The 55,694-nt window shown below is 42.4% G+C and carries 68 protein-coding genes and 1 riboswitch (1 of these 69 only partly in view); of the genes, 8 read left to right on the top strand and 60 right to left on the bottom strand.

The features are described from left to right. The 54 genes from ACIY14_RS03395 to uvrA all read right to left on the bottom strand — a co-directional run. Window positions 1-58 carry the 5' end (the start) of a MarR family winged helix-turn-helix transcriptional regulator gene (locus ACIY14_RS03395; protein ID WP_409001517.1) on the bottom strand. The gene continues 398 nt to the left of window position 1, outside the view, so the window shows 58 of its 456 coding nt (coding positions 1-58); its start codon is at window positions 56-58; its stop codon lies beyond the left edge, outside the window. A 91-nt stretch (window positions 59-149) separates the two neighbouring features. Beyond that, complete coding sequence (leuS, locus tag ACIY14_RS03390) at window positions 150-2,651, bottom strand: leucine--tRNA ligase (RefSeq protein ID WP_409001516.1); 2,502 nt, start codon at window positions 2,649-2,651, stop codon at window positions 150-152. A gap of 159 nt (window positions 2,652-2,810) precedes the next feature. Beyond that, the gene (locus ACIY14_RS03385; protein ID WP_409001515.1) at window positions 2,811-3,503 is read right to left on the bottom strand and encodes a histidine phosphatase family protein; all 693 of its coding nucleotides are present in this window, start codon (window positions 3,501-3,503) and stop codon (window positions 2,811-2,813) included. Between the two features lie 236 nt (window positions 3,504-3,739). Continuing rightward, window positions 3,740-5,077: a PFL family protein gene (locus tag ACIY14_RS03380; RefSeq protein WP_409001514.1), complete on the bottom strand. Its 1,338-nt coding sequence runs from the start codon at window positions 5,075-5,077 to the stop codon at window positions 3,740-3,742. 9 nt (window positions 5,078-5,086) lie between these two features. Further along, the gene (locus tag ACIY14_RS03375) at window positions 5,087-5,353 is read right to left on the bottom strand and encodes an ACT domain-containing protein (protein WP_409001513.1); all 267 of its coding nucleotides are present in this window, start codon (window positions 5,351-5,353) and stop codon (window positions 5,087-5,089) included. A 264-nt stretch (window positions 5,354-5,617) separates the two neighbouring features. After that, window positions 5,618-6,004 (bottom strand): 50S ribosomal protein L17, encoded by a 387-nt coding sequence (rplQ, locus tag ACIY14_RS03370; protein WP_000331493.1) that lies wholly within the window; start codon window positions 6,002-6,004, stop codon window positions 5,618-5,620. Between the two features lie 11 nt (window positions 6,005-6,015). Beyond that, entirely contained in the window at window positions 6,016-6,951 is a 936-nt protein-coding gene (locus tag ACIY14_RS03365; RefSeq protein ID WP_000568983.1) for a DNA-directed RNA polymerase subunit alpha, read from the bottom strand. Window positions 6,952-6,993: 42 nt separating this feature from the next. Continuing rightward, window positions 6,994-7,377, bottom strand: a complete 384-nt coding sequence (gene rpsK, locus ACIY14_RS03360) for a 30S ribosomal protein S11 (RefSeq protein WP_001118385.1) — start codon at window positions 7,375-7,377, stop codon at window positions 6,994-6,996. A gap of 17 nt (window positions 7,378-7,394) precedes the next feature. Continuing rightward, entirely contained in the window at window positions 7,395-7,760 is a 366-nt protein-coding gene (gene rpsM / locus ACIY14_RS03355) for a 30S ribosomal protein S13 (protein WP_000090786.1), read from the bottom strand. Between the two features lie 17 nt (window positions 7,761-7,777). After that, on the bottom strand, window positions 7,778-7,894 hold the full coding sequence (rpmJ, locus tag ACIY14_RS03350) for a 50S ribosomal protein L36 (RefSeq protein ID WP_001808836.1): 117 nt from the start codon (window positions 7,892-7,894) through the stop codon (window positions 7,778-7,780). Window positions 7,895-7,918: 24 nt separating this feature from the next. Further along, entirely contained in the window at window positions 7,919-8,137 is a 219-nt protein-coding gene (gene infA, locus ACIY14_RS03345; RefSeq protein WP_001029883.1) for a translation initiation factor IF-1, read from the bottom strand. Between the two features lie 116 nt (window positions 8,138-8,253). Further along, complete coding sequence (locus tag ACIY14_RS03340; RefSeq protein ID WP_409001512.1) at window positions 8,254-8,892, bottom strand: adenylate kinase; 639 nt, start codon at window positions 8,890-8,892, stop codon at window positions 8,254-8,256. Window positions 8,893-9,048: 156 nt separating this feature from the next. Beyond that, entirely contained in the window at window positions 9,049-10,359 is a 1,311-nt protein-coding gene (gene secY / locus ACIY14_RS03335; protein ID WP_409001511.1) for a preprotein translocase subunit SecY, read from the bottom strand. Window positions 10,360-10,371: 12 nt separating this feature from the next. Then, window positions 10,372-10,812 (bottom strand): 50S ribosomal protein L15, encoded by a 441-nt coding sequence (rplO, locus tag ACIY14_RS03330; RefSeq protein WP_000766091.1) that lies wholly within the window; start codon window positions 10,810-10,812, stop codon window positions 10,372-10,374. A gap of 143 nt (window positions 10,813-10,955) precedes the next feature. Then, window positions 10,956-11,138, bottom strand: coding sequence for a 50S ribosomal protein L30 (gene rpmD, locus ACIY14_RS03325; RefSeq protein WP_000057241.1), 183 nt, complete (start codon window positions 11,136-11,138; stop codon window positions 10,956-10,958). A gap of 13 nt (window positions 11,139-11,151) precedes the next feature. Then, entirely contained in the window at window positions 11,152-11,646 is a 495-nt protein-coding gene (gene rpsE, locus ACIY14_RS03320; RefSeq protein ID WP_409001510.1) for a 30S ribosomal protein S5, read from the bottom strand. A gap of 17 nt (window positions 11,647-11,663) precedes the next feature. Beyond that, entirely contained in the window at window positions 11,664-12,020 is a 357-nt protein-coding gene (rplR, locus tag ACIY14_RS03315; protein ID WP_000624044.1) for a 50S ribosomal protein L18, read from the bottom strand. An 83-nt stretch (window positions 12,021-12,103) separates the two neighbouring features. Then, window positions 12,104-12,640, bottom strand: coding sequence for a 50S ribosomal protein L6 (gene rplF / locus ACIY14_RS03310; protein WP_000086642.1), 537 nt, complete (start codon window positions 12,638-12,640; stop codon window positions 12,104-12,106). 300 nt (window positions 12,641-12,940) lie between these two features. Further along, on the bottom strand, window positions 12,941-13,339 hold the full coding sequence (gene rpsH / locus ACIY14_RS03305; RefSeq protein WP_000245504.1) for a 30S ribosomal protein S8: 399 nt from the start codon (window positions 13,337-13,339) through the stop codon (window positions 12,941-12,943). A 213-nt stretch (window positions 13,340-13,552) separates the two neighbouring features. Then, window positions 13,553-13,738 (bottom strand): type Z 30S ribosomal protein S14, encoded by a 186-nt coding sequence (locus ACIY14_RS03300; RefSeq protein WP_001085697.1) that lies wholly within the window; start codon window positions 13,736-13,738, stop codon window positions 13,553-13,555. Window positions 13,739-13,755: 17 nt separating this feature from the next. Next, complete coding sequence (gene rplE / locus ACIY14_RS03295) at window positions 13,756-14,298, bottom strand: 50S ribosomal protein L5 (RefSeq protein ID WP_000013542.1); 543 nt, start codon at window positions 14,296-14,298, stop codon at window positions 13,756-13,758. Window positions 14,299-14,321: 23 nt separating this feature from the next. Beyond that, window positions 14,322-14,627, bottom strand: a complete 306-nt coding sequence (rplX, locus tag ACIY14_RS03290; RefSeq protein ID WP_000497691.1) for a 50S ribosomal protein L24 — start codon at window positions 14,625-14,627, stop codon at window positions 14,322-14,324. 77 nt (window positions 14,628-14,704) lie between these two features. Further along, entirely contained in the window at window positions 14,705-15,073 is a 369-nt protein-coding gene (gene rplN, locus ACIY14_RS03285; protein WP_000616547.1) for a 50S ribosomal protein L14, read from the bottom strand. Between the two features lie 25 nt (window positions 15,074-15,098). Then, entirely contained in the window at window positions 15,099-15,359 is a 261-nt protein-coding gene (gene rpsQ / locus ACIY14_RS03280) for a 30S ribosomal protein S17 (protein WP_000440801.1), read from the bottom strand. Window positions 15,360-15,383: 24 nt separating this feature from the next. Further along, window positions 15,384-15,590 (bottom strand): 50S ribosomal protein L29, encoded by a 207-nt coding sequence (gene rpmC, locus ACIY14_RS03275; protein ID WP_000772918.1) that lies wholly within the window; start codon window positions 15,588-15,590, stop codon window positions 15,384-15,386. 9 nt (window positions 15,591-15,599) lie between these two features. Continuing rightward, window positions 15,600-16,013 (bottom strand): 50S ribosomal protein L16, encoded by a 414-nt coding sequence (gene rplP / locus ACIY14_RS03270; protein WP_000960947.1) that lies wholly within the window; start codon window positions 16,011-16,013, stop codon window positions 15,600-15,602. 3 nt (window positions 16,014-16,016) lie between these two features. Then, complete coding sequence (gene rpsC / locus ACIY14_RS03265) at window positions 16,017-16,670, bottom strand: 30S ribosomal protein S3 (RefSeq protein ID WP_000529936.1); 654 nt, start codon at window positions 16,668-16,670, stop codon at window positions 16,017-16,019. A gap of 12 nt (window positions 16,671-16,682) precedes the next feature. Next, entirely contained in the window at window positions 16,683-17,027 is a 345-nt protein-coding gene (rplV, locus tag ACIY14_RS03260; protein ID WP_220041549.1) for a 50S ribosomal protein L22, read from the bottom strand. Window positions 17,028-17,038: 11 nt separating this feature from the next. After that, window positions 17,039-17,320: a 30S ribosomal protein S19 gene (gene rpsS, locus ACIY14_RS03255; protein ID WP_000533766.1), complete on the bottom strand. Its 282-nt coding sequence runs from the start codon at window positions 17,318-17,320 to the stop codon at window positions 17,039-17,041. 103 nt (window positions 17,321-17,423) lie between these two features. Next, window positions 17,424-18,257 carry a 50S ribosomal protein L2 gene (gene rplB, locus ACIY14_RS03250; RefSeq protein ID WP_000512905.1) on the bottom strand — a complete coding sequence of 278 codons (834 nt, stop codon included), beginning with the start codon at window positions 18,255-18,257 and terminating at the stop codon, window positions 17,424-17,426. A gap of 17 nt (window positions 18,258-18,274) precedes the next feature. Further along, a complete protein-coding gene (locus tag ACIY14_RS03245) occupies window positions 18,275-18,571 on the bottom strand; it encodes a 50S ribosomal protein L23 (protein WP_001055347.1) in 297 nt (98 codons plus the stop codon). Continuing rightward, window positions 18,571-19,194, bottom strand: a complete 624-nt coding sequence (gene rplD, locus ACIY14_RS03240) for a 50S ribosomal protein L4 (RefSeq protein ID WP_000024550.1) — start codon at window positions 19,192-19,194, stop codon at window positions 18,571-18,573. The genes ACIY14_RS03245 and rplD overlap by 1 nt, the downstream gene beginning before the upstream one ends. Window positions 19,195-19,218: 24 nt before the next feature. Beyond that, window positions 19,219-19,845 carry a 50S ribosomal protein L3 gene (gene rplC, locus ACIY14_RS03235; protein ID WP_000160197.1) on the bottom strand — a complete coding sequence of 209 codons (627 nt, stop codon included), beginning with the start codon at window positions 19,843-19,845 and terminating at the stop codon, window positions 19,219-19,221. An 82-nt stretch (window positions 19,846-19,927) separates the two neighbouring features. Then, window positions 19,928-20,236 carry a 30S ribosomal protein S10 gene (gene rpsJ, locus ACIY14_RS03230; protein WP_001284513.1) on the bottom strand — a complete coding sequence of 103 codons (309 nt, stop codon included), beginning with the start codon at window positions 20,234-20,236 and terminating at the stop codon, window positions 19,928-19,930. Between the two features lie 265 nt (window positions 20,237-20,501). Then, entirely contained in the window at window positions 20,502-21,128 is a 627-nt protein-coding gene (locus ACIY14_RS03225; protein WP_409001509.1) for a uridine kinase, read from the bottom strand. Next, the gene (gene nrdG, locus ACIY14_RS03220) at window positions 21,125-21,721 is read right to left on the bottom strand and encodes an anaerobic ribonucleoside-triphosphate reductase activating protein (protein ID WP_409001508.1); all 597 of its coding nucleotides are present in this window, start codon (window positions 21,719-21,721) and stop codon (window positions 21,125-21,127) included. Before nrdG ends, ACIY14_RS03225 begins: the two co-directional genes overlap by 4 nt. 4 nt (window positions 21,722-21,725) lie before the next feature. Then, on the bottom strand, window positions 21,726-22,232 hold the full coding sequence (locus tag ACIY14_RS03215) for a GNAT family N-acetyltransferase (RefSeq protein ID WP_000423438.1): 507 nt from the start codon (window positions 22,230-22,232) through the stop codon (window positions 21,726-21,728). Window positions 22,233-22,241: 9 nt separating this feature from the next. Further along, entirely contained in the window at window positions 22,242-22,742 is a 501-nt protein-coding gene (locus ACIY14_RS03210; RefSeq protein ID WP_195215956.1) for a GNAT family N-acetyltransferase, read from the bottom strand. 43 nt (window positions 22,743-22,785) lie between these two features. Further along, window positions 22,786-22,926, bottom strand: coding sequence for a hypothetical protein (locus ACIY14_RS03205; RefSeq protein ID WP_038804638.1), 141 nt, complete (start codon window positions 22,924-22,926; stop codon window positions 22,786-22,788). Window positions 22,927-22,937: 11 nt separating this feature from the next. Then, complete coding sequence (nrdD, locus tag ACIY14_RS03200; protein ID WP_409001507.1) at window positions 22,938-25,145, bottom strand: anaerobic ribonucleoside-triphosphate reductase; 2,208 nt, start codon at window positions 25,143-25,145, stop codon at window positions 22,938-22,940. A gap of 129 nt (window positions 25,146-25,274) precedes the next feature. Then, window positions 25,275-26,792, bottom strand: coding sequence for a damage-inducible protein CinA (locus tag ACIY14_RS03195; RefSeq protein WP_409001506.1), 1,518 nt, complete (start codon window positions 26,790-26,792; stop codon window positions 25,275-25,277). 35 nt (window positions 26,793-26,827) lie between these two features. Beyond that, window positions 26,828-26,971, bottom strand: coding sequence for a hypothetical protein (locus ACIY14_RS03190; protein ID WP_009729685.1), 144 nt, complete (start codon window positions 26,969-26,971; stop codon window positions 26,828-26,830). 73 nt (window positions 26,972-27,044) lie between these two features. Continuing rightward, on the bottom strand, window positions 27,045-28,577 hold the full coding sequence (cls, locus tag ACIY14_RS03185) for a cardiolipin synthase (RefSeq protein ID WP_409001505.1): 1,533 nt from the start codon (window positions 28,575-28,577) through the stop codon (window positions 27,045-27,047). Window positions 28,578-28,844: 267 nt separating this feature from the next. Continuing rightward, window positions 28,845-29,996 (bottom strand): iron-containing alcohol dehydrogenase, encoded by a 1,152-nt coding sequence (locus ACIY14_RS03180; protein ID WP_409001504.1) that lies wholly within the window; start codon window positions 29,994-29,996, stop codon window positions 28,845-28,847. Between the two features lie 185 nt (window positions 29,997-30,181). Beyond that, the gene (locus ACIY14_RS03175) at window positions 30,182-30,637 is read right to left on the bottom strand and encodes an SP_0198 family lipoprotein (RefSeq protein WP_409001503.1); all 456 of its coding nucleotides are present in this window, start codon (window positions 30,635-30,637) and stop codon (window positions 30,182-30,184) included. Window positions 30,638-30,724: 87 nt separating this feature from the next. Next, the gene (locus ACIY14_RS03170; RefSeq protein WP_409001502.1) at window positions 30,725-31,975 is read right to left on the bottom strand and encodes a bifunctional folylpolyglutamate synthase/dihydrofolate synthase; all 1,251 of its coding nucleotides are present in this window, start codon (window positions 31,973-31,975) and stop codon (window positions 30,725-30,727) included. A 357-nt stretch (window positions 31,976-32,332) separates the two neighbouring features. Next, a complete protein-coding gene (locus tag ACIY14_RS03165; protein WP_000017624.1) occupies window positions 32,333-32,638 on the bottom strand; it encodes a DUF1292 domain-containing protein in 306 nt (101 codons plus the stop codon). Between the two features lie 15 nt (window positions 32,639-32,653). Further along, window positions 32,654-33,073 (bottom strand): Holliday junction resolvase RuvX, encoded by a 420-nt coding sequence (gene ruvX / locus ACIY14_RS03160; RefSeq protein ID WP_002876031.1) that lies wholly within the window; start codon window positions 33,071-33,073, stop codon window positions 32,654-32,656. Window positions 33,074-33,076: 3 nt separating this feature from the next. Continuing rightward, entirely contained in the window at window positions 33,077-33,343 is a 267-nt protein-coding gene (locus ACIY14_RS03155) for an IreB family regulatory phosphoprotein (protein WP_000507059.1), read from the bottom strand. Between the two features lie 86 nt (window positions 33,344-33,429). Beyond that, window positions 33,430-33,999, bottom strand: a complete 570-nt coding sequence (locus ACIY14_RS03150; RefSeq protein WP_409001501.1) for an SP0191 family lipoprotein — start codon at window positions 33,997-33,999, stop codon at window positions 33,430-33,432. A 66-nt stretch (window positions 34,000-34,065) separates the two neighbouring features. Then, window positions 34,066-34,464: a transcriptional regulator Spx gene (gene spx, locus ACIY14_RS03145; protein WP_000591165.1), complete on the bottom strand. Its 399-nt coding sequence runs from the start codon at window positions 34,462-34,464 to the stop codon at window positions 34,066-34,068. Window positions 34,465-34,598: 134 nt separating this feature from the next. Further along, the gene (mgtA, locus tag ACIY14_RS03140; RefSeq protein WP_409001500.1) at window positions 34,599-37,259 is read right to left on the bottom strand and encodes a magnesium-translocating P-type ATPase; all 2,661 of its coding nucleotides are present in this window, start codon (window positions 37,257-37,259) and stop codon (window positions 34,599-34,601) included. Window positions 37,260-37,454: 195 nt separating this feature from the next. Further along, window positions 37,455-37,605, bottom strand: a riboswitch (M-box (ykoK) riboswitch). 53 nt (window positions 37,606-37,658) lie between these two features. Continuing rightward, a complete protein-coding gene (locus tag ACIY14_RS03135) occupies window positions 37,659-38,720 on the bottom strand; it encodes a M24 family metallopeptidase (RefSeq protein WP_409001499.1) in 1,062 nt (353 codons plus the stop codon). Then, window positions 38,713-41,544: an excinuclease ABC subunit UvrA gene (gene uvrA / locus ACIY14_RS03130; RefSeq protein ID WP_409001498.1), complete on the bottom strand. Its 2,832-nt coding sequence runs from the start codon at window positions 41,542-41,544 to the stop codon at window positions 38,713-38,715. Before uvrA ends, ACIY14_RS03135 begins: the two co-directional genes overlap by 8 nt. Window positions 41,545-41,681: 137 nt before the next feature. On the opposite strand from uvrA, the gene ACIY14_RS03125 reads away from it, so the two are divergent. The 4 genes from ACIY14_RS03125 (at window position 41,682) to ACIY14_RS03110 (ending at window position 44,875) form a co-directional block, all read left to right on the top strand. After that, window positions 41,682-42,626: a magnesium transporter CorA family protein gene (locus tag ACIY14_RS03125; RefSeq protein ID WP_033585835.1), complete on the top strand. Its 945-nt coding sequence runs from the start codon at window positions 41,682-41,684 to the stop codon at window positions 42,624-42,626. Window positions 42,627-42,637: 11 nt separating this feature from the next. Then, complete coding sequence (locus ACIY14_RS03120; protein WP_007518952.1) at window positions 42,638-43,315, top strand: DUF1129 domain-containing protein; 678 nt, start codon at window positions 42,638-42,640, stop codon at window positions 43,313-43,315. Between the two features lie 15 nt (window positions 43,316-43,330). After that, complete coding sequence (locus tag ACIY14_RS03115; protein ID WP_409001497.1) at window positions 43,331-43,678, top strand: hypothetical protein; 348 nt, start codon at window positions 43,331-43,333, stop codon at window positions 43,676-43,678. Window positions 43,679-43,837: 159 nt separating this feature from the next. After that, window positions 43,838-44,875 (top strand): S66 peptidase family protein, encoded by a 1,038-nt coding sequence (locus ACIY14_RS03110; protein ID WP_409001496.1) that lies wholly within the window; start codon window positions 43,838-43,840, stop codon window positions 44,873-44,875. 42 nt (window positions 44,876-44,917) lie between these two features. Here the strand turns inward: ACIY14_RS03110 and ACIY14_RS03105 are convergent, their stop codons facing one another. From ACIY14_RS03105 to ruvA, 3 genes are read right to left on the bottom strand one after another with little or no spacing between them, the layout of a single operon-like run. Next, entirely contained in the window at window positions 44,918-45,592 is a 675-nt protein-coding gene (locus ACIY14_RS03105) for a lysostaphin resistance A-like protein (RefSeq protein ID WP_409001495.1), read from the bottom strand. After that, window positions 45,593-46,153 (bottom strand): DNA-3-methyladenine glycosylase I, encoded by a 561-nt coding sequence (locus ACIY14_RS03100; RefSeq protein ID WP_409001494.1) that lies wholly within the window; start codon window positions 46,151-46,153, stop codon window positions 45,593-45,595. It lies immediately after the preceding gene. A gap of 9 nt (window positions 46,154-46,162) precedes the next feature. Next, a complete protein-coding gene (ruvA, locus tag ACIY14_RS03095) occupies window positions 46,163-46,756 on the bottom strand; it encodes a Holliday junction branch migration protein RuvA (protein ID WP_409001493.1) in 594 nt (197 codons plus the stop codon). Window positions 46,757-46,915: 159 nt separating this feature from the next. Between ruvA and ACIY14_RS03090 the strand changes: the two genes are divergently transcribed. Then, entirely contained in the window at window positions 46,916-47,413 is a 498-nt protein-coding gene (locus tag ACIY14_RS03090) for a helix-turn-helix domain-containing protein (protein ID WP_409001574.1), read from the top strand. 151 nt (window positions 47,414-47,564) lie between these two features. Here the strand turns inward: ACIY14_RS03090 and mutL are convergent, their stop codons facing one another. Beyond that, window positions 47,565-49,514, bottom strand: coding sequence for a DNA mismatch repair endonuclease MutL (gene mutL / locus ACIY14_RS03085; protein ID WP_409001492.1), 1,950 nt, complete (start codon window positions 49,512-49,514; stop codon window positions 47,565-47,567). Window positions 49,515-49,827: 313 nt separating this feature from the next. Here mutL and ACIY14_RS03080 point away from each other — a divergent pair, with 313 nt between their 5' ends. Together ACIY14_RS03080 and ACIY14_RS03075 are read left to right on the top strand one after the other, a co-directional pair. After that, the gene (locus tag ACIY14_RS03080) at window positions 49,828-50,268 is read left to right on the top strand and encodes a LytTR family DNA-binding domain-containing protein (RefSeq protein WP_409001491.1); all 441 of its coding nucleotides are present in this window, start codon (window positions 49,828-49,830) and stop codon (window positions 50,266-50,268) included. Further along, window positions 50,265-50,723 (top strand): DUF3021 domain-containing protein, encoded by a 459-nt coding sequence (locus ACIY14_RS03075; RefSeq protein WP_409001490.1) that lies wholly within the window; start codon window positions 50,265-50,267, stop codon window positions 50,721-50,723. Before ACIY14_RS03080 ends, ACIY14_RS03075 begins: the two co-directional genes overlap by 4 nt. Before the next feature lie 41 nt (window positions 50,724-50,764). Here ACIY14_RS03075 and mutS read toward each other — a convergent pair whose 3' ends face one another. After that, entirely contained in the window at window positions 50,765-53,299 is a 2,535-nt protein-coding gene (mutS, locus tag ACIY14_RS03070) for a DNA mismatch repair protein MutS (RefSeq protein ID WP_409001489.1), read from the bottom strand. Window positions 53,300-53,349: 50 nt separating this feature from the next. Then, window positions 53,350-53,796: an arginine repressor gene (argR, locus tag ACIY14_RS03065; RefSeq protein WP_001231483.1), complete on the bottom strand. Its 447-nt coding sequence runs from the start codon at window positions 53,794-53,796 to the stop codon at window positions 53,350-53,352. Between the two features lie 154 nt (window positions 53,797-53,950). Here argR and argS point away from each other — a divergent pair, with 154 nt between their 5' ends. Continuing rightward, entirely contained in the window at window positions 53,951-55,642 is a 1,692-nt protein-coding gene (gene argS, locus ACIY14_RS03060) for an arginine--tRNA ligase (protein WP_409001488.1), read from the top strand. Window positions 55,643-55,694 lie beyond the last annotated feature (52 nt).

Below are 55,694 nucleotides of genomic sequence, written 5' to 3'. Positions count from 1 at the left end.
ACGCTAAAATAAATCTATTGAAACGATTATTAAATGTAATAAATTCTTTTTTATCCATAATCTCTCTTTTCTTTGTTAATTATATTAACAAAAAAGAAACTTCCTGTCAAATAAAAATCCCCCAGATTCTACTCTGAAGGATTCCTATCTTATTTCAAAACGATATTAACGAGTTTGTTAGGTACCGCAATCACCTTCACGATTTCCTTACCGTCAATTTCTGCTTTGACTTTTTCGTCAGCCAGAGCAATTTCTTGCAATTCTTCGCGTGATAGATCTTTAGCAACCATGAGTTTGGCACGGACTTTTCCTTTGATTTGGACGACGATTTCAATTTCGTCTTCAACCAATTTGCTTTCGTCCCAAGTTGGCCAAGTTACGTAAGAGATGGACTCACCTGTTGCTGCGACTGTTTGCCAGAGCTCTTCTGCCAAGTGTGGCGCAACTGGGGCAAGCAATTGGATAAATCCTTTGGCATAATCCACATAGAGTTTGTCTTCCTTGTTAGCCGCGTTGACAAAGACCATGAGTTGGGCAATGTCTGTGTTGAACTTCATCGACTCGATTTGCTCAGTAACAGCTTTAACGGTTTCATTATAAACCTTGTCAAGAGCGCCATTGTTTTCCGCAACGATTTCTTTGCTTGTAATCAAACGGTAAACACGGTCAAGGAATTTACGGCTTCCTTCCAGACCTTCTTCCGACCAAGCAATCGAAGCATCGAGTGGCCCCATGAACATTTCATAGACACGAAGAGTATCAGCACCGTATTGTTCCACCACATCATCTGGGTTAACCACGTTCTTGAGGGATTTAGACATCTTGGCTGGCGCTTGCTCCAACTCTTCTCCTGTTTCCACATGGAAGAAGGAGCCATCACGTTTTTCAACCTTATCAGTTGCCACAAGAGCCCCACGATGGTCACGGTAGCTTGTTCCTAAGATCATTCCTTGGTTAAAGAGTTTTTGGAATGGCTCTTTAGTTGGAACAACACCAAGATCATAGAGGAATTTATGCCAGAAACGAGCGTAAAGCAAGTGAAGTACAGCATGCTCTGCCCCACCCACGTAGATATCCACTGGCAACCATTGTTTGAGGAGCTCCTCATCAGCCAATTTCTCAGTGTTATGTGGATCAATATAGCGGAGGTAGTACCAGCTTGAGCCAGCCCATTGTGGCATGGTGTTGGTCTCACGACGACCTTTGACGCCATCTTCACGAGTCACTTCCAGCCAGTCTGTCAAGTTAGCCAATGGGCTTTCACCAGTACCTGAAGGGCGGATGTCCTTGGTGACTGGCAAGACAAGAGGGAGTTCATTTTCAGGAACAGCTGTTGAAGTCCCATCTTCCCAATGGATGATTGGAATTGGCTCACCCCAGTAACGTTGACGGCTAAAGAGCCAGTCGCGGAGACGGTAAGTCACCTTCTCTTGACCACAGCCTTTTTCTTCTAACCAAGCTACAATTTTAGCAATCGCTTCTTCTTTGTTGAGACCATCTAAGAAGTCAGAGTTGACGTGAAGGCCATCTTCTGTGTAAGCTGCTTCTGCTACGTTTCCACCTTCCAGTACTTCTACGATTGGAAGGCCAAATTGTTTGGCAAATTCCCAGTCACGTTCATCGTGGGCAGGGACGGCCATAACAGCACCTGTTCCGTAGCTAGCGAGAACGTAGTCGGCAATCCAGATTGGGATTTCTTTACCGTTGACAGGGTTGATAGCATAAGCGCCAGTCCAAACCCCTGTTTTTTCCTTGGCAAGGTCTGTACGAGCCAAGTCAGACTTGAGACTAGCTTGGTGTTTGTAGTCCGCTACAGCCTCAGCTTGTTCAGCTGTTGTGATGGCATCTACCAAGTCATGCTCAGGAGCCAAGACTGTGAAGGTCGCACCGAAAAGCGTATCAGGACGAGTAGTAAAGACGGTAAATTCCTTGTCAGTCCCTTTCACTTTAAAAGTGACATTAGCACCAGTTGATTTCCCAATCCAGTTACGTTGCATTTCCTTGATAGACTCTGGCCAATCCAACTCATCCAAGTCAGTCAGCAAGCGCTCTGCATAGGCCGTGATTTTAAGCATCCATTGGCGCATTGGTTTGCGGACAACGGGATAGCCACCACGCTCAGAAGTTCCATCAGGAAGCACTTCTTCATTGGCAATGGCTGTTCCTAGTTCCTCAACCCAGTTTACCGGTACTTCCGCTTCATAGGCCAAACCTTTTTCGTAAAGCTTGGTGAAGATCCATTGAGTCCATTTGTAGTAGTTTGGATCTGTTGTGTTGACTTCACGATCCCAGTCGTAAGAGAATCCAAGCGCATTGATTTGACGTTTAAAGTTAGCAATGTTTTCTGCTGTAAATTCTGCTGGGTCATTCCCCGTATCCATAGCGTATTGCTCTGCAGGCAAACCAAAGGCATCCCATCCCATTGGGTGAAGGACGTTGTATCCTTGCGCACGTTTGTAACGGCTGAGGATATCAGTTGCAGTATAACCTTCTGGGTGTCCTACGTGCAATCCAGCTCCTGAAGGATATGGGAACATATCGAGAGCATAAAACTTCGGTTTTGATGCATCTGTTCCTGTCTTAAATGTATGATGTTTCGCCCAGTAGCCCTGCCACTTAGGCTCAATTTCTTTATGATTGTAAAAACTCATGGTCTCTCTCCAATTTTATGATGTTACTATTATACCATTTTTAGGGGAATTTGAAAGACGAGAAATGTTCTTTTAGACTTGGATAACAAGAAATACTGAGTCGCAAATCCACCTTATTTAACAGGAAAAAAATTAGCTCCTAATCGGAGCTAACTTCTATCAATTTTTTATTTCTTCCATCTTCTCACGTCCTAGTTCACGGTAACTACGGTCACCGACGATTTCAACAGTAAACTGGCCATCTTCATATTCAAGGATGGTCACACTACCGTTGTCTAAGCCGTGTGGATGCATGCCATTAATCAGATAAACAATGGTTCCAATGGTCATCCCATGGCTGACAACAAGGGCGTTCCCACCACCTTGCTCTTCCATTTCTTTGGCAATAGACTCGAAGCCATCTCTGATACGAGCACTGAGTTTTTCCCAGCCTTCAGCCCAACCAGCAGTATCAACTTCTACCAAGCCTTCAGCTAGCTCTGCATAGGATAACTGATGAACATGATCCACCTTGAAAACACGAGGAATGACCCCCATAAAGAGGTCTCCATCATAGGCTCCATCAAAACTACCAAAGCACCACTCACGGATTCGCTTATCCATGCGGTAAGGGATTTTTCCCTGCAGGTCAAGTTCTTCTAGGATAATTCCCATTGTTTGAATCGTACGCCCTGAATCACTGGAATAAGCACGGTCAAACTGCAAACCAGACTCTCTCAAGCCAATACCCAACTCATGAATTCCTAACTCACCTTCTGCAGTTAGAGGCGTATCACTCCATCCTTGAGCCCGTCCAATCGTGTTAAACATGGTTTTTCCATGACGGACCAAGTACAATCTTACTTTAGACATTTTCTATCCTCCATTTTCTTCTATTATATCATGGATCAAAGAAATATTTGGCTTTCAAAAGCAAAGCTCCTTCTCCTAATTTTACCACAAGAAAAGCTACCCTCATGGTAGCTTCCCTAGGAGATTATTATGAAAAAGTTTAGGATTTCTATTAAATAAAGTTAGGAGGTCTTTATTTAATGATTATAGTATACACAGTCATCCTTAAACTCAACTTAAAACCTCTCTCTTTTTTATTAATTTTTAAAACTATGGATTGGAGCAGGGATTTGACCTCCACGAGAGATGAAATCGACAGACGAAGCCCCATTTACCTTCATAACTGGAGCCGTCCCTAGCAAACCACCGAACTCAATCATATCGCCTTCTTTGCCCTTTGGAATAATACGGACGGCCGTTGTTTTCATGTTAATGACACCGATTGCCGCCTCATCCGCAATCATAGCCGCAATGGTTTCAGCAGGCGTATCTTCCGGAATAGCAATCATATCCAGCCCAACAGAACAGATAGCCGTCATGGCCTCCAGTTTCTCCAAATTCAGAGAGCCATTTTGCACCGCAGCAATCATCCCCTCATCTTCAGAAACAGGGATAAAAGCACCTGATAAGCCACCGACCTGATTACAAGCCATGACCCCGCCCTTCTTAACTTGGTCATTCAAAAGAGCGAGTGCAGCAGTTGTCCCATGCGTTCCCACTGTTTCTAGCCCCATCTCTTCAAGAACACGAGCCACTGAGTCTCCAACCGCAGGAGTCGGAGCCAAACTTAGGTCCACGATCCCAAAGTCGACCCCAAGGCGTTCACTCGCCATTTGACCGACTAGCTGACCTATACGAGTAATCTTAAAGGCTGTTTTCTTGACTGTCTCAGCTACTACATCAAAACTCTGGCCACGAACTTTCTCCAAGGCACGTTTAACGACACCAGGACCTGAGACTCCAACATTGATGATGACATCTGCTTCACCGACACCATGGAAGGCCCCTGCCATAAAAGGATTGTCCTCAACAGCGTTAGCAAATACGACCAACTTGGCTGCACCCATATCTGATAGCTCAGCTGTTTCCTTGATGATACGTCCCATATCTGCAACTGCAGTCATGTTGATACCTGACTTGGTTGAACCAATGTTGACGGATGAACAAACCTTGTCTGTCTCAGCAAGAGCACGGGGGATCGAATTGATGAGAATCTCATCTCCTTTTTGGTAGCCTTTTTGTACCAAGGCCGAAAAACCTCCGATAAAGTCAACACCAATCTCCTTGGCAGCCTTATCAAGTGCCTTTGCCAAAACGACATAGTCCGTCGCATCTGTCGCTGCTCCAATCAAGGAAATTGGAGTCACCGATACCCGTTTATTGACAATAGGAATCCCAAGTTCTGCAGCAATTTCGTCTCCTACAGCCACTAGATTTGCAGCTTTAGTTGTGATTTTTTGGTAAATCTTTTCAGCAGCACGTTCAATATCTGGATCAATACAGTCCAAAAGGGAAATCCCCATGGTGATGGTTCTGATATCGAAGTTCTGCTCTTCGATCATGGCAATGGTTTCCGTAACTTGTCTAATATCCATAGCCACCTCCTAGATATTGTACATGGCGTCAAAAATTGCCGCACTTTGAATATTGATTTTCACATTCAAGGTCTGGCCGAAAGTTTCAAACTCATTTCGCAGAGTGGTGAAATCCTGCTTTTTATCACTAGATACAACTGCCATCATTGTAAAATACTCATCCAGTACTGTTTGAGAAATATCATCAATATTCAAATCCAATTCTGCAATCTTAGTAGACACGCCTGCAACAATACCAGCCTTGTCCTTGCCAACCACTGTAATAATAGCCTTCATCCTTATACCCCATTTCTACAATTTTTAGAAAACCTGAACGTTTTTGATTTTCTTTTTTCCTAGTATAGCATATTTCCATAGAAAATACTAAAAAACGCCTGCTTACGAAGTTGTTCTTAAACAAAAAAACAATTTCGTAAACAAGCGTCTACCCTATCAAATGATGATGAGTGTTCCCGCTAGGACTGAAGTCCCAGCGGTAGACCAGAGCTAGACTAAGAGCACAAGACTCCATCATCATAACACTCAACAAAATTGATGATTTTATACTAATTCGATGATCGCCATTGGCGCAGCATCACCACGACGTGGTTCAGTTTTAAGGATACGAGTGTATCCACCGTTACGTTCAGCATAACGAGGTGCGATTTCTGAGAACAATTTTTGAAGAGCTGTAGTAGAAGTGTACTTATCAGTTGCTTCATCATAGTTTTCAGATGCGATTTCATTACGTACGAAAGCAGCTGCTTGACGACGTGCATGCAAATCACCACGTTTACCTAGAGTAATCATTTTTTCAACAGTTTTACGGATTTCTTTAGCACGAGCTTCAGTTGTCACGATTGATTCGTTGATCAAAAGGTCAGTTGTCAAATCGCGAAGCATTGCTTTACGTTGTGAGCTAGTGCGTCCTAGTTTACGGTAAGCCATGTATTCCTCCTTTATTTATCTTTTAATCCAAGACCCAAGTCAATGAGTTTGAGTTTCACTTCTTCCAAACTCTTGCGTCCAAGATTTCGTACTTTCATCATCTCTGCTTCAGATTTTTCTGTCAAATCATGCACAGTATTGATACCGGCACGTTTCAAACAGTTGTATGAACGCACAGACAAGTCCAGTTCCTCAATCGTCCGATCCAAAATACGATCGTCAGATTCAGTATCAGCTTCTTTCATCACTTCTGCAGATTTAGCAATCTCTGTAAGATTTGTAAACAAATCAAGATGTTCTGTCAAGATACGTGCTGAAAGCCCTAAAGCATCTTCTGGAATAATTGTTCCATTTGTCAAGATTTCAAGGGTTAATTTGTCAAAACCATCGTTACTACCTACACGAGCAGGTTCAACTTGATAGTTGACTTTTGTAACTGGTGTATAAATAGAATCTACAGCAAGTGTTCCAACTGGTGCATTATCTTTTTTGTTTTCATCAGCAGGTACATATCCACGACCACTGTTAACAGTCATTGTCGCCTTCAGAGAAGAACCTTCACCGATTGTAAAGAGATAATGATCTGGATTTACAATCTCAATATCACTGTCAGTCAAAATATCTCCAGCTGTAATTTCAGCAGGACCTTCAACGTCAAGCTCAATGATTTTTTCGTCTTCAACGTATGATTTCACTGCAATTCCTTTAATGTTCAGAATGATTTGCATCACGTCTTCACGAACACCTGGAACTGTGTCAAACTCATGTAACACACCATCAATGTTGATAGATGTCACAGCTGCTCCTGGTAGAGAAGCTAGTAGTACACGACGAAGAGAGTTACCAAGAGTTGTACCGTAGCCACGTTCAAGTGGTTCGATTACAAACTTGCCATAATCTTTATTTTCATCAATTTTTGTTATATTTGGTTTTTCAAACTCAATCATTTAGTTACTCCCTCTTAAACGAAAAGCAGTGTAATGCGATGATTATACACGGCGACGTTTTGGAGGACGAGCACCATTGTGTGGCACTGGAGTCACATCACGAATTGCTGTTACTTCAAGACCAGCGGCAGCAAGCGCACGAATAGCTGACTCACGACCAGAACCTGGACCTTTTACAGTAACTTCAACTGATTTAAGACCGTGTTCTTGTGCAGATTTAGCAGCAGCTTCAGAAGCCATTTGAGCAGCGAATGGTGTAGATTTACGAGAACCTTTGAAACCAAGAGCACCAGCTGATGACCAAGCAATTGCATTACCATGCACATCAGTAATCATAACAATAGTGTTATTAAATGTAGCGTGAATATGAGCAATACCAGATTCGATATTCTTTTTCACACGACGTTTACGTGTTGGTTTAGCCAAGACTTTTACCTCCTATATTATTTTTTCTTACCAGCAATCGCAACAGCTTTACCTTTACGAGTGCGAGCGTTGTTTTTAGTGTTTTGTCCACGGACAGGAAGTCCACGACGGTGACGAATACCACGGTATGAACCGATTTCCATCAAACGTTTAATGTTCAAGTTTACTTCACGACGAAGGTCACCTTCAACTTTGATTGCATCCACTTCACGACGGATAGCATCTTCTTGATCTGATGTAAGGTCACGTACACGAACATCTTCTGAGATTCCAGCAGCAGCCAAAATTTTCTTAGATGTTGAAAGTCCGATACCATAAACGTAAGTCAATGAGATTACTACGCGTTTGTCATTTGGAATGTCAACTCCAGCAATACGAGCCATATTTTCTCCTTTCTATCTTATCCTTGACGTTGTTTGTGTTTTGGATTTGCTGGGCAAATTACCATAACACGACCATTACGACGAATTACTTTACAGTATTCGCAAATTGGTTTGACCGATGGTCTTACTTTCATTTCTTATCCCTCCAAGTTTTTCGATTATTTAAAGCGGTAAGTGATACGTCCACGTGTCAAGTCATATGGACTCATCTCGACAGTAACACGATCTCCCGCTAAAATACGAATATAGTTTTTACGAATTTTACCAGAAACTGTTGCTAAAATCTGATGTCCATTTTCAAGTTCAACCGTAAACATTGCGTTCGGCATTGTATCGACTACTTTGCCTTCAACTTCAATCACATCGTCTTTTGCCACGCAAAAGCACCTCCATAAATTTCGATTCGATGCCTCAAGACACAGAGGCAACAATTATAAGTCAGACTATCTCAGTATAACATTTGTCGCGATTTTTTGCAAGTACGAAAAACGCTTTATTTCAAATTTGTCAATACTTTTTCGATGTCTTTGAACACATCATTGATATCTTGATTTCCTTTGATATCATGAACTAAACCTTTAGCACGATAGTGAGCAATGATTGGTTCACCTTGTGCAATATTCACATCCAAACGACGTTTAACTGTCTCAGGTTTATCATCTTCACGTTGGTAGTAATCCTCTTCTTTGTAGTCAACTGGTGGATTGAAAACTTTGTGGAAAGTTTCACCTGTTTTGCGGTGAATGATACGGCCACTCAAGCGTTCCAAGAGACAGTCTGGATTCACTTCGATGTTGATTACTCCTTCAAGTTCAATACCCAGTTCAGCCAATGTTTCATCCAAGGCATGAGCTTGTTCAATCGTACGTGGGTAACCATCTAACAAGAAACCTGTTTCTTTGATATCGTCCTGTGAAAGACGTTCTTTAACAATACCATTTGTAACTTCGTCTGGGACCAACTCACCTTTGTCAATGTATGACTTTGCGAGTACACCCATTTCAGTTTGATTAGCCATTGCAGCACGGAACATATCGCCTGTTGAGATATGTGCAACATGGAATTTCTCCACAATTTTAGCTGCTTGCGTTCCCTTACCTGCTCCAGGTAAGCCCATAATCAAAAGATTCATGATAGGATCTCCTTATTTTGTATTTAAATAGAAGCAGAAATCTATTTCAACCCCTATTTAAAAACAAAATAGAAGAGAGGAGATAAAAATCTGACAAAGTCTTCGATTTTTACACTCCACTCTCTGAGCAATAGTCAATTTTATTTCCTATTACAACTATTCTGTTGTATCCAAGAAACCAACATACTTACGTTTCAATAGATACCCTTCCAATTGTTTAATTCCTTCAATACCTGTCGAGATAATGATTAGTAGACTTGTTCCCCCAAAAGCAACAACTTCTGAAAGGCCAAATACATCTTTAGCTACGATAGGTAAGATAGAAATAACACCTAAGAAGAGAGAGCCGACAGTAGCAAGACGACGAAGAAGTTTCGACATATATTCTTCTGTCCCTTTACCAGGACGGACTCCATGAATGTAGGCTCCACTCTTTTGCAAGTTTTCTGCTGCTTTCTCTGGATTGATCTGTACAAACGTATAGAAGAATGTAAAGAGAATGATTAACAAGGCATACATGGCAACACCTGTTGGAGATGTTGTAGATAACATTTCCTGTGCTGTACGTACCCAAGCCCAATCATGACCTGTAGCACTCAAAAATTGAAGGATGGCTGCAGGTGCTGCTGTAATGGAACTTGCAAAGATAACTGGGATAACCCCCGCTGGATTTACCTTCAAAGGAAGGTATGAGCTTGATGGAGCTCCTTGAGCAACCTTTGTATATTGGATTGGGATTTTATATTCTGCCTGTTGAACATATGTTGTAAAGTAAACAATCAACAAGACAGCGATAATCAAAATAACAACAAAGATAATAGATGAAGTCAATCGGCTACTTGGGATATTGACAAAGTAGTCAACATAGATCCCCTTGATCATCTCAGGAATTGAAGCGACAATACCTGCAAAGATGATCATAGAAACACCGTTTCCATATCCTTTATCTGTAATTTGTTCCCCAAGCCAAGTTACAATCATACTACCTGCTGTTAAGATGATCCCAATGGTAACAAAGACTTGCGGAGTTAAATCTGTCGTTAATAATTTCGCTCCAGATAGAGTATTAAACCCTGCTGTAATCCCAATAGATTGAACAAATGCAAGCACAAGTGCAATGTAACGAGTAGCCTGATTTAGTTTTCTCCGTCCCACTTCCCCTTGTTTGCCCCATTCTACAAACTTCGGTAAAATATCCATTTGTAGCAATTGAACAACGATAGAAGCAGTGATATACGGACTTAGTCCGAGTGCAAAAACAGAGAAGTTCTTCATGGCATTCCCTGAAACAAGACTAAGCATGTTTAAGAAAGATAAACCACTGAGAGCTTCTAAACTTTTTGCATTTACCCCTGGAACAGTAATACTTGTCCCAATACGGAAAACAAGAATGATAAAAATTGTAAAGAGAATTTTTGATCGAACTTGTTTAACCTTGAGAGCTTCTTTTAATAATTTAAAAAACATGGGTCACCTCTCTTAGATGACTTCTACAGAACCACCTTTAGCAGTGATAGCTTCCTCAGCTGATTTAGAGAATTTAGCTGCTTTAACAGTCAATTTCTTAGTCAATTCACCGTTACCAAGAATTTTAACACCTGATTTTTCAGCTTTCACAATTCCTGATTCGATAAGCACAACTGGAGTCACTTCAGCACCATCTTCAAAGACGTTCAATTGGTCAAGGTTTACAATTGCGTATTCTTTAGCGTTGATGTTAGTGAATCCACGTTTTGGAAGACGACGGAACAATGGAGTTTGTCCACCTTCAAAACCAAGGCGAACTCCGCCACCGCTACGAGCTTTTTGACCTTTTTGACCGCGACCAGATGTTTTACCGTTACCTGATGAAGTACCACGACCAACACGGTTACGTACTTTACGAGAACCTTCTGCAGGTTTCAATTCATGAAGTTTCATTTTTATTTTCTCCTCTTTTGTAAAATGCTAGCGCCGATAAGGGAGAAAAGGTTGTCTCCCTTATCAACTCGCCTATACGATGTCATCATAGATGACTATATCCAGTTTTAGGGGATGGTATACTGCACATCCCCTAAAAATCATTAGTTTACTTCTTCAACTGTTACCAAGTGAGATACTGCAGTGATCATACCACGGATAGCAGCGTTGTCTTCTTTGATAACAGAGCTGTTCAATTTGCCAAGTCCAAGTGCTACAACAGTTTTACGTTGTGATGGAATGCGTCCGATTGGAGACTTAGTCAAAGTAATTTTAATTTGAGCCATTTTATCCCCTTTCTTATGCCAAATCAGAAACTGAAATACCACGAAGGGCAGCAACTTCTTCAGTGCGTTTCAATTGTTTCAAACCTTCAACAGTTGCGCGAACAATGTTGATTGGAGTGTTAGAACCAAGTGATTTAGATGTAATATCTGCCACACCTGCCAATTCCACAACGGCACGAACCGCACCACCAGCGGCAACTCCAGAACCTTCTACAGCAGGTTTCAACAATACTTTAGCTCCACCGAATTCTGAAAGAACTTCGTGTGGGATTGTTGTTCCAACCATAGGAACTTCAATCAAGTTTTTCTTAGCATCTTCTACTGCTTTGCGGATTGCTTCTGGAACTTCTTGAGCCTTACCAGTACCAAATCCTACACGACCGTTGTGGTCACCGACAACAACAAGAGCTGCGAAACGAAGACGACGTCCACCTTTAACAACTTTTGTAACACGGTTGACAGCAACTACGCGTTCTTCTAATTCAACTGCATTGTCTTTAAATGCCATTTTCTAGTGTCCTCCTATTAGAATTTCAATCCGTTTTCACGAGCTGCATCAGCCAAAGCTTTCACACGTCCGTGATATAGATATCCACCGCGGTCGAACACCACTTCTGAAATACCTTTAGCGTTTGCACGTTCTGCAACGAGTTTACCGACAGCAACGGCTTGTTCAGTTTTAGTTCCTTTTGAAACTTCTTTGTCAAGAGTTGAAGCACTTGCGAGCGTTACACCCGCTACGTCATCAATCACTTGAGCGTAGATGCCTGTATTAGAACGGAATACGTTCAAACGTGGGCGATCAGCAGTTCCAGAGAGTTTTCCGCGAACGCGACGGTGGCGTTTTTGACGGAGTTTGTTTTTATCTGGTTTAGAAATCACAGTTTTCACCTCTTTAGTTTTAAATCGCGTGCTATGCACAAAGTTGGAAAATAGGTTGGTGGTTGAAAATCAACCACTCAACATTATTTACCTGTTTTACCTTCTTTAAGACGAACGTACTCTCCAACGTAACGAATACCTTTACCTTTGTAAGGTTCTGGTGAACGAAGGCTACGTACGTAAGCAGCTGTTTGACCAACCACTTCTTTTGAAATTCCGCTAACAACGATTGTTGTTGGGTTTGGAAGTTCAAAAGTAATCCCTTCTGGAGCTTCAACTTCATCTGGATGAGATTTACCAACAGCCAAAACAAGTTTTGATCCTTGAAGTTGTGCACGGTAACCAACCCCACGCATTTCAAGTTCTTTCTTAAATCCTTCTGATACACCAATTACCATGTTGTTCAAAAGGGCACGAGTAGTTCCGTGGATAGTTTTCATTTCTTTTGAATCGTTTGGACGGTGAAGAGTTACTTCAGTACCTTCCACGCGAATTTCAATATCTTTTGAGAACTTACGAGTAAGTTCTCCTTTAGGTCCTTTTACAGTTACTACGTTGTCATTGTTAGTGACTTCAACACCAGCAGGCAACACGATAACTTTATTACCAATACGTGACATGTTTATTTTCTCCTGTTAAATTGTCAGGCCTAAATGGCCAGTTTTCACGGGGTTAAAGATACTCATTGAGTTCAATAGCTAAATTGAACTCGCTCTAAGAACTGTGCAAAATAGATAAGTTGGCTTGTTTGTAAACAAACTTCTCCGACTTCCTAATTTTGCTTTGTTCTTTACGAGCTTTGTATCTGATTTGAGTTCGAGCTAAGAATTTGGTGAAAAATATAAGTTTGTCTTAGAGCATCGCTCCTGCTACAAACTTCGTATTTTCACTGCATTCTTTTAACGCTCTCACATCATCAATTACCAAACGTAAGCGATAACTTCCCCACCAACATTCTTTTGGCGTGCTTCTTTATCAGTAAGCAAACCTTCAGAAGTTGAAAGGATAGCAATTCCAAGGCCGTTAAGTACTTTTGGAAGATCTTCACGTTTTTTGTAGACACGAAGTCCTGGTTTAGAAACACGTTTCAAGTTAGTGATAACTTTTTCACCGTTTGGTCCATATTTAAGGAATACACGGATGATGCCTTGTTTGTCATCTTCGATGATTTCAACGTTTTTTACAAAACCTTCGCGTTTAAGGATTTCAGCAATCCCTTTTTTGATGTTTGATGCAGGTACTTCAAGTACTTCGTGTTTCGCTTGGTTAGCGTTACGAATACGAGTTAGGAAGTCTGCGATTGGGTCAGTCATAACCATTTTGTTTTTCTCCTCTTACTAGTAGTTTGCAAGTTGCACTTGCTAGTTAATGATTGAGCTAGGCTCAGATAGTATTGATACATTCAAATGAGAGAACTCTTATTTGAACACAAGCTACAACCTGTGCAAAAAAGATAAATTTGTTTTGGAGCATCGCTCCTTCACCAAATTCCCTATTTTTGCAGTGGTTGTTACGCTCTTTGTATCATGATATTACCAAGATGCTTTTGTTACACCAGGAATTTGTCCTTTGTAAGCTAGTTCACGGAAGCAAACACGGCAAAGTTTAAATTTGCGGTAAACTGAATGTGGACGACCACATTTTTCACAACGAGTATAAGCTTGGGTAGAGAACTTCGCTGGACGTTTGTTCTTAGCAATCATTGATTTTTTAGCCATTAGATTTACCTCCTATATTATTTTGCAAAAGGCATTCCAAGGCCTGTAAGCAATGCACGTGACTCTTCGTCAGTGTTAGCAGTTGTTACGATAACGATGTCAAGACCACGAGTTTTGTCAACGTCATCAAAGTTGATTTCTGGGAAGATCAATTGTTCTTTCACACCAAGAGTGTAGTTTCCGCGTCCATCAAATGATTTTGTTGGAACACCATGGAAGTCACGCACACGTGGAAGTGAAACTGAAACCAATTTATCCAAGAATTCGTACATACGTTCACCACGAAGGGTAACTTTTGCACCGATCGCTACACCTTCACGAAGACGGAAGCCGGCGATTGATTTTTTAGCTTTAGTGATAAGTGGTTTTTGACCTGAGATAAGTGCCAATTCTTCAGCAGCTTTTTCAAGGCTTTTAGCGTTTGATACAGCTTCACCAACACCCATGTTCAAAACGATCTTATCTACTTTAGGTACAGCCATCACTGATGAGTAGTTAAATTGTTCTGTCAAAGCAGGAACTACTTCATTAAGATATTTTTCTTTTAAACGATTTGCCATTATACTTCTCCTTTCCTTCGTGATTAATCAAGCACTTCGCCTGATTTTTTGTTGTAGCGAACTTTTTTACCGTCTACAAATTTGTAACCAACACGACCAGCTACACCATTTTTGTCCAATACTTGAACGTTTGATACGTGGATAGCTGCTTCTTTCTCGATGATACCACCTTGAGGAAGCTCGTTAGTTGGACGTTGGTGTTTCTTAACGATGTTAACACCTTCAACGATAACTTTGTTTACTTTTGGAAGGGCAGTAAGGACAACAGCTTCTGTTCCCTTATCTTTACCAGCGATTACGCGAACTTTGTCGCCTTTTTTTACAAACATTAGGTTTCTCCTTGATTTTTCTTACGCCCACAAGGGCACCCTAGCTTGAAGCTAGGGGACTAGTTTGTTTCTAAAAATTAAAGTACTTCTGGAGCAAGTGACACGATCTTCATGAAGCCACCTTCACGTAATTCACGTGCAACCGGGCCAAAGATACGTGTTCCGCGAGGAGTTTTGTCATCACGGATGATAACAGCTGCATTTTCGTCAAACTTGATGTATGAACCATCAGCGCGACGAGCACCTGATTTAGTACGAACGATAACAGCTTTTACAACGTCACCTTTTTTAACCGCACCACCAGGAGTAGCTTGTTTTACAGATGCCACAATAACATCACCGATGTTCGCAAATTTACGTTTAGAACCACCAAGAACTTTGATAGTCAAGATTTCGCGTGCACCGCTGTTGTCTGCGACTTTCAAACGAGTTTCTGTTTGAATCATTTCAGTTTTCTCCTTTCAGGCTTGATTAGATGATAACCGCTTCTTCAACAACTTCTACAAGACGGAAACGTTTTGTAGCTGAAAGCGGGCGAGTTTCCATGATACGTACGATATCGCCTTCTTTGGCAACATTGTTTTCATCATGTGCTTTGTATTTCTTAGAGTAGTTAATACGTTTACCATAGACTGGGTGGTTACGTTTTGTTTCAACTACAACTGTGATTGTCTTGTCCATTTTGTCAGATACAACACGTCCAACAAGAACTTTACGATTATTGCGTTCCATTGAAATTTCTCCTTCCCTAGTCTATTATTTCGCTTCAGATTGAACTGTTTTGATACGAGCGATTTGTTTTTTAACTTCTTTCAAGCGAGCTGTTTGTTCCAATTGACCAGTAGCAGCTTGGAAACGAAGTTCAAACAATTCTTTTTTCAATTCGTTTTCGCGCTTCGCGAGTTCTTCTTGAGAAAGACCACGAAGTTCTTTAACAAATTCTTTTACTTCATTAAGTTTCATGCCTTCTCCTTATTCTGCTTCACGTTTTACGAATTTAGTTTTAACTGGCAATTTGTGGCTAGCAAGACGAAGCGCTTCACGTGCAATCTCTTCAGATACACCAGCGATTTCGAACATCACTTTACCGCGTTTAACTGGTGCAACCCAACCTTCAGGTGCCCCTTTACCAGATCCCATACGCACACCGATAGCTTTAGCAGTGTATGATTTGTGTGGGAAGATTTTAATCCAAACTTTACCACCACGTTTCATGTAACGAGTCATGGCGATACGAGCAGCTTCGATTTGGCGGTTAGTAATCCAGTGGCTAGTTGTAGCTTGAAGACCGTATTCACCGAATGCTACTTCTTTTCCACCTTTTGCTTCACCGCGCATTTTTCCACGGAATTCACGACGGTGTTTAACACGTTTAGGTACTAACATTGGTTATTTACCTCCTTTAGTGTTTTTACGAGCTGGAAGAACTTCACCACGGTAGATCCATACTTTAACACCAAGTTTACCGTATGTAGTATCTGCTTCTTCCCAAGCGTAATCGATATCTGCACGAAGTGTGTGGAGTGGAACAGTTCCTTCTGAGTATCCTTCAGCACGGGCAATATCTGCACCGTTCAAACGACCTGATACTTGAGTTTTGATTCCTTTAGCTCCAGCACGCATTGCGCGTTGGATTGCTTGTTTTTGTGCACGACGGAAAGCAACACGTTGCTCCAATTGACGAGCAATTCCTTCACCTACAAGGTGAGCATCCAAATCAGGTTGTTTGATTTCGATGATGTTGATGTGTACTTGTTTTCCAGTCAATTTGTTAAGTTTTGCACGGAGTGCATCAACGTTAGCGCCACCTTTACCGATAACCATACCTGGTTTAGCAGTGTGAAGTGAAACGTTAACTTTGTTCACTGCGCGTTCGATTTCGATAGTTGAAACTGCTGCGTCAGCAAGTTCTTTTTGAACGAATTTACGGATTGCAAGATCTTCATGAAGGTAATCCGCGTATTCTTTTTCAGCATACCATTTGGCATCCCAATCACGGATGATGCCGACACGCATACCAATTGGATGTACTTTTTGACCCACGATGTTACCTCCTTATTTTTCTGCAACAGCTACAGTGATGTGAGCTGTACGTTTGTTGATTGGTGAAGCTGAACCTTTCGCACGTGGACGGAAACGTTTCATAGTTGGTCCTTCGTTTGCGAATGCCTCAGATACTACCAAGTTAGCTTTGTCCAAACCAAAGTTGTTTTCAGCGTTAGCTACAGCTGAGTTCAAAACTTTCAAGATGATTTCAGCAGCTTTGTTTGGAGTGAATGTCAAGATTGCAATAGCGTCGACTACGCTTTTACCACGAATATTGTCAAGAACAAGACGTGATTTACGAGGTGAAACACGTACTGTACGAGCCATTGCTTTAGCTGAAGTAATTTCTGCCATTTATGTTCTCCTTATTTTCTACGTGTTTTCTTGTCGTCTGCAGCGTGACCTTTGTAAGTACGAGTCGGTGCGAATTCACCAAGTTTGTGACCTACCATGTCTTCTTGGATGTAAACCGGTACGTGTTTACGTCCGTCATAAACTGCAATAGTGTAACCAATGAAACTTGGGAAGATCGTTGAACGACGTGACCAAGTTTTGATAACTTTTTTCTTTTCGTCATTAGCTTGAGCTTCAACTTTTTTCATCAAATGCTCATCGACGAAAGGTCCTTTTTTAAGACTGCGTCCCATTTTTATGTTTTCTCCTTTAAATGTTGTACCACAGCGGCTTGCGCTCACATGGATCGCTACCGAGCTGGCGGATTTCCTAGTTGCTTAAGCGACTAGTTTACTATTATTTCTCGTTGCGACGACGAACGATAAGTTTGTCAGATTTCGCTTTCTTGTTACGAGTTTTAAGACCAAGAGCAGGTTTGCCCCATGGAGTAGATGGTGCTTTACGACCAACTGGTGCTTTACCTTCACCACCACCGTGTGGGTGATCGTTAGGGTTCATTACAGAACCACGAACTGTTGGACGGATACCTTTCCAACGGCTACGTCCTGCTTTACCAAGGTTTACAAGTCCATGTTGTTCGTTTCCGACAACACCAACTGTTGCACGACAAGTTCCAAGAATCATACGTACTTCGCCAGATTGAAGACGAACAAGAACATATTTACCTTCTTGACCCAATACTTGAGCAGAAGCTCCAGCTGCACGCACCAATTCTCCACCACGACCTGGTTTCAATTCGATGTTGTGGATCAAAGTACCAACTGGAATGTTAGCAAGTGGAAGAGCGTTTCCGACTTTGATATCTGCTTCTGGGCCTGAAACGATACGTTGACCAACTTCAAGACCTTTTGGAGCGATGATGTATGCTTTCACACCGTCTGTGTAGTGTACAAGAGCGATGTTTGCAGAACGGTTTGGATCGTACTCGATAGTTTTAACAACTGCTTCAACGTTGTCTTTGTTACGTTTGAAGTCAACCAAACGATAGAAACGTTTGTGCCCACCACCTTGGTGACGAACAGTGATACGGCCGTTGTTGTTACGACCAGCCTTGTTCTTCAAAGCAACAAGCAATGATTTTTCAGGAGTGCTTGTTGTGATTTCAGCGAAATCCAAAGAAGTCATATTACGGCGACCGTTTGTTGTTGGTTTATAAACACGAATTCCCACGATATTTCCTCCTTAGATTATTCAGCTTCAGCAGCAAACAACTCGATTGCTTTTGAATCAGCTGTAAGTGTGATGATAGCTTTTTTAGTTTTGTTAGTAAAACCAGTGTAACGTCCAACACGTTTAGCTTTAGGTTTTACGTTGATTGTGTTGACATTTGCAACCTTAACACCTTCAAAAGCAGCTTCAACAGCTTGCTTAATCAAAAGTTTGTGTGCACGAGTGTCAACTTCAAATACATACTTTCCTGCTTCAAGTTGAGCCATTGAGCTTTCAGTAATAACAGGTTTTTTGATAACATCATACAAATTCATTATGCAAGAACCTCCTCGATTTTAGAGATAGCTGCTTGAGTAACAAGAAGTTTGTCACTATTTGCGATGTCAAGAACACTTGCAGTTGTAGCAGTCGCAACTTTCACGTTTGGAAGGTTACGAGCTGAAAGAGCTGCGAATTCGTTTCCTTCTTCAAGAATAACAAGGACTTTAGAATCGATGCTCAAAGCTGCAAGAACTTTTGCAAATTCAGCAGTTTTTGGAGCTGTAAATTCAAGAGAATCAACGGCTACAAATTTGTTTTCAGCAACTTTTTCTGAGTAAACAGATTTAAGCGCAAGGCGACGAACTTTTTGAGGAAGTTTGTACGCATAGCTACGTGGAGTTGGTCCGAAGACAGTTCCACCACCACGCCATTGTGGAGAGCGGATAGAACCTTGACGAGCACGTCCAGTTCCTTTTTGACGCCATGGTTTGCGTCCACCACCTGAAACAGCTGAGCGATTTTTAACTGCGTGAGTTCCTTGACGAAGGCTAGCACGTTGGCTGATGATCACATCAAACACAACAGATTGGTTTGGTTCAATACCAAAGATTGCATCGTTAAGAACAACTTCGCCAGCTTGTTTACCAGTTTGGTCGAATAATGTTACATTTGCCATTTTGACTGTATTCCCCTTTCCTTATTATTTACCAGCTTTAACTGCTGACTTGATAGTGATAAGAGATTTCTTAGCACCCGGTACGTTACCTTTGATAAGGATAACGTTCTTTTCTGGAACAACTTGTACAACTTCAAGGTTTTGAATTGTCACGCGGTCGCCACCCATACGTCCTGCAAGGTTTTTACCTTTGAACACGCGGTTAGGTGCAACAGGTCCCATAGAACCTGGACGACGGTGGTAACGAGAACCGTGAGCCATTGGTCCACGTGATTGTCCATGGCGTTTGATAACACCTTGAAAACCTTTACCTTTAGAAGTACCAGTTACGTCAACAACGTCTCCAGCTGCGAATGTTTCAACTGTGATTTCAGCACCAACTTCCAAGCCTTCAACGTTTTTGAATTCACGAATGAAGCGCTTAGGAGCCGTGTTAGCTTTCGCTACATGTCCTTTAGCAGGTTTGTTGCTCAATACTTCGCGTTTGTCATCGAAACCAACTTGGATAGCGTTGTATCCGTCTGTTTCAACAGTTTTAACTTGAAGAACAACGTTTGGAGTTGCTTCAATAACTGTTACAGGGATCAATTCGCCAGCTTCAGTGAAGATTTGAGTCATTCCCACTTTTTTCCCTAAGATTCCTTTTGTCATGAGAAAATAGTTCCTTTTCTATATTTTTTATTCAAAAAGTTTTTAACGAGCGTTTTTCATGCTCAAGGTATCAAGCTTTAAATTAAAGTTTGATTTCTACGTTTACACCACTTGGAAGATCCAATTTCATCAAGGCATCAACTGTTTTTTGAGTTGGGTTAACGATATCGATCAAACGTTTGTGTGTACGCATTTCAAATTGTTCGCGAGAGTCTTTGTATTTGTGAGTCGCACGAATAATTGTGTAGAGGCTACGCTCAGTTGGAAGTGGGATTGGACCCGCAACTTGTGCACCTGTACGAGTAGCTGATTCTACGATTTTTGCAGCCGCTGTGTCAAGCGTACGGTGTTCGTAAGCTTTCAAACGGATACGGATTTTTTTGTTTGCCATCTTTTTCTCCTTTTCGTCTATTTAAGATAATAGGCTAGCTCCACAAGAAAACCGACGCGCGTTGCGTGGCAATGCAACCGAGCGTGTCGCAACCTCTTGCATCAAAGCTAAGGCTGTAATTTACAGCACCATAATAGAATAACACAAAGCCCCTGCGATTGCAAGGGATTTGTTAGCTTTTTTTCGTTTTTTCGAGATGAAACTGTTTTCCTATTTTATCTTCCTAAGATTACTGATTTACGTTTATAAAAATCAATCTTTTCTTCTATATAATGTGTATCATTTTGACCTTGAATTTATCTTCTGATTGGTCTACTAAGATATCTGCTTTTGACTCGGTTTCTTTATAGTATTGCTGATACTGCTCTCGTCTCATCTGATGGCTAGAATATACGAAAGATGCATCTCGATTTCTCATAGTCGTATCTCGAGCTAGACGCCTCTTTAATTCCGTTTCTTCGTCCGTGTTGAAACAGATAGTTTTATCAAAGAGTTCCTTGGGTAGAAAACCCACAGACATCCCTTCGACTATCAGTATTGGTTTTGAACCAGATAAGACTTCGCTTGGCTTCCAGGGTTCATCAATCGTCAAGATGTCCATGCCTGCCTGCAAGGCGAGAATATCTCTCTGCAAACTTGCCAGTTCATGCGCCACTGGGAGACAAGCTGTCACTTTTTGATCTGGAAGTTCTTTTGGCACCACTAAATGACGGTTTGAGGTAATGTAGGAATCTGTTTCTAGTAGATTTACCTTTTCAGAATCTAGGGCTTGGAACAATTCTTTAGCAAAGGTAGACTTTCCTGATGCACCGTGACCGTAAATCCCCAGTGTTTTGACTTTTCCCGTTTCAATCTCTGAAACCAGTTTGTCTACTAACTCTTTTTTCTTCATTCTCTCTTCACCTGTTCATAGCTTTCTTTTCCGTCATTAAGCTTGTCCCAAATCACTACTTGCCCACTTTGGAGTGATTTTTGTACATCGATAATCCGTTGATTGGAAGAACCTCGGAACTGGAGCATGAGATTGCGCTTGCTTTTGTCATAACGACCATCAACTAAGATATCAATCATCGATAAGAGCTCCAGTTTATCAGGTGTCTCCAACATCATTTCCTCCCAAGTATAACCTGTCCAGGACCAGATGTCTTTATCTGGCAATTCCTTCCGAATGCGTTTTACGAGGGGCAAGAGGATACCAGTATTGAGGAATGGCTCTCCTCCCAGTAAGGTCAAGCCTTGAACATAGGGCTGGGCAAGATCTTCCATAATCTGTTCTTCTAATTCTGCTGTATAAGGAATGCCTGCATTGAAAGACCAAGTCGCCACATTATAACAACCCTCGCAGTGGAACATACAGCCTGCGACATAGAGGGAGTTGCGTACGCCTTCTCCATCTACAAAGTTAAAGGCCTTGTAGTCAATGATTCGCCCTTTACTAAGCTCCTCGCTTTTCCATTCACCAGGTTTTGGTGTATTCCATGTCATCCTTCTACTCCAAATCTATCCAATAGCGCTGACTTCTATCGATTGTATTTTCGTAAACACCGCCAGCGGAGAGAATCGTGCGGCGGCTGGCTTCGTTGTCTTCATCGCAGGTAATCAGCACTCGTTCCAATCCTTGCTTTCGAGCCTCTGCTAGTCCTAATCTCAACTGCTCCTTCCCATATCCTTTGCCTCGTTGACTGGGACGGATAGAATAGCCAATATGACCGCCTTCCACAAATAATTTGTCATTCAAGGACAAGCGCAGGGCTAAAAATCCCAAAGGCAAGCCAGTCTCACCAAAGGATAAAAATTTGATTGCAGGAACCCAGCCTACTGGCAGGTTGGCAGCATCCTCTTGCTGCTCTACAATCTTTAAACAATCCTCATAATCCTTTGCTCGCTTCCAAGCGGAGCCCATGCCACCGTGCATATAGGATTTTGCTGCATCGAACTCCGCAATCATCTCTAATATCGCTTCTTTATCTTCCAAAGTTGGTCGTCTTAGCTCCATGCTTCCTCCTTAATCGACATCAATCCAGTAGCGCTCCGTTCCGTTTCGAACATCCTCATAGACACCACCATTAGCTAAGATAACAGCTCGGCTGGCAGGATTTTCTGTGCTACAAGTTACCAGAGCTCGTTTGATATTCTTTTCCTTAGCAACTTGCAGACCTTGGCGGAGAGCTTCTTTGGCATAACCTTTGCCTCTTTCAGATGGACGAATGGAGTAGCCAATATGGCCCCCATTTTCTAGTAAGTAGTCATTTAATCGGAGACGAAGGTTGAGAAAGCCAAGAGCCTGGCCTGCTACGTCAAAACTAACCAGCTGGATAGCAGGAACCCAGTTTTCAGGAATATTGAGTCCCGCTTCCGCTTGAAGATTTTCTTCTAGCCACTCTTCATAAACAAAATTGTTGGCGTTCCAAAACCCACCATCGTGGGCTGATTGGGTCTGTTCAAACTCTGCCATCATCTCTAAAACTGTTTCTTTATCTGCCAATGTTGGTCTGCGTAGTATCATTTTTACCTCCAATTAAGAGAAAAGCGAGAGCGAACTCTCACTTTTATTTTTTCTTGTTCTTGTTTAAAAACTGTTCTCTGAGGTTGAGCAAGCGTTCTTTTTTACCTATTCCACCTTTCGAGTGTTTCTCGTGATAACGGGTCACTTGTGCGCGTCCCTTATCGTCTAATTGGTATTTCCCCATTCCATTTCCTTCTAATTTGTTACTTCATGTCCAGCTGTTTTAATGGTTGAACCATTCATGTGTTTGACACGCGCAGCGATTTCCTTGTGGCGTCCATTAACCATCGGACGCGCTTGAGGATTTCCCAGATAACCACACGTACGTTTGACCACATCTACTGTTTTAGGGTCGCTATTGCCACAGTTGGGACAAGCAAATCCTCGCTCAGTTGGTTCAAAATCCCCTTCAAAGTCACACTTGTAGCAACGATCAATCGGAGTATTGGTTCCTAGATAGCCGACACGGTCATAGGCATAGTCCCAGACAGCTTCCAGGGCCTTAGGATTTTGTTGAAGAACTGGATACTCACAATAGTGGATGAAACCACCTGACGCACCTGCTTCTGGATAAACTTTTTCAAAATCTAATTTTTCAAACGGTGTTGGATTTTTACGGACATCATAGTGGAAAGAGTTGGTGTAGTATTCCTTATCCGTGATGTCAGGAATAGAACCAAACTTTTCTGTATCCAAGCGACAGAAGCGATCTGTTAGACTTTCAGACGGTGTCGAGTAGATAGAGAAATGGTAGCCATATTGGTCAGACCACTCTTCTACCCGACGTTTCATATCGCGAATGATATCCAGCGTGAATTCCTTGGCTTCTGGATTGTGTTCCCAGCTATTTCCAAAGAAGACTGTCGCTACCTCGTACAAACCAATGTAGCCCAGCGAAACTGTCGCACGACGATTCTTAAAGAGCTGATCAACGCTCTCGTCTTTTCCAAGACGGCGTCCGAAGGCCCCGTACTGATAGAGAATAGGGGCGTTTGCTGGTGTTGCTTCCTTGGTCCGTTCAACACGGTAAACTAGAGCATCTTCTGCGATATTCATCCGCTCGTTGAAGATTTCCCAGAACTTATTCATGTCGCCCTCAGACTCAAGAGCAATGCGAGGAAGGTTGACCGTCACAACACCTAGATTCATCCGACCAGAATTGACTTCTACGCCATTCTCATCCTTCCATCCTTGGAGGAACGAACGGCAGCCCATAGGTACCTTGAAAGAACCAGTCAACTCGATAATCTTATCATAGGATAAGACATCCGGATACATCCGTTTGGTTGCACACTCGAGGGCCAACTGTTTGATGTCATAGTTTGGAGTTCCTTCTTCCAAGTTAAGGCCTCTTTTAAGCGTAAAGATGAGTTTAGGGAAGATGGCTGTGCGGTGTTCTGAACCAAGCCCCTTGATACGAATGGTCAAGATAGCTTTTTGAATTTCCCGTTCAAAACGACTAGTTCCCAGACCAAAACCTAGTGAAGTAAAAGGTGTTTGTCCATTTGAAGTGAAGAGGGTGTTGATTTCATACTCAAGAGATTGCATGGCATCATAGATGTCTTTTTGGGTTTTCTTCCAAGCATAATCATCCCGTTTTTCAGGCAAGACCCATTCTTCCGCATCTTTGAGGTGCTTTTGATAATTCTTTTCCGCATAAGGCGCCAAGACTTCATCGATACGGTCAGCTGAGCAGCCCCCGTACTGGCTAGAAGCAACGTTGGCGATGATTTGTGAAATCTGAGCTGTCGCAGTCTGGATAGACTTGGGACTCTCTACCTCCGCATTGCCAATTTTAAAACCATTTTCCAGCATGCCTTTAAAATCAATCAAACAGCAGTTGGTCATAGGTGTATAGGGACTATAGTCCAAATCATGATAGTGGATATCCCCTTTTTGGTGAGCATTGGCTACGTGCTTAGGAAGCATTTGCAGCCCGATTGATTTCCCAACAATCCCCGCTGTCAAATCACGCTGGGTATTAAAGACATCACTGTCTTTATTAGCATTTTCATTGACAACTGCTTGATCTTTATTGAGCAGTTTATGGATACTAAAGTTGATATCTGTCGCTTTTGAGCGCTCAAAATCCCTCTGTGTCCGATAAGTAATATACTCTTCAGCCAAGGCATATTCTTTGGCTTCGAGAAGTTCATGTTCTACGATATTCTGAATCTCATAAATCTTCACACCTTTAGGGAAACGACTGTGAATTTCGGTAACGATTCTTTCAACTAGACCATTTAGGCGTTTTTCTACTAGAGGCGTAACGTCCATAACCTTTTCCGCCGCCTTGTGGAGAGCCTTGTCAATCTTGTCTACATCAAATACTACACGTCTACCATCTCGTTTTTCAACAAACAAGGTGGGAACGGTTGCAAGCTTTTCTTCTAATACAATCATATCCATGCTCTTTTCTAAAATATTGTTGAATAGTTTATATTCAGTATTATACCACTCTAAAAATAAAAATCAATATCTTGTGTCAAAAATCCTAAAATTTTTAAAATTCCACAAGATATTGATTTTTTGTTATTTTGATTTATAAAGTTTGAACTCGCTAGTATCTGTCTGAACAAGCTCATATTTTTCGCTAAGCCAGCTCTCTACATCCGACCACAAGGCAACTTTTTGATTGACCATAATCATCTTTGGTTGATTTTCTTTTAGATCATTCATCAGTTTGGTTTTATTTTCGTCGCTTGCAGTATAGAGTGTTGGTGTCACTAGGGAAGTCGGCGCCAAGCGTTCACTTGCACGATAGAAATCTGGACGATCATCCCAAGCATAGACACGATCCTCAGAACTCGTTTGCTGTTTTACCATGCTAGTAAGACGTTCTCTCTCCTGATAAGTCGCTGGATGCGAAAGGTAGCGACTCACGATAGGAAGAACAATAAGATAGGCAAGGGCAATCAGTGGTAGATAGAACTTTCCTTTGAGGAAAGAGGCTTTTTTCTCACGTCTTCTTCTACGACGACTGCCTCCATCCGAAACATCTTCCTTGATTCCTGTCAGAAGGAGCAAGACCAAGAAAGGAATTAGTACCACAAGATGAGTACCGTTGATGGGTTCTTTGGAGAAAATCAAGAGCCCCAAAGAAAGCAATAAGCCCAAACTAGCAGCAATTGATAGGGAATACTGCTTAGCTGGTTTTGACTGGAACAAACTAGAAAAGAGCAAAGTAAGGGAACCTAGCCCAATGGCAAGTAAGCCGTAGAAGGCTGCATTTTCAAGCAAATGTTCATTTGAAAAGAGGCTAAGAGTATTTACTGGATACAAGGTCTGGCTAATGGCATCCCCAAAACTACCTGTTAATACTGTATAGTAGCCCAAAGGATAGAATAAGAGTGAGAACCCTAAGGCTGACGCAAAAAATTGATATAAGCCATGAACAAAGTGACCTTTGCCTAAGTTAAAACCGATAATTCCCAAGGCTAGTGTAGCTGCAAATAAGGCTGTTGAGATTGGCGCAAGGAAGAAAGCAAGTGCAAGGCTCATACCAACACGTAAAAATCCTTTGTCATCGTTTGGATAAGCTAGATAGTTCGTAACAATGCTAAGTGAATAAAATAGGAAAGGCAAGGCTAGCAAGAGAGCATAGCCACCACCAAAAGCGAGACCTGCTACCAACAAATTAAACACAAACACAAGCTGCTTGGCTTCTTCTACACGGCCTGTAAGAGTATCCACAGATTTAAAAAGAAAAACACCTGCTCCAAATAAGGCCAACCACTCAACCAAAGCAATCAGAATACTGCCTTGCGAAAGATAGGTAAGCAGGTAATAGAGCAATCCCTCCGTCCCAAAATAATCGGTATACATTTGACCATTTTGATGCAAGGCCCAACCGGTATAAAGATCCTGAGTTTGTTGCGGGCTTACTAAACCCAAAATAAGGGGGATAACCACAGAAATAGCTGTAGCCACTAAACTCCAAAGCAAGATACTAAAAAAGGGAATCGGAGCTCCTTCTCGCTTTTCTGGAACGGACCAGTCTTGGTACTGAGATTCTTCTTGTTTCTCATCTATTTTCCCATATACATTCATTCAATTTCTCCTCTAAGTTTATCTGTTTTAGTATATCAAAATCTTACAGGAATGTCAGCTTGGGATTGATATTTGCTGAATTTCTTATCCAATATCGCAAAGCGTTCGATTTCACGAAAACGGTGGAATCGACTGTCTCTATACTCTCTAATAAAATCGTCATCTTCTAGATTAAGCATGTTTTTCTCCTTTACCTATCTATTCGTAAGAAGACAAAAAAGATCCAGCCTTGGGCTAGACCTTGATGGATAGTTAGAGCATAGGTGCAAACAACTGGACAATTTCCTTGATCAGGCTTTGATACCAGCTTGTTTTGATGGTGTGGGGATAAATTTCTTGAGAAACTTTAAAAATCTCTTCGAAGTCCCTTTCAATATCGATGATGGACTGCGTTCTATAAAGCAAGACGCCATTTTCATAGTGATGAAGCAAACTCCGATAGTCAAAATTAATCGTCCCCACAGTAGCTGCCTCTCCATCAACAAGCATTTGCTTGCTATGAAGGAATCCCGGGCTGTACTCATAAATACGAACCCCCGCAGACAACAAATCTGGATAGGCTCCCCGAGTAACTAACTGAATAACCTTCTTATCTGGGATACAAGGCGTCACAATTCGCACATCTACCCCTCTCAGAGCTGCATTTTTGATACTTTCAGTTAAATCATAGTCAGCGATCAGATAGGGAGTCGTGATATAAACATAGTCTGTGGATTGATTGATAAGGTTTTGATAGACTGTTTTTCCAACTTGAGCTCGGTAGATGGGTTTGGGACCGCTACTGTAGGGAATACAGAGCCCCATCCCATCTTTTGGTTGATTTTCGAGATGGTATTGGTCAAAGTCGCTAATTTCCCCACGGTTGATATACCAGGTTGATAAAAAGAGTCTAGTAAAAGCCTTGACCGCTGATCCATCTAGGCGAATACCGCTATCTTTCCAATAACCAAAGCGTTCGATATGGTTGATATACTCATCTGCCAGATTGACACCACCTGTATAGGCAATTTGACCATCAATAACCATGATTTTACGGTGGTCACGGTTGTTATAGGCGACGGTTAAACGCGGAATCACCTTATTAAATTTATGGGCTTCAATCCCTCGACCGCGAAGGTGAATGGTATAATCTCCAGGCAAGGTTGCCATACAACCAATATCATCATAAAGGAGCTTCACTTCTACCCCTTGAGCCGCCTTTTCTTCCAAAATCTCTAAAATACTATTCCACATCAAACCCTCTTCGATGATATAGTATTCAAGAAAGATAAACTTCTCGGCTTTTTTAAGATCCTCCAGCATCTGACGCCACATGCTTTCCCCTGAAGGGAAAAAATGGGTATCCGTTCGATTATAGACATCTGCATTTGTGTCCATGCTGAGGAGAGATTTGATAACCCCGTAAGCTGACTTGTCTTGTTCCTTTAACTCCAAACGGAGAGCTCTGCTATTATCCTCTCGGTGAACCATTGATTGGAGCTGCTTTAGTTGCTTCATTTCTTTTTTAGATAAACGGCGTTCCCCAAACATGATATAGAGTAAGGGGCCAAATACTGGCACAAAGGCTACTAGCAGCCATGTCACCTTACTCTCAGGATTCATAGACCGATTGACAATCGATACAATGGTCGCTAAGCTCACCAAAATGACTAGGATAATCCAGATAATCGGTGCCATCTGCCCTAGATAGAGAAATAATCCAAAGACGATAAATAATTCTGCCAACATAATGGTAATACTAAAACCATATTTGGACATGAGTAACTGCATTTTTCTAGCCGTCATACATCCCCTTCCTTTTCTAACATTCTCCTTAACTACTTGATAAACTAATGTTTCTACTAGTATACCTCAGTTCAGGGGTAGATGGCAACCTTTTACCTTTTTCTATTCAAACTATTCTAAGAACTGCAAGATTCTTAAACTACATCCTCACTATACGAAGCGCTGTTCATTTTTTATATTTTTAACTAAGATATTAAGAAGCCTAAAAAGAACTACCAAAATGATAGTTCTTTCCAGCATTATTTAGTTTCTTTTTCACTTTAAAAATTAGAAGAGTTTTTTGTAGAGAGCAATGGTTTCTTCTAAGGTTGGCATAAATGGATTGCCTGGCGCACAGGCATCAATCAAGGCATTCTTAGAAAGGTAGTCAAAGTCAAAATCTTTTTCTTGGATACCGAGTTCAGTGAGTTTCTTCGGAATGCCTACTGCTTCAGACAATTTTTCAATCTCAGCGATAGCGTAGGCAGCACATTCTTCATCAGTTTTCCCTTCAACATGGAGACCCAAAGCCTTGGCTACATTGCGGAAAGCTTCTGGTACCCGCTTGGCATTTTCACGTTCTACAACCGGAAGAAGCATGGCACAGCAGACACCATGTGGCAAGTTATACACTGCACCGAGTTGGTGAGCCATAGAGTGAACATAACCCAAACCAGCATTGTTAAAACTCATACCGCCAAGAAAGATAGCGTTGACCATACCCTCACGCGCTTCAATATCTTGTCCATTAGCCACAGCACGAGGAAGATACTCCTTGATGAGTTCAATAGCTCCGATAGAGAGTTTCTTGGTCACATCATAAGCACCCGGTGTCACCAAGGCTTCGACAGCATGAGTAAGAGCATCCATACCTGTTGCTGCTGTCAATCCTTTCGGTTTTGAAAGCATAAGTTCCGGATCATTGACTGAGATGAGGGCTAGACTATTCTTATCAACCATTACCATCTTGACCTTGCGTTCTTCGTCAGTAATGACATAGTTAATGGTAATTTCTGCAGAAGTTCCAGCTGTTGTATTGATCGCAACCACTGGCAACCCTTTTTTAGCAGACTTGTGGAGACCTTCGTAGTCCTGTGGCTTTCCACCATTTGTAGCGATGATAGAGATACAACTAGCTGCATCCTGAGGAGATCCTCCTCCAAGACTGATGATGAAGTCACATCCATGCTCTTTCAGGGCAGCCACTCCGTCTGTGACGTTCTTGCAGGTCGGATTGGGCTCAACATCGCTAAAAATCACATATTCGATCCCTTCAGCATCCAATGGTTTTAGGACCTTAGGTAAAATATCGCTGCCTTCAAGAAATCTATCTGTCACCAAAAGGGCCTTCTTATATCCCAGTTCCTTGATATACGGACCTACTTCATTTACAACACCCTTACCGATAAGGTTAACTGATGGAACGTAAAATGTAGCCATATGCTTTTCCTCCTGCGCCTCTGCGCTATTTGATTATTTACCTTAAGTATACGACCTTAGTATAAGCTTTACAAATATTTATAAGCGTTTTAAGTAAAAAGTTAGTAAAGAACAGTCAGCCACTTTTTCAAGAAAAAAAGCTCCAAAAAGATAGCTTTCATCTCATTGGAACTTCTACTTAATCATTATTGCTTAGTTAATACCACTCGGTCAGATGCCTCTCGGTCCACATCATCAACAATCATTTGATTACCATTAACCGCGTAAATTTTAACATCATCTCCGATAATGACACGTTGATTTTCTGGCTCAAAGGTGACTTGCTTGATTTCCTTATCTCCATCTGGCTCGACCTCAGTCCATGTACCAGTTTTACCTGTTACAACAAGAGTGATTTGGTCATTCTCATCTTTTCCAGTATAGGTACCATCGATATTCGTAGGTTGAGCTACAGTAGTGTCCTGACTTGAGGATGCCTGTGGTCGACTAGCACTTGTAGCAGTGCTAGAAGATGATTCTTGTTGAGTAGATGATTGCTGAGCAGATTGCTGGGTAGGGGCTTGTGCCTTAGGTCCACAAGCTGCTAAAAGACTAAGAATTGCTAAAGAAGCAATAGAAAGTGTGAATATTTTCGTTTTCATAGCGACTTCCTTTCTTTTGTGCTAATGTATTTCTGAAATCGTTTTCGAGTTTTCCTATCCCCAGTATAGTAACTTAAGTCTAGAAGGTCAACTAATCCCATCGCTTCCTAGCAAACTCGCTCGTACTTCCGAGATAAAATAGAGAGAGCCCGTCACAAAAAGCAAGTCCTGATTGTTGGCATTTTCTTCAAATTCGCTGATAAAATCACGATAAGAATCAACCAGTTTATAACCAGAAACATCGCTTTCTTCTAGAGATCCTTGGTAGTCAAAGCCTGTTACCTTAAGTTCCACCTGAGGCAACTGCTCTGTTAGATAGGCTAACATCCCTTGGTAATCCTTGCGTTTAAGAGCGCCAAAAAGGACATGAATCTGGTATCCTTGCTGGATTTCCCCCTGGATAAACTCGACCAAACGAGTTAAAGCTGGAAGATTGTGAGCCCCATCTAGGTAAATCTGCGGGCGAATCCGTTCTAATCGACCTGCCCAGTGTGTCTCCTTCAAAGCCTGTCTGACAAGCTCTTCTTCGACACCTTCCTCTCTTGGCGCCATAAACAGAAGAAAAGTTTCTAAAGCCAAGGCGGCATTTTCTTGCTGATAAGCACCTTCCAACCCGATTTCAAGCTGGGAAAATCTTGCTAGGCTACTTGAAAAATCCCCCGCATTCAAGGTGAACTCTCGTCCAGCTTGATAAAGGTCTACGTCTAACTCTCTTGCTCTTTTTTGACAGACAAACTCAGCTTCTGGAGCGAGCTTAGCAATGACCGCCTTCCTGCCAGCCTTGAAAATACCAGCTTTCTGCTCGGCTATTTCCTCCAGACTATCGCCCAAGGTCTCCTGATGATCTAGACCAATCGAAGCAATAACTGCAATCTCGCCTGTTACGACATTAGTGGTGTCAAGCAAACCACCAATCCCCACCTCTAGCAGGACTAGATCCACTCCCTGCTCTTTAAAGTAAAGCAAAGCAATCAGGGTCAACAACTCAAAGAAAGACAATTGATCATGTGTTTCTAAGAGAGTTTTTTCCATCTCCTTGACTTGGTTAGCCATACGGACAAAGTCTTCATCTGCGATTGGTTGTCCATTGATACAGATTCGATCATGGATACTGATGATATGAGGAGAGGTAAAGGTGCCAACTTTTTTTCCATGAGCTACAAACAACTCCCTCATAAAGGCAATAGTTGACCCTTTACCGTTAGTCCCTGTTACGTGGATAATCGGATAAGTCTTCTCAGGATTCCCCAGCAAATCCACAGCTCGCTGCATTCGTCCAAGACCAGATCTAAAGTTTAAACCAATCCGACTATGAAGCCATTCTTCTACTTCAAACATACATATCTCCTTAACAAAAGTCCAATCAACTACAGCATCAAAGTATGATTACAAATAAAAAACGAGGTCGGGACTAAAATCCCGACCTCTTACCTGGTTAGCTAATCACTAGCTACTATGAATTTCAACGTGGGCTAAAGACGTCCACCGGACTTACCAGTTCTCTCTTATTTCAAGGAACTGGGGTAAAAATATCCCCCGGACGTTCCTGCGTTTCTAATTTCTGGCGCAGGGCTAAAAACATCCACTGGATGTTCCAACTCTCTCCAATTTCTGGGAGTTGGGCTAAAAACGTCCCCCGGACGTTCCTGCGTTTCTAATTTCCGGCGCAGGGCTAAAAACATCCACTGGATGTTTTTACTCCTCCATAAAGCTGTTGAAGACTTCTTCAATCATGTTCCATTCGTCTTCTGAGTCTTCTGGGATTGGTTGTAATTCGCCTTCTGTTCCGTCTTCATTTTCGATGAATGAGTAAGCTTGGATTTCAACTTCACCGTTTTCGTCTTCTTCTGCGTTAACTGGCACTAGAAGAACATAGTTTTTACCAAATTCTTCTTTCCCGTCGATGGTCAAAAGAATTTCAAACAAGGTTTCATTTCCTTGCTCGTCTACTAGTGTAATCAATTCACGTTCTTCGTGGTCATGGTTGTGATCGTGTGACATAGTTTCTCCTCTGTCTTAAAATTTTCTATCTAAATAATTTTGCAAAATCAGCTGAGCAGCCAACTTATCAATAACTTTCTTGCGTTTGTTACGGCTGATATCTGCTTGTTCAATCAACATACGTTCCGCAGCGACCGTTGTCAAGCGTTCATCTTGATAGTCTACTGGTAAACCAAAGAGTTCTTCTAGCTTGGCACCATAGGCTTGACTGGCTTCTACTCGCGGACCGCTGGTATTGTTCATGTTCTTTGGTAAACCTACTACAAAGCGTTCTACCTTATAGCTGTCAACCAATTCCTTGATACGGTCAAAACCAAACTGGCCTTGATCCTCATTGATTTGGATGATTTCAAGTCCCTGAGCGGTGAAGCCTAGTGGGTCGCTAATAGCCACCCCTACTGTTTTTGAACCGACGTCCAATCCCATAATTCTCATAGATTATAGATCGACTCCTTGTCCTTTAAGGTAGTAGCGTACCAGTTCTTCAACAATTTCATCACGCTCATACTTACGGATTTGATTTCGTGCATTGTTATAACGAGGAACGTAGGCAGGGTCACCACTCAATACATAACCGACGATCTGGTTAATCGGATTGTAGCCCTTGTCATTCAAAGAAGCATAAACATCTGTCAACGTTTCGCTAATTTCTTTCTTATTGGAATCATCCAATTTAAACCGTACAGTTTCTTCAGTAAATCCCATTCTAACACCCTCTTTCCTTAGAATAGTACTATTATAGCACATTCCCTGACGTTCTACAAATAAGTCAGTCTATTAATTTGGATTTTCTATTGTTCTGTCGCCCCATTTGCCACTCTGTCTGCAATATATTGGCTAGGTTCGTTTTTTAAGAGATTTTCAAGACCGATATTTTTTAAATATTCGATCTGAGATGCCTTTTTGACATCCAGTACTTGAAAATCATAAGTCGTTGTAGTCTGGATTTCTGTCTCGCTGAGTAGCTTGGTTTCTAGTGTAAATCCTGCTAGTTTGCGTGCCTCTTGGATGGTCTCATCCTTCTCTTCAGCTTCTAGGAGCGCTTTTTGCGTCTCCTCTAGGCCGTTTTCAGAGATAAAATTCTTGAGTTCATCCCCGACAGGTCGTTTTTGCTGGATGGTCAAGGTCAAAAATTGATTGCCTTTATAGGTAATGGTCTGAATCTGCTGCGTTCCATTTTCTGACTTCGGCATCAACAGGGTCTTGGTGACAACCGTATTCTTTTCAGCATTGTCCAAAACGGGAAGGTTTGATTGGATGGGGTCAGATGCTGTTGTAGAAGCAGCAGGGGTTTCCTTTTTTTGCCCACATCCCGCAAGCAAAAAGAGGAGGGCAAAACTAGCAATTAGTAACTTTTTCATAATTCCTCACATGATTTTGAAATAAAAGAGAAAACAAGGCCAGGAATCACTCCCAGCCTTGATGTTTTATAGAGCTGCACGTAGACGTGCTTCTGCATTTTCTACATTACGGACAGAGCGTGGCAAGAAGGCACGGATATCATCTTCTTTATAGCCGACTTGCAGGCGCTTCTCGTCAACGAGAATCGGACTCTTTAAGATCCGTGGTGTTTCCATGATTAAGTTGAGCACTTCATTGACACTCAAATCCTCGATGTCAACTCCAAGTGCCTTAGCGTAGCGGTTTTTTGACGAAACGATACTGGCAATTCCATTATCTGTTTTCGTGAGAATATCTAATAACTCTTCTCTTGTAATTCCTTCTTTACCGAGATTTTGTTCTTTATAACTTAACTGGTGGGCATTGAGCCAGGTTTTCGCTTTTTTACAGCTAGTACAACTTGAGACTGTATAAATTTTGATCATGTACCTACCCCTTTCGCTACATGTTACTATCAGTTTAGTCTATTATACCATAAAAAGCATCCGACTTGCGACCTATTTTTAAAAAAATTTAACTTTTTTCGCAATTTTCGTACTTTTTTCTTGACAAATTTAATTTATAACCAACTTCTAAATTTTTTGATATAGATTCGTTTCACAATTGTAACACTTATCATATAAAGAATAATTATCAAAAGCAAAAAGAGGAAATAAATTGGTTTCAAAGGGGTTAAACGAAGGAGGTTAGCAATTGCAGAATAGGGAAGGAAGGTCACAAAACTAGCTGCTAGCAAGGTTGTCCCAAGAACCAACCATGACGGACGGCTTTGTAAGAAAGGGAGTTTTGCTGAACGAAGCATATGGATGACCATGGTTTGGGACCACATGGATTCAATGAACCAACCTGTCTGGAACAGGATGATAAAGCCCGTTGCAAACTCTGCCCCGTGAACATAAGCATGACCTGTCGTCATTGGGACAATGACAAAATAGAGCAAGATAAAGGTCAAAATATCAAAGGCAGAAGAAATCGGACCCATCCAAATCATAAAGCGAGTAATGGACTTGGCTTCCCACTTATGAGGATGCTTCAAAAAGTCTTCATCCACATTATCAAATGGCAAGGCAATGCAAGAAAGGTCATAGACTAGGTTTAACACAATCAAGTGAATCGGAGCCATAGGGAGGAAAGGTAAAAAGATACCAGACACTAAGAGTGACAGAATATTCCCGAAATTAGAGCTGACCGTCATCTTGATATATTTGGTCATATTGGCATAGACTTTGCGTCCTTCAACCAGCCCTTTTTCAAGCACCATCAAATCCTTATCTAGCAAAATGACATCAGCTGTCTCTTTGGCAATATCTACTGCTGTATCAACAGAAATCCCCACATCTGCCACTTTCATAGAAGGGGCATCATTGATTCCATCTCCCATATAGCCAACACAATGTCCATTAGATTTAATTTGTAAAATGATTCGTGCTTTTTGATCCGGAGAGAGTTTGGCAAAGACAGTCACATGTTCGACTGCTTGGGCCAACTCTTCGTCCGTCATGGCGTCAATATCAGACCCCAACAAGATTTGATTAACATCTAAACCAACTTTTTCGCATACTGCTTGGGTTACCTTCTCATTATCCCCAGTCAAGATCTTGGTTTGAACACCATACTCTAATAAAGCTTGGATAGCAGGGGCTGCAGATGGTTTTGGTGGATCTAGGAAGGCAAGATATCCTGTTAGAATCATCTCCTTTTCATCTTCAACGGAGTAAGCAAAACCTTCCTTTAAGCCTGTTTTATAGGCGACTCCCAAGACTCGTAAGCCCTGTTGATTGAGTTGGTCCACTTCTTTTAAGATTTCCACTCGGATATCATCCGTCAAAGGACTAATCTGACCTTGATATTCCACATGGGTTGAAATCGCAAGCATTTCCTCTAGGGCACCCTTGGTTACCAAACTAACAACTTCCTTCTCATCCTTGACGATGACACTCATCCGTCTGCGTTCAAAATCAAAGGGCAATTCATCTATTTTTTGAAAGGTTTGATCTAGATTTTGCAAGAGTGCGTGTTCTTTGGCTTCTTTTTCCGTACGTTTAATGATCGCTCTGTCCATTAAATTTTTCAAACCAGTTTGAAAATAGGAATTGAGATAGGCACGTCTCAACACAGACAAATCCAAATCTCCATGTATATCCAAAGGATATTCAAGGACAATTTCGTCTTGGGTGAGGGTTCCAGTTTTATCCGTACACAGGATATCAATAGCACCTAGATCTTGTATGGCATTGAGTTTTTTGATGACGACTTTTTCCTTTGCCATGATAATGGAGCCTTTTGCTAGACTGGCCGTGATGATCATGGGTAGCATCTCAGGTGTAAGCCCGACACCTACGCTCAAGGCAAATACGCCAGCTTCTAACCAATCTCCATCTGTCAAGCCATTGGAAAGAAACACGATAGGAACCATGACTAACATCAAACGGATTAAGAGCCAAGAGATACTGTTCATATCCCGTTCGAAAGAGGTGGGCTCGTCATAAGTATTGAGAGTCTGCTCTATTTCCCCCATCATAGTGTCATCACCGACCGCTAGAATCAAAGCCTTGGCGCTTCCTGATATCACATTAGTTCCCATGAAGGCGAGCGCTTCTGCTTCTAGCAGACTATCAAAATTTGACTGACTCATTTTTGGCAAAGCCAATTTTTCAACTGAATCACTTTCGCCCGTCAAACCAGACTGTTGAACAAAGAAATCACGTGATTCAATTAAAAGGAGGTCTGCTGGAATCATATCTCCAGCACTCAACTTGACCATATCTCCAACGACTAAATCCTCAATCGCGACCTCTAAACTCTGGCCTTCGCGGATAACTGTGGCTGTGTTCACAATCATTTTTGAAAGATTGGTCGCAGCTTTGTCACTCCGCAATTCTTGGACAAAGCGTATGCCACCAGAGATTAGAACGAGAACGACGATGATGATAGAGGTCGTCGGATCTTCTTGTCCAGGCTTCGCCAACCAGACGTTGGTCACCATGGAGATCATAGCGATGACAAGAAGGATGATTGTAAATGGATTGATAATAGATTCGTAAATTTTTTTGAGGATACTGTCTTCCTGACCCTTGGTGATGGTGTTTTCACCATATAAATCACGATTCTTTTCTATCTGTTCCTCAGTTAAGCCTGTTAGACTTGTCTTGTAAAAAGATAGAGTTTCGTTTAAAGGTGTATGGATAGCTGCTGCTAATCTTTCTTTTGTAGTTTTCATTGGTTTCTCCTATCTGTATGAATGATGTGTTTCATACACAGAGACCAATCACTTTATAAGGGCAGAACGACACAAATCAGCGATTGGCTGTGTATGTGCGGTTCTGGGTGGTCGTCAATTTGCATCATCTGTCTCCTTTCCCTGTTCTAAGACAGTAGAAAATCCTGCCATAAAATGGCAGGATTAAAAAACTAATTATCTGTTTTTCGTTCAAGCTTTAACTCCATAGGGCAATGAAATGAGCTTAGTCTTGGCCTTCGCGACCAGGACTGTTAACCAACGAGTAGTGTCTCCACTGCTTTGCGGTAGTCATCCGTATCCCTATGGTAGCCTCACCTACCGTTTTCGTCTATCAGTATAAACCTTTAAAATATAAAAGTCAACGATTTATCTCATTTTTTAGATAACAATCAATTCTTTTGGAGCAAGTGTCAATAACTCACAACCGTTATCTGTAATCAGGATATCATCTTCAATACGGACCCCGTATTTACCTTCAATATAGATACCCGGTTCATCAGTCAAGACCATACCAGATTTAATGGCTTCTTTGGAAGTTTGGCTAAAGTAGGGTTCTTCGTGGATGTCCAGTCCGATACCGTGTCCGATACCATGTGTAAAGTATTCTCCATAGCCTGCTTCCACAATGATATCACGAGGGATTTTGTCAAAGTCACGGAAACCTAGACCTGCCTTAGCTTGGTCAATCAGAGCTTGGTTGGCTTTCAGAACCGTATTGTAAATCTCTGCTTGCTCGTCACTGACATGGCCTAGATAGATGGTACGTGTCATATCGCTGACGTAGTGGTCGTAGAGACATCCGAAGTCCATGGTAATGGCTTCTCCCAGCTCTACGGGTTTGTGCATTGGATGGGCATGGGGTTTGGAAGAGTTGATGCCACTTGCTAGAATCGTGTCAAAGGATAAGCCAAATGCTCCTAGCTCCCGCATACGGAAGTCAAGGAAATTGGCAATCTCAATCTCGGTCTTTCCAGGTTTGATAAAGTCAAGCGCATCGCGGAAAGCTTGGTCTGAGATAGAACAAGCCTTGCGAATAGTCGCAATCTCCTTTTCATCCTTAATCATTCGAAGTGCTTCAACAAACTGAGTCTGAGGAAGCAAGTCAAGCCCTTCAAAGGCTGCCTGCATACGGTGGTAATAAGAGACCGAAATCTCGTCCTCAAAACCGATACGAGACAAGCCCATATCCTTAACAATGCCTGCAATAACAGCCAACTCATCGCGGTCAGCCACAATCTCAAAACCTGTTACTTCTTGCTTAGCTGCAATGATATAGCGAGAGTCTGTCACCAAGACCTGACGGTCACGGCTGATGAAGACTGTTCCATTTGAGCCCCAAAATCCTGTCAAATAGTAGACATTTTTAAGGTTGTTGATAATGATTCCATCCAGTTCTTTTTCTTGCATTTTAGTTAGAAATGCTTGCACACGTTTATTCATGATGTAACTTTCCTTTCAAATAATGTCCTGTGTAGCTGGCTTCATTGGCCGCTACTTCTTCTGGCGTTCCTGTTGCGATGATGGTTCCACCACCGACACCGCCTTCAGGTCCTAAGTCAATAATATGGTCTGCTGTCTTGATAACATCTAGATTGTGCTCGATGACGAGGACTGTATTCCCATCGTCGACAAAGCGAGCCAAGACTTTAAGCAAGCGAGCGATGTCCTCAGTATGAAGTCCTGTCGTCGGCTCATCCAGAATGTAGAAAGATTTTCCTGTCGAGCGTTTGTGGAGTTCACTGGCCAGCTTCATGCGCTGGGCTTCTCCACCCGATAGGGTGGTTGCCGACTGTCCTAGGGTTACATAGCCCAACCCCACATCCTTGATGGTCTGAAGTTTACGATGAATTTTAGGAATGTGTCGGAAAAATTCCACCGCATCATTGACCGTCATGTCTAGAACTTGTGAGATATTCTTCTCTTTATAATGAACTTCTAAGGTTTCACTATTGTAGCGAGTCCCGTGGCAGACTTCACAAGCCACATAAACATCTGGCAAGAAGTGCATCTCAATCTTGATAATCCCATCACCTGAGCAGGCTTCACAACGGCCACCCTTGACGTTGAAACTGAAACGGCCCTTCTTGTAGCCTCGAATCTTGGCCTCGTTTGTATGGGCAAAGAGGTCACGTATGTCATCAAAAACTCCCGTATAGGTAGCAGGGTTGGACCTCGGCGTCCGTCCGATTGGACTCTGGTCAATATCAATCAGGCGATCGACATGCTCAATCCCTGCAATGGTCTTAAACTTACCAGGCTTGTCTGAATTGCGGTTGAGCTTCTGGGCAATGGCTTTTTTGAGGATGCTGTTGATTAAGGTCGATTTCCCTGAACCTGATATCCCCGTCACTGCGATGAATTTTCCTAATGGGAAACGAGCCGTGATATTTTGCAAGTTGTTCTCACGCGCTCCTGTCACTTCGATAAAGCGACCATTCCCAGCACGGCGCTCTGCTGGTACTGGAATGGCACGTTTTCCTGACAAGTACTGGCCTGTGATAGACTTGCTGTTGCGAGCCACCTGTTTGGGCGTTCCTGCAGCGACAATCTCCCCACCAAAAACACCGGCACCGGGACCAACGTCAATCAGATAATCAGCCTCACGCATGGTATCTTCGTCATGTTCCACCACGATGAGAGTATTTCCCAAATCACGCATCTTTTTCAGACTGGCAATCAGGCGGTCATTGTCTCTCTGGTGGAGCCCGATTGACGGCTCATCCAGAATATAAAGGACGCCAGATAGGTTGGAACCAATCTGGGTTGCCAAACGAATACGCTGACTCTCCCCACCTGAAAGGGTTCCTGCTGAACGAGATAGGGTCAGATAATTAAGACCCACGTTATTGAGGAAGGTCAAACGGTCCTTAATTTCCTTGAGAATGGGACGAGCAATGATGGCTTCATTTTCTGACAAGGTCAGCTGGCTCACTAATTCCAAGTGGTCTGCGATAGACAGGTCCGATATTTCTCCGATATGGGGACCTTGCTCGCCACCCACACGAACAGACAAGGCCTGATCATTGAGACGATAGCCGTGACAAGTGCCGCAGGTCAGTTCATTCATATAGAGACGCATCTGGGTGCGAGTATAGTCACTATTAGTCTCGTGATAACGACGTTTGATATTGCCAACCACCCCCTCAAAAGGAATGTCAATATCGCGCACACCGCCAAATTCATTTTCATAGTGGAAATGAAATTCCTTGCCATCCGAGCCGTAGAGAATCAAGTTCTTATCTTCTTCTGACAAGTCCTCAAAGGGCTTATCCATATCCACTCCAAAGGCCGTCATGGCCTGCTCTAGCATATTTGGATAGTAGTTAGATGAGATAGGATTCCAAGGTGCCAAAGCCCCCTCACGTAGCGTTTTGCTGGCATCTGGCACTACCAAGTCAGTATCCACCTCCAGCTTGATACCCAAACCGTCACACTCACTACAAGAACCAAAAGGCGCATTGAAAGAAAAAAGTCGTGGCTCTAACTCTGGAACAGTAAAGCCACAAACTGGACAGGCATAGTGCTCAGAGAATAGCAACTCAGAATCATCCATAGTGTCGATAATCACATAACCTTCTGCGATACGAAGGGCAGCCTCAATGGAATCAAAGAGACGGCTACGAATGCCCTCTTTGATGACAATACGGTCAACCACGACATCGATATTGTGTTGCTTGCTCTTGGACAGCTCTGGAACTTCGGTCACATCATAGACCTCCCCATCCACTCGGACGCGGACATAGCCATCTTTCTGAACCTTTTCAATGACACTCTTGTGTTGCCCTTTTTTCTTACGTATGACAGGAGCTAAAATTTGCAGACGTTGGCGTTCTGGCAATTCCAAGACCTTATCCACGATTTGCTCTACAGAAGAAGCCTTGATAGCTCCGTGCCCGTTAATACAGTAAGGCGTCCCCACACGTGCGTAGAGGAGACGCAGATAATCATTGATTTCAGTCGTCGTTCCCACGGTCGAGCGTGGGTTTTTGCTAGTCGTTTTTTGGTCGATGGAAATAGCTGGGCTGAGACCGTCAATAGAATCTACATCTGGTTTTTCCATGTTACCCAAGAACTGACGAGCGTAGGCTGACAAACTCTCTACATAGCGCCGTTGTCCCTCCGCATAGAGGGTATCGAAGGCTAGACTGGATTTCCCAGACCCTGACAAACCAGTCACAACAACCAGCTTGTCTCGCGGAATCTCCACATCAATATTTTTTAAGTTATGGGCACGTGCCCCATGAATCACAATTTTATCTTGCATCTTTGTTCTTTCTAGTCCATTATTGCTTTCCATTATACCAAAAAATGTGAAATTCTATTACCCAAAAAGCTGTTTTTGTAGTATAATAGTACGGTGCAAAAAATGAATCACTGAAATAGTAGGAAAGGATAGGGGATATGAAACAAGTTTTTCTCTCAACAACAACTGAATTTAAAGAGATCGACACGCTTGAACCGGGTACTTGGATCAACCTCGTCAATCCTACACAAAATGAATCATTGGAAATTGCTAATGCCTTTGACATTGATATTGCCGACCTTCGAGCACCACTCGATGCGGAAGAAATGTCCCGTATTACCATCGAAGACGAGTATACTTTGATCATCGTGGACGTCCCCATCACAGAGGAGAGAAACAATCGCACCTACTATGTAACGATTCCGCTGGGAATTATCATCACCGAGGAAACCATTATCACTACCTGCTTGGAATCCCTCCCAGTTCTCGATGTCTTCATCAACCGCAAGCTGCGTAACTTCTACACTTTCATGCGGTCACGCTTTATCTTTCAACTCCTTTATCGCAATGCTGAGCTTTACCTGACTGCCCTTCGTTCGATTGACCGTAAGAGTGAACAAATTGAAAGTCAACTTCACAAGTCCACTCGAAACGAAGAGCTGATCGAGCTCATGGAATTGGAAAAGACCATCGTCTATTTCAAGGCCTCACTTAAGACGAACGAGCGCGTGATTAAGAAATTGACCAGCGCAACCAGCAATATCAAGAAATACCTAGAAGACGAAGACCTGCTCGAAGATACCCTGATTGAAACCCAACAGGCCATCGAGATGGCAGATATCTATGGAAACGTCCTTCACTCTATGACAGAGACCTTTGCCTCTATCATTTCCAACAACCAGAACAACATCATGAAAACCCTGGCTCTCGTGACCATTGTCATGTCTATCCCAACCATGATCTTCTCAGCCTACGGGATGAACTTTAAAGATAATGAAATCCCTCTAAACGGTGAACCACACGCCTTCTGGTTAATCGTCTTTATCGCCTTTGCTATGAGTGTCTCGCTCACTCTCTATCTCATCCATAAAAAATGGTTCTAAGAGGAATCCCTATGTCTCAGATTGATTTACAAAAACTAACCAAAAAAAACCAAGAATTTATCCACATCGCTACCCAACAATTCATCAAAGATGGTAAAACAGACGCTGAAATCAAGGCTATCTTTGAGGAAATCATTCCTAAAATCCTTGAAGAACAAGCCAAAGGAACGACTGCTCGTTCCCTCTACGGGGCTCCAACCCACTGGGCTCACAGCTTCACTGTCAAGGAGCAATATGAAAAAGAGCATCCAAAAGAAAATGACGATCCAAAACTCATGATTATGGACTCAGCCCTTTTCATCACCAGCCTCTTTGCATTGATTAGCGCCCTGACTACCTTCTTCTCTACAGATCAAGCTATTGGCTATGGGTTGATTACCCTCTTGTTGGTTGGACTTGTAGGAGGACTTGCCTTCTACTTGATGTACTACTTTGTCTACCAGTATTATGGACCAGACACAGACCGTAGCCAACGTCCTCCATTCTGGAAATCAATCCTCGTCATCCTGGCCTCCATGGTCCTTTGGTTGGTTGTCTTCTTTGCAACAAGCTTCCTACCAGCCAGCCTCAATCCAGTCCTTGCTCCATTGCCTTTGGCTATCCTAGGAGCTGTCCTTCTCGCCCTTCGCTTCTATCTCAAGAAACGTTTCAACATCCGAAGCGCAAGTGCGGGACCATCCCGTTATTAAGAAAAGTGAAAAGCTATGGCATATAGTCAATTCTTAGCTCAGCAGATTCAAAAAATTCTAGCACTCAAACTTCCTCCCCAAATTTTCGAAGAAGAGTTAGAAGAAAAGAAACTGTTTGGTGGCCCGGCCTTTATGATTCGTGGGAAAATGGTCCTTACAGTCAGTTCCAGAAAAGACGAGCTGGTTATGGTGAGAATTGGCAAAGAAATGGAAAAGCAAGTTCTACCCCGAACAGGAGCTCATACTACATTGATGAGAGGGCGACCTTATCATGGCTATATAGACCTAGATATCGAAGGTCAAAAAGAACTTCCTTACTGGATTGATTTAGCCCTCTCCTATAATCAAGAGTTGACCAAGTAACTCATATCTAGCGAGATTAGAAAAACGAAAAGCAACTGCACAGGCGGTTGCTTTTCACTTGCTTTCTTGAGAGCCAATAGCACTTCTGACTCTAATTCTTGTTGTTTTCCCTCATCTTTTGTGATACAATAGCATCAATTTTTTCTAGGAGGATAATATATGACTTCTACTATTGGTATTATAAGTTTATCTAGTGGGACTATGGGTGAAGACTTTGTCAAGCACGAAGTGGACTTGGGTATTCAACGTCTCAAGGACCTCGGACTCAATCCTATCTTTTTACCTCATTCGCTAAAAGGCTTAGATTTTATAAAAGAACATCCTGAAGCGCGTGCAGAGGATTTGATGCAGGCCTTTTCGGACGATAGCATCGACATGATCCTATGCGCCATTGGTGGAAACGATACCTATCGCTTGCTACCTTATCTTTTTGAAAAGGACCAGCTCAAAAAGATTATCAAACCAAAGATTTTTCTCGGTTTCTCGGATACGACCATGAACCATCTTATGTTGCATAAACTAGGGATCAAGACTTTTTATGGGCAATCCTTTTTAGCAGACATTTGTGAATTGGACAAGGAGATGTTGCCCTATAGCCTCCACTACTTTAAAGAACTGATCGAAACAGGAAAAATCTCAGAAATCCGCCCTAGCGACGTTTGGTATGAGGAAAGAACTGACTTCAGTCCCAAAGCTTTGGGAACAGCTCGTGTCAGTCATGCAAATACTGGTTTTGACTTATTACAAGGAAATGCTCAGTTTGAGGGAGAAATCCTCGGTGGTTGTCTTGAGTCTCTCTATGATATTTTTGACAACTCTCTACACGCAGATAGCACAGACCTCTGCCAAAAATACAAACTTTTCCCTGACTTATCCGACTGGGAAGGAAAGATTCTATTGCTAGAAACAAGTCAAGAAAAGCCTGAACCTGATGATTTCAAAAAAATGTTGCAGGCTTTGAAAGAAACTGGGGTATTTGAGGTCATCAGTGGACTCTTGGTCGGAAAGCCAATGGATGAAACCTTCTATGACGACTATAAGGAAGCACTATTGGATATCATTAATAACAATATCCCGATTGTCTATAATCTAAATGTCGGCCACGCAACGCCAAGAGCCATTGTTCCCTTTGGCGTCCATGCTTATGTAGATGCACAGGAGCAAGTCATTCGCTTTGACTATAACAAAAAAAGCTGAGATAAATTTCTCAGCTTTTTCTCTTGTATAACTACTAAAACGTCACATATTACTGATGACTAAAATCATAAAAGAGAGACTGTTTCCTAGTATGTGAACTAGCAAGGGATAGTAAATATTTTCTTTTTCTTTTACATAAATAATTGAAAAAACTAACCCACCACCCAAATAACTAACTGCACTGATCCACTCTGATAAAGACAAGCTATGCATATGTGTCAGGGAAAAAACAAGGCCTACCAGAAAAATACTCAACCAACTTGACAGATATTTTCCTAACCAATGCAATAACACCTGACGAAAAAAGAGTTCTTCTACCGCAGGACCAACCACACAGGAAAAGAGCAGCAAAAGAAGGGGCTGACTGCGAAACGTATTTTGAATATTGGTCTCATTTTGCCCTACTCCACCCAATCCCAGTGTCTGCCGCAATAACCCTGATAGAAAAGCAAAGAAGAAGGTCATCAGAAAGAGAAGGAGCAAATATTTCAAAGCTCCTAACCAAAACTTTCTCGAGGACACTTTGATTTCATTCCACTTTTGGATCAACTCCGATTTAAACAAGAGACATCCATATAGAAAAATTCCTGTATAGGCTAGATAATTTGTAATCGAAGTCGACAACAGAAAATCAAATAGGTGAACACCGTCAAAAACAAAGAGAACAGTATAGAGAATCACAAAAATAAGGATTCCCTTATGTTTATTAGACATCATTTATCTCCCCTTCCACTCACAATCATTCTCGTGGTCATCAACTAGACCTGCTGCTTGTAAAAAAGACAAGACTGCGACTGGACCTGTGAACTTGAAACCTCGTTTTTTTAGATCTTTGGCTAATTTTTCAGATAAGGCTGTTTTAGCAGGTGCTAGGTGATAGTCAGAGACATCATTTATGATGGTTTGTCCATCGACAAAAGACCAGAGGTAGGTATCAAAAGAGCCATAGGTTTTCTGGACTTGTAAAAATGCTTGAGCATTGGCACGCGTAGCAAAAATCTTGGCTCTATTTCGAATGATGGTTGGATTGTCTAACAAGATCTCCAACTCCGCATCTGTCATCTCCGCAACACCTTGGACTTGGTAGTTGTGAAATACTTCTCGGAAAGCTTGGCGTTTGTTTAGTACCGTTTCCCAAGACAGACCAGCCTGATAAGTCTCCATACAGAGCAGTTCAAAAAGAGCGCGGTCGTCATGAAGGGGCTTGCCCCACTCCTGGTCGTGGTAGTCGATGTAGAGCGGATTGGTCATCTTGACCCACGAACAACGTTTTGGCATACTCTTCTCCTATTTTACCAACATTTTAAGGGCCGACTTGATATAGTTCTCAGCTGTATCCGTCGTTCCTTCAAAGAATTTCTTGATTTTCTTGAGCTCGGTTGCCTTGTAGCCCAGTGCCAACATGGCTTCCATAGCCTCTTCCAATTCTTGGTTTTCAGCGCTGGCTTGCACTGAGACCTTGGCAGGAAGATCATCACTAGCCACGACTACCTTACCTTCCAAGTCCAGCACCATCTGCTGGGCTGTTTTCTTGCCAATTTTAGGAAATTTGGTCAAGTAGGTGATGTTTTTGGTTTCGATGGCTTGAACCAAGCCAGCATTGTCATCGGCAGCGATAATAGCCAAAGCTGATACAGGACCAATCCCAGATACCGAAATTAGACTGAGAAAGAGTTTCTTCTCATCTTCTGAACGAAAACCATAAAGCAGATGGGCATCCTCACGGACAACTTGGTGCACATAAATCTGAGTTTCTTGGTTAACCTGACCTGAGTAGGCATAAGGATTGGCTACATGCAAGATATAGCCGATACCATTTGCCTCAAGGACGATGTATTTAGCAGTGATTTTGGTAATGATTCCTTTTAGATATTCGTACATGATTTTTTCTCCCTTATTTTGCCTATCTAGTATACCATATTTCCTAAAGACAGACTGCAACAAAAGGTGCAACCTCTGGTTGACAAATAGTACAGGAGATTGTATTCTCATTATAAGTAAAAATTGTTAGGATAGAAGTAGAAAAAGGAGGATAGAATGATGAAACTCGCAGAAAAACTATTTGAGCTCAGAAAGGAAAAAGGTTGGTCCCAGAAAAAGCTAGCAGAACAAATCAATGTTTCTCGGCAAAGCATCTCCAAGTGGGAGTCTGGTCAAGTTCTTCCAGAAATCGAAAAAATCATTGAATTAAGCAAGATTTTTCAAGTGACAACTGATTATCTACTACTAGATGAAAACTCTGAAAAAGCTTCCACAGCAGTGATCTTGGAAGAAGGCAAGGACAAATACTATAAAGAAGTTAAGTCTTTTAGTATCTGGCAAGTGATTTATGTTTTCGTATTGGCTCTAGCTATCTATCTCTTTTTAGCTGGTTCTAGTTTCCCAGCCGAATTCACCGCCTGGATTTGGCTGACCTTCGTTCTCTTGATTGCTTCAGCTATTGCTATCAACAAAACTCTCAAAACCAAACAACGTTATCTTGATAAAGTGATTGGTCTTGAGAATCCTTCAAACCAAGACGACTCTGCGAAACTTTGAGTCAATTGAATCATATTTCTCAGCACTTTTATAGGACTGGTCTTGTCAAATAAGTGTAAACCTCGTGTCAAGTTGCCCATGTCTATTCAAAATTCCCACCATAGAAAAGCTAAAAAGCCTTGTTCAAAAGGAACAAAGGCTTTTTGTGTTCTTAATATTTCCCCAACTCACGGAGACTGGTATGATTCTCCTGAATGCGTCGGAACATCTTTTCCATGTCTGACTTGGTGAAATGCACCAAAACGGGACGTCCATGAGGACAGTTATATGGATTGTCACACTGAGAAAGCTGATAAAGGAGCTGTCTGGCTGAGTGGTCATCGATACGATGGTTGGCCTTGATAGACCGCTTGCAGGACATCATGATAGCCAACTCTGCTCGGTATTTCTTGATCGAAACTTTCTTGGTCAAGAGCAGCATATCACACATTTCATAGATACCAGACTCAATCTCTTCCTCTGCCATCCAAATAGGATGTTCACGTAGGATAAATTGATTTTCTCCGTACTCTGATAGAAAGACGCCCACTTCCTCTAAGAGAGGCATTCTTTCCCTGAGACGAAGGGCATCATCTGCTGGGAATTCAAAGATGTAGGGCACCAGGAGTTGTTGCTGGCTCTGGTCAACATTACCTATGCTTTCACGGTATTCCTCATACTTGACCCGTTCCTGGGCTGCATGTTGGTCTATGATGTAGAGGCCATCTCGCCCTTGGGCAAAGAGATAAGTCCCGTGCATTTGTCCGAAAAACTCCAATTCTGGGAAGCTGGATGCTTCTTCTCGCTCCAGCTTGTCATAAGCCTTATCGAGGCTAGCAAGATCTAACTCTGGGTGGTCTAGTTGGTCATAGCTGACAGGCTTTCTCTCTGCAAAATGCAGTTTTGCTGGCTTGGTCAGCTGGTCCAAGGTTTCCTTGGCAAATAAGGTCAAATCTTTCCCTTCCTCAGTTAATTCAACCCGATGATCAGCCACCTCAGCTTGACAAGGTCTTGAGAGTTCTGTTTTTTCATAGTAGAGCGTATTTTCTTTGAGTGGGAGAATGGTCTGCTCTACCTTTTGACGATTGCGCACGGTCGACTTGGCAAGATTTTCTAAAGCATCAGGTATCAAGGCTTGTTCCTTGAGACTGTTAGAAATAGCCTCTGAAAGCAGCGTCATCAGTTCTTTTTCCTTAGAAATTCGCACTTCTTGCTTGGTCGGATGCACATTGACATCCGCTAGATAAGGGTCAATATGGATATGAATAACAGCCAGTGGAAAGCGTCCCACCATGAGCTTGCTGCCATAACCGTCAAGAATAGCACGGTTGAGTAAAAAGTTCTTGATATAACGGCCATTGATGAAGAGGCTGATATAGTTGCGATTAGCCCGAGTCAACTCCGGCAAGGACACAAAACCTGTAATTTCAAAATCTAGATCCGAATTCTCAATTTCAATCATCTTTTTCGCACTAGCCAAACCGTAAATTCCTGCAATGGCTTGACGCAGTTGACCAGTTCCAGCTGTTCGTGTCATTTCCTTGCCATCACTAATCAAGCTAAAAGAAATCTCAGGATGAGCCAAGCCCAGACGGTTGACAATATCAATGATATGAGACAACTCCGCTTGCTGGCTCTTCATATACTTGAGACGTGCAGGTGTGTTGAAAAAGAGGTCCTCCACACAAACTTTGGTCCCCACAGGACTAGTCGCTGGTATGACTTCCTCAACTTCACCCCCACGCGCAACGAGCTTGGTCCCATGACTCGCACCATCCACCGCCGTCAACAAAGTCAAGACACTGACAGAAGCGATAGAAGGCAGGGCTTCACCACGAAAACCAAGCGTCCGAATCCGAAAGAGGTCTGCTTGATTTTTTATCTTACTGGTCGCATGGCGACGCAAGGCCAACTCCACCTCATCGTGAGCAATTCCATGACCATTATCGGTGATTTGAATCTTCTTAAGACCGGCTTCCTCAATCTCAATGATAATCTGACTAGAGCCTGCGTCAATGGCGTTTTCTACCAACTCTTTAACCACACTGGCAGGACGTTCAATGACCTCTCCTGCCGCGATCTGGTTTGCCAGCACCTCTGGCAATTCAATAATATGAGACACCTTTCAGCCCCTTTCTGTATCTATTTTCCTAGAAATCCATTAGTGCTATTATACCATATTTCAGATGTTACCAGAAAAAGGAAAGACCACATAGACTCCAAATCTCTCCACATAAGCAAAAGCTCTTGCCAGAGGTCGTAAAATAGTGGTATACTCAATAAAAATCAAAGAGCAAACTAGAAAGCTAGGCGCAGACAGTACTTTAGTACGGCAAGACGACGCTGACGCAGTTTGAATTTGATTTTTGAAGAGTATTGATTAAGGTGTACAAGAAGTGAGATTAACCTTGTATAACTGAAAAGGAGGGAAATTTATGAAAGTAGAACTACAGATTAAGGAGACTTACGAGGAGGAAAAGCTGATTGTCCAAACTCCTCAGCCGACCAAAAAAGTCCAAAAAGTCATCGAGTTCGCTGAAAATCTTGACCAAAAAGAAACAATCAAAGGAAAGATTGATGATCAGGTCTATCTAGTTAAGATTTGTAAGATACAACGCTTCTATATCGAGAATCGCAAGGTTCTAGCAGAAACTGCATCTCAGACCTACAGCATTGATTTGCGACTCTATCAGGTTCTTGACATTCTGCCGACCACTTTTATCCAAATTTCCCAATCTGAAATCGTCAATATCGACTCCATCTCTCATCTCAGGCTCACGCCCAACGGTCTGGTTGAAATTTTCTTAAAAAACGAAAGCTTCACCTACTCTTCACGCCGTTACCTAAAAACCATCAAGGAGAAATTAGAACTATGAAAAAACAAATCTTCCACGACGCAGCCGCTGGTGTACTTATCGGCCTCATCCTCTCTATCCTCTTTTCACTCATGTATGCCCCAAATACCTATGCCCCACTGAGCCCTGAGTCTCTCATCGGCCAAGCGATGGTTCAACATCAGGTTCACGGTGCCCTGGTCTTACTCTACTGCACGATTATCTGGTCAGCTATCGGCGTTCTCTTTAGCTTTGGCAGTCGCTTATTCAGCCGTGACTGGAGCTTGCTCCGTGCCACACTTTCCCATTTCTTCCTCATGCTGGCTGGCTTTGTTCCACTAGCAACTCTGGCTGGTTGGTTCCCCTTCCACTGGACCTTCTATCTCCAACTCATTCCAGAGTTTGCGATTGTCTACCTCATCATCTGGACTATTCTCTATAAAAGGGAAGCTAAAAAAGTAGACCACATCAATCAACTCTTGGCCCATAAAAAGTAATAGAGAAAAACCCACTCACAAATACATGAGTGGGCCCCTTTTTATAATTTTTGTTTTAACTCGACTAAGACATTCATAGCCTGCATAGGTGTCATATTGTAAACATCCAGTTTAGCTAATTCTGCTAGGATAGGATGTTCTTCAGGCGTATCAAAGAGTGAAATCTGTTCCGTGACAGCACTTGTTTGTCTTATTGGAGCTGGGCTTTCTTGTCCCTGACTCTCCAGTTGCGTTAAAATCTTATCCGCTCTTGCTAAAAGTTCGGCTGGTAAGCCAGCAATCTTAGCAACATGGATACCGTAGGATTTGTCAGCTGGTCCTGGTTCGATCTTATGAAGGAAGGTAACCTGCCCATCCTGCTCCAAGGTTGCCACATGAACATTGACCAAGTGTTCCAAGCTAGACTCCAGACTGGTCAACTCATGGTAGTGGGTCGCAAAGAGGGTTTTGGCTCCGATATGTTCATGAATGTATTCGATGATGGACTGGGCAAGAGCCATCCCATCATAAGTCGCAGTTCCCCGTCCCAATTCATCAAAGAGAATGAGAGAGTTCTTGGTCGCATGCGAAATGGCATTGTTAGCCTCCATCATCTCCACCATGAAGGTTGATTGACCTGAAACCAAGTCATCTGCTGCTCCGATACGGGTAAAGATAGCATCGAAAATAGGCAAATGGGCGCTCTCAGCAGGAACATAAGAGCCCAGCTGGGCCATCACCGCCGTCATGGCTAGTTGGCGCATATAGGTGGACTTCCCGCTCATGTTAGGTCCCGTAATCAGTTGAATGCTGGTGTCTTCTGCCATCTGGATGCTGTTTGGAATATAGGTCTGCGCTCCCATAACCTTTTCGACGACAGCATGGCGACCTTTCTGGATATCGATTTGTGAGCCGTCACCGAACTCAGGTCGAATCAAATGCTGGGTTTCAGCCACAACTGCTAGACTTTGCAAGACATCAACTGTCGCAATTCCTTGGGCTAGAGCCTGCAAGCGCTGGATATACTTGCTGACTTCCTCTCGGATACGCATAAAGATTTCGTACTCTAGGTTGGCTGACTTTTCACGCGCCTCCAACATATCTCCCTCGATACGAGCTAATTCCTCAGTCCCAAAGCGTTCCGAGTTTTTCAGTGTCGCCTTGCGGAAAAAGTGGGCTGGCACATTTCCCAGTTGCGAATTGGTCACATGGAAATAGTAGCCATCCTTTTTATTGTAGTCAATCTTGAGCGTGCTGATACCAGAGTTTTCTCTCTCCTTAGCCTCAATCTCAGCAATCCAGCTAGTTCCTTCTCTGAGAACTCGACGGTACTTGTCCAAGGTCTCATCAAATCCAGTTCGGATAATTCCCCCCTCTGTAATCACATGAGGAGCTTCAGGAGCAACGGCTGCGCTAATCAAGCTCTCCAACTCAGGGATTCCATCCAGTTGTTCGATAAGGTAAGCCAGAGCAGGCTGTTCCATTCCCTCTAAAATCGCTCGAATCCGTGGCACACTTGATAAGGTGGTCGCCAACTGCAAGAGATCCTTGGGATTGGTTTTTCCAAAAGAAACCCGACTAGCCAAGCGTTCGATATCATAAACACCTTTGAGACTGTCCGTTAAATCACTGCGCTCAAAGAAATGATCAAGAAAGACCTGCACCACCTCTTGACGTTGGATGATTCGTTCCTTATCAAGCAAGGGACGATGAATCCAAGACCGCAAGAGCCGCATACCCATAGCCGTTTTGGTTTCATCCAAAAGCCAGAAAAGACTGCCCTGCTTCTTGCCTGAACGGGCATTCTCAACTAAATCCAAACTAGCCTTGGTCGCATAGTCCATCTGCAAGAAATCTTTGATTTCATAGCGGATAACAGGTTTGAGGTGGTTCAATTCCCGCATCTGGGTCCGGTGAACATACTGGAGTAGCTTACTAGCTGTCGCTTGCTCCACAGCTGCCAGTCGTGAATCCAGTAAATGGATGTCCTCAAAACCTTCTTTCTCATAGGAAAGAACCAGATTCATCTGACGGCTGAGGATTTGTTCTTCTTCCTCAGACAAGTCATAACCCAGCACCACTTCTCGAGCCTTGAGATTGCGAATTTCCCCACAAACCAACGTGAAATCCAATAAACCTGTCACATAAAAGTCACCTGTCACTAGATCCATATAAGCCAAGCCAAATTGATTGCCATCACGATCTAAGGCAACCAAGAAATTATTCTGACTATCCGGCTTAGTGCTATCGACGACCGTTCCAGGTGTGATGACCTGGACCACCTCTCGCTTGACAACACCGACTGCTTGTTTGGGATCTTCCATCTGTTCGGCTATGGCAACTTTGTATCCCTGCTCAACCAGAACATCGATATACTGTTGGGCAGAATGATAGGGGACGCCCGCCATGGGTATCGGATTTTCTGCATTTTTATTCCGACTTGTTAAGGAAATTTCTAAAATCTGTGCTGCATTGATTGCATCTTCATAGAACAACTCGTAAAAATCACCCATCCGAAAAAGCAAAAAAGCATCTGGGTATTGTTTTTTAATATCCACATACTGTTGCATGCCGGGTGATAGCTTTTCTGTTGCCATTTTCCGTCTCTCCTTGCTAAAAATAAGTCTTGAGAGCAACTCCCAAGACCTTATTTATCTTTCATCAAATCTAGCAAACGATCTTCCATCAGCTTGGCAACGTGCTGGTCTCGACAAATAACCAATAAGGTATTAGCACCAGCAACCGTTCCTAAAATCCATTCATCCTTGTTTGCATCTACAATGTTTGCTAAGACTGCAGCTTCCCCAAGTTTGGTATGAAGTACCAAGGTGAACTCTGCTCTTGCAACTCCTTCTAAATGATGAGACAAAAACTCAACTAAATCAATCTTATCTGTCTCATTTGCTAGTACATAATACACCATATCATTTTTCTTAACCTTGGTCAAGCCGATTTCACGCAAATCACGCGACAAAGTCGTTTGTGTCACATAAACATTACGAGCTTCTAAACGATCTTGAATCTCTTTTTGTGTCCCAAGTTTTTCTTCGGTGATCATCTTTTTAATCAATTGATGCCGTTCTCTTTTTCTCATGTTATCCTCTTAAGTGAATATTTATAACAAATTTTACATTTATTTTATGACTATATTATACCAAAAAAAATAGATAATTCAAAAAAATTCTTTTCTTTCTCAAAAAATGTAGTAAATTGTGTTAAAATAGTAAAAAAGCCCAAAAGGAGCCCTTATGAATACAAAAGAATTGATTGCTAGCGAGTTGGCTAGCGTCATTGATAGCCTGGATCAAGAGGCTATTTTAAATTTACTGGAAACACCTAAAAACTCAGAAATGGGAGACATCGCCTTCCCTGCCTTTTCTCTAGCAAAGGTCGAGCGTAAAGCTCCGCAAATGATTGCTGCCGATATTGCTGCAAAAATCAACAGCCAAGCCTTTGAAAAAGTAGTGGCAACGGGTCCTTACGTAAACTTCTTCCTTGATAAATCTGCTATTTCGGCTCAAGTATTGCAAGCTGTTATCACTGAAAAAGAGCACTATGCCGACCAAACCATTGGCAATCAAGAAAATGTCGTTATCGACATGTCTAGTCCTAACATCGCTAAACCATTCTCTATTGGTCACCTTCGTTCAACGGTTATTGGGGATAGCTTATCACATATCTTCCAAAAGATTGGTTATCAAACTGTCAAGGTCAACCATCTTGGAGACTGGGGAAAACAGTTTGGAATGTTGATTGTTGCCTACAAGAAATGGGGAAGCGAGGAAGCTGTTAAAGCTCATCCAATCGATGAACTTCTTAAACTCTACGTTCGCATCAATGCTGAAGCTGAAAAGGACCCTAGCTTGGATGCAGAAGCACGCGAATGGTTCCGCAAACTGGAAAATGGAGATGAGGAAGCTCTCGCTCTCTGGCAATGGTTCCGTGATGAAAGTTTGGTGGAATTTAACCGCCTTTACAATGAATTGCAAGTCGAATTTGACAGCTACAACGGAGAAGCCTTCTACAATGATAAGATGGATGCTGTTGTAAACATTCTTGCCGAAAAAGGACTTCTTGTTGAGTCAGAAGGAGCCCAAGTTGTCAATCTTGAGAAATATGGAATTGAACATCCAGCCCTTATCAAGAAATCTGATGGTGCAACTCTCTACATCACTCGTGACTTGGCTGCAGCTCTTTACCGTAAAAACGAATACCAATTTGCAAAGTCTATCTACGTTGTTGGCCAAGAACAATCTGCCCACTTTAAACAACTCAAGGCAGTATTACAAGAGATGGGCTACGATTGGAGCCAAGACATTGTCCATGTTCCGTTTGGATTGGTAACAAAAGAAGGGAAAAAACTCTCTACTCGTAAAGGAAATGTCATCTTGCTAGAACCGACTATTGCAGAGGCTGTTAGTCGTGCCAAAGCCCAAATCGAAGCGAAAAATCCTGAGTTAGAAAATAAAGATCAAGTTGCCCATGCTGTTGGAGTTGGGGCTATCAAGTTCTATGATCTTAAGACCGACCGTACAAATGGATATGACTTCGACCTTGAAGCAATGGTATCCTTTGAAGGTGAAACTGGACCTTACGTTCAATATGCTTACGCTCGTATCCAATCTATCTTGCGCAAAGCCGATTTCAAACCAGAAACAGCCGGCAACTACAGCCTGAATGATGCTGAAAGCTGGGAAATCATTAAACTACTTCAGGACTTCCCACGTATTATCAGCCGTGCAGCAGATAACTTTGAACCTTCTATCATTGCGAAATTTGCGATTGGTCTGGCTCAAGCCTTCAACAAGTACTATGCACATACACGTATCTTGGATGAAAGTCCAGAACGCGACAGCCGTCTAGCCCTCAGCTACGCAACCTCAGTCGTTCTCAAAGAAGCTCTTCGTTTGCTCGGAGTAGAAGCACCAGAGAAGATGTGATTCAGTACTAACAATTGGAACTAAAGTTCCTAATTGTTAGACGCTAGCCGCT

It is taken from the genome of Streptococcus sp. ST16 (assembly GCF_046098135.1).
In the GTDB taxonomy this organism is placed as follows: Bacteria; Bacillota; Bacilli; order Lactobacillales; family Streptococcaceae; genus Streptococcus.
This window is presented reverse-complemented; position numbering and strand designations above follow the sequence as displayed.

Bases quoted from the DNA above. Each gene is read 5' to 3' on its own strand.
- nrdD (WP_409001507.1), bottom strand. From the start codon at position 25,145: ATGATTGTATTAGAAGAAAAGCTTGCAACCGTTCCCACCTTGTTTGTT.
- ACIY14_RS03180 (WP_409001504.1), bottom strand. From the start codon at position 29,996: ATGGCTACATTTTACGTTCCATCAGTTAACCTTATCGGTAAGGGTGTT.
- ACIY14_RS03120 (WP_007518952.1), top strand. From the start codon at position 42,638: ATGTCTCAGATTGATTTACAAAAACTAACCAAAAAAAACCAAGAATTT.
- argS (WP_409001488.1), top strand. From the start codon at position 53,951: ATGAATACAAAAGAATTGATTGCTAGCGAGTTGGCTAGCGTCATTGAT.
- rplC (WP_000160197.1), bottom strand. From the start codon at position 19,845: ATGACAAAAGGAATCTTAGGGAAAAAAGTGGGAATGACTCAAATCTTC.
- ACIY14_RS03165 (WP_000017624.1), bottom strand. From the start codon at position 32,638: ATGTCACACGATCACAACCATGACCACGAAGAACGTGAATTGATTACA.
- rpmJ (WP_001808836.1), bottom strand. From the start codon at position 7,894: ATGAAAGTAAGACCATCGGTCAAACCAATTTGCGAATACTGTAAAGTA.
- ACIY14_RS03195 (WP_409001506.1), bottom strand. From the start codon at position 26,792: ATGAATGTATATGGGAAAATAGATGAGAAACAAGAAGAATCTCAGTAC.
- ACIY14_RS03215 (WP_000423438.1), bottom strand. From the start codon at position 22,232: ATGGAGCTAAGACGACCAACTTTGGAAGATAAAGAAGCGATATTAGAG.
- ACIY14_RS03365 (WP_000568983.1), bottom strand. From the start codon at position 6,951: ATGATTGAGTTTGAAAAACCAAATATAACAAAAATTGATGAAAATAAA.
- rplN (WP_000616547.1), bottom strand. From the start codon at position 15,073: ATGATTCAAACAGAAACTCGTTTGAAAGTCGCAGACAACAGCGGTGCA.
- rplD (WP_000024550.1), bottom strand. From the start codon at position 19,194: ATGGCAAATGTAACATTATTCGACCAAACTGGTAAACAAGCTGGCGAA.
- ACIY14_RS03190 (WP_009729685.1), bottom strand. From the start codon at position 26,971: ATGCTTAATCTAGAAGATGACGATTTTATTAGAGAGTATAGAGACAGT.
- rplQ (WP_000331493.1), bottom strand. From the start codon at position 6,004: ATGGCTTACCGTAAACTAGGACGCACTAGCTCACAACGTAAAGCAATG.
- ACIY14_RS03170 (WP_409001502.1), bottom strand. From the start codon at position 31,975: ATGTTTGAAGTAGAAGAATGGCTTCATAGTCGGATTGGTTTAAACTTT.
- ACIY14_RS03115 (WP_409001497.1), top strand. From the start codon at position 43,331: ATGGCATATAGTCAATTCTTAGCTCAGCAGATTCAAAAAATTCTAGCA.
- ACIY14_RS03105 (WP_409001495.1), bottom strand. From the start codon at position 45,592: ATGATGTCTAATAAACATAAGGGAATCCTTATTTTTGTGATTCTCTAT.
- rpsS (WP_000533766.1), bottom strand. From the start codon at position 17,320: ATGGGACGCAGTCTTAAAAAAGGACCTTTCGTCGATGAGCATTTGATG.
- rplF (WP_000086642.1), bottom strand. From the start codon at position 12,640: ATGTCACGTATTGGTAATAAAGTTATCGTGTTGCCTGCTGGTGTTGAA.
- mgtA (WP_409001500.1), bottom strand. From the start codon at position 37,259: ATGAAAACTACAAAAGAAAGATTAGCAGCAGCTATCCATACACCTTTA.
- ruvA (WP_409001493.1), bottom strand. From the start codon at position 46,756: ATGTACGAATATCTAAAAGGAATCATTACCAAAATCACTGCTAAATAC.
- rpmD (WP_000057241.1), bottom strand. From the start codon at position 11,138: ATGGCTCAAATTAAAATTACTTTGACTAAGTCTCCAATCGGACGCATT.
- rplX (WP_000497691.1), bottom strand. From the start codon at position 14,627: ATGTTTGTAAAAAAAGGCGACAAAGTTCGCGTAATCGCTGGTAAAGAT.
- ACIY14_RS03075 (WP_409001490.1), top strand. From the start codon at position 50,265: ATGAAAAAACAAATCTTCCACGACGCAGCCGCTGGTGTACTTATCGGC.
- leuS (WP_409001516.1), bottom strand. From the start codon at position 2,651: ATGAGTTTTTACAATCATAAAGAAATTGAGCCTAAGTGGCAGGGCTAC.
- ACIY14_RS03225 (WP_409001509.1), bottom strand. From the start codon at position 21,128: ATGAAGAAAAAAGAGTTAGTAGACAAACTGGTTTCAGAGATTGAAACG.
- rpsQ (WP_000440801.1), bottom strand. From the start codon at position 15,359: ATGGAACGCAATAATCGTAAAGTTCTTGTTGGACGTGTTGTATCTGAC.
- ACIY14_RS03205 (WP_038804638.1), bottom strand. From the start codon at position 22,926: ATGGGGAAATACCAATTAGACGATAAGGGACGCGCACAAGTGACCCGT.
- ACIY14_RS03090 (WP_409001574.1), top strand. From the start codon at position 46,916: ATGAAACTCGCAGAAAAACTATTTGAGCTCAGAAAGGAAAAAGGTTGG.
- ACIY14_RS03385 (WP_409001515.1), bottom strand. From the start codon at position 3,503: ATGTCTAAAGTAAGATTGTACTTGGTCCGTCATGGAAAAACCATGTTT.
- spx (WP_000591165.1), bottom strand. From the start codon at position 34,464: ATGATCAAAATTTATACAGTCTCAAGTTGTACTAGCTGTAAAAAAGCG.
- rpsJ (WP_001284513.1), bottom strand. From the start codon at position 20,236: ATGGCAAACAAAAAAATCCGTATCCGTTTGAAAGCTTACGAACACCGT.
- secY (WP_409001511.1), bottom strand. From the start codon at position 10,359: ATGTTTTTTAAATTATTAAAAGAAGCTCTCAAGGTTAAACAAGTTCGA.
- ACIY14_RS03135 (WP_409001499.1), bottom strand. From the start codon at position 38,720: ATGAATAAACGTGTGCAAGCATTTCTAACTAAAATGCAAGAAAAAGAA.
- ACIY14_RS03110 (WP_409001496.1), top strand. From the start codon at position 43,838: ATGACTTCTACTATTGGTATTATAAGTTTATCTAGTGGGACTATGGGT.
- rpsE (WP_409001510.1), bottom strand. From the start codon at position 11,646: ATGGCATTTAAAGACAATGCAGTTGAATTAGAAGAACGCGTAGTTGCT.
- rpsM (WP_000090786.1), bottom strand. From the start codon at position 7,760: ATGGCTCGTATTGCTGGAGTTGACATTCCAAATGACAAACGCGTAGTA.
- ACIY14_RS03245 (WP_001055347.1), bottom strand. From the start codon at position 18,571: ATGAATTTGTATGATGTTATCAAAAAACCTGTTATTACTGAAAGCTCA.
- rplO (WP_000766091.1), bottom strand. From the start codon at position 10,812: ATGAAACTTCATGAATTGAAACCTGCAGAAGGTTCTCGTAAAGTACGT.
- ACIY14_RS03380 (WP_409001514.1), bottom strand. From the start codon at position 5,077: ATGGATATTAGACAAGTTACGGAAACCATTGCCATGATCGAAGAGCAG.
- cls (WP_409001505.1), bottom strand. From the start codon at position 28,577: ATGACGGCTAGAAAAATGCAGTTACTCATGTCCAAATATGGTTTTAGT.
- rplP (WP_000960947.1), bottom strand. From the start codon at position 16,013: ATGTTAGTACCTAAACGTGTTAAACACCGTCGTGAATTCCGTGGAAAA.
- argR (WP_001231483.1), bottom strand. From the start codon at position 53,796: ATGAGAAAAAGAGAACGGCATCAATTGATTAAAAAGATGATCACCGAA.
- ACIY14_RS03210 (WP_195215956.1), bottom strand. From the start codon at position 22,742: ATGATACTACGCAGACCAACATTGGCAGATAAAGAAACAGTTTTAGAG.
- rplV (WP_220041549.1), bottom strand. From the start codon at position 17,027: ATGGCAGAAATTACTTCAGCTAAAGCAATGGCTCGTACAGTACGTGTT.
- uvrA (WP_409001498.1), bottom strand. From the start codon at position 41,544: ATGCAAGATAAAATTGTGATTCATGGGGCACGTGCCCATAACTTAAAA.
- ruvX (WP_002876031.1), bottom strand. From the start codon at position 33,073: ATGAGAATTATGGGATTGGACGTCGGTTCAAAAACAGTAGGGGTGGCT.
- ACIY14_RS03125 (WP_033585835.1), top strand. From the start codon at position 41,682: ATGAAACAAGTTTTTCTCTCAACAACAACTGAATTTAAAGAGATCGAC.
- ACIY14_RS03155 (WP_000507059.1), bottom strand. From the start codon at position 33,343: ATGGGATTTACTGAAGAAACTGTACGGTTTAAATTGGATGATTCCAAT.
- rpsH (WP_000245504.1), bottom strand. From the start codon at position 13,339: ATGGTTATGACTGACCCAATCGCAGACTTCCTAACTCGTATTCGTAAC.
- ACIY14_RS03375 (WP_409001513.1), bottom strand. From the start codon at position 5,353: ATGAAGGCTATTATTACAGTGGTTGGCAAGGACAAGGCTGGTATTGTT.
- ACIY14_RS03300 (WP_001085697.1), bottom strand. From the start codon at position 13,738: ATGGCTAAAAAATCAATGATTGCTAAGAACAAACGTCCAGCGAAGTTC.
- ACIY14_RS03150 (WP_409001501.1), bottom strand. From the start codon at position 33,999: ATGAAAAAGTTACTAATTGCTAGTTTTGCCCTCCTCTTTTTGCTTGCG.
- mutS (WP_409001489.1), bottom strand. From the start codon at position 53,299: ATGGCAACAGAAAAGCTATCACCCGGCATGCAACAGTATGTGGATATT.
- rpmC (WP_000772918.1), bottom strand. From the start codon at position 15,590: ATGAAACTTAATGAAGTAAAAGAATTTGTTAAAGAACTTCGTGGTCTT.
- ACIY14_RS03175 (WP_409001503.1), bottom strand. From the start codon at position 30,637: ATGAAAACGAAAATATTCACACTTTCTATTGCTTCTTTAGCAATTCTT.
- nrdG (WP_409001508.1), bottom strand. From the start codon at position 21,721: ATGACATGGAATACACCAAAACCTGGTGAATGGAAAAGCGAGGAGCTT.
- ACIY14_RS03080 (WP_409001491.1), top strand. From the start codon at position 49,828: ATGAAAGTAGAACTACAGATTAAGGAGACTTACGAGGAGGAAAAGCTG.
- ACIY14_RS03340 (WP_409001512.1), bottom strand. From the start codon at position 8,892: ATGAATCTTTTGATTATGGGCTTACCTGGAGCAGGTAAGGGAACGCAA.
- ACIY14_RS03100 (WP_409001494.1), bottom strand. From the start codon at position 46,153: ATGCCAAAACGTTGTTCGTGGGTCAAGATGACCAATCCGCTCTACATC.
- rplE (WP_000013542.1), bottom strand. From the start codon at position 14,298: ATGGCAAATCGTTTAAAAGAAAAATATCTTAATGAAGTAGTTCCTGCT.